The sequence below is a fragment of the Caulobacter sp. ALps2 genome (assembly GCF_058681635.1).
In genome coordinates this window covers 3,131,793-3,185,979 of the sequence record NZ_CM178743.1, presented here as the reverse complement: position 1 = coordinate 3,185,979, position 54,187 = coordinate 3,131,793, and the positions used below count along the sequence as shown (strand labels likewise).

Below are 54,187 nucleotides of genomic sequence, written 5' to 3'. Positions count from 1 at the left end.
CGCAGGCCATGCCGACCGTGATCAGCATGAAGAGCTCGGAGCGCGACAGCTTGTCGAGATAGGCGCGGATGAAGATCGGGCCTTCGATCTGGCCCATGAAGATGGTGGCGGCGGTCGCGAGGGCCGGCGGGCCACGCAGGCCCAGCGTCTTCTGGAAGATGAAGCCGAAGCCCTGGGCCAGCCACTTGAGGATCTTCCAGTGCCACAGCAGCGCCGACAGAGCGCAGACCACCAGGATCACCGGCATGACCCGGAAGGCGAAGATGAAGCCCGCGCCCGGATTGCTGACCGGATACGGCTGGTCGCCGCCGGCCAGGAAGCCGAACACGAAGGCGGTGCCGGCCTGAGTCGAGCTGCCCAGCCCCTCGACCGCGCCATTGACGCCCCGCATCAGTTGCTGGGCCTGCGGCAGGCCGAACAGCACCAGCACCAACAGCACTTGGACGACGAGGGCGGCGATCGCCAGAACCCACGGGAATCGCTTGCGATTCTCGGAAACGAGCCAACAGAGGCCCAAGGTGAGCGCCAGACCCGCCAGGGCCTGAACGTTCTCAGGACGGAACATCAAGACGAAGACCTTACTAAAGTGGCGCGCGCCCCCGCGACGCCGGCCAAGGGCGAAGAATGACACCAAGTCAGCCGTCGCACGCAAGCGCCTTGAGTAAGGAATGGTTAAGGACGTGACCAGATGCCTAAGTCAGAGCCTGCTTACCAACGCAACCGCCCCCTATAACCGTCATCCCGCGCTTCATGCGCGGGACCCATCCGTCCGCCGCAGGTGCGGAGCCGGATCGCGCTCTCACGTGCAAGCTGAACCATGGGTCCCGCGAACAAGTCGCGGGATGACGATGTAGGTTTATGCCGTGACACTCGTCCCACTGCTGGCCTTGCTGTCCGACGACGTCAGCGCCGTGTCCAGCTGCGCGAGCAGCTTCTGCATCAGATCCGCCGCGGCCGTGGAACCCGAGAGCAGACTGGTCAGCGACGTCTCCGTTTCCGTCTCCTTCCCCTGGTCGAGCAGGGCCTGGAACTCCTCGCCGCTCAGCGAACCGTCACCGTCCTGATCGGCGGTCTTGATCAGGTCCGAGGCGGCGCTGGTCGCGTCCGTGCCGTCGCCGCTGTCCGCGGCCGCCAGTTCGTCGGCCGAGACGATGCCGTCCTCGTTGGTGTCCAGGCTGTCGAACACGCCGCTGGCGCTGGAGGAACCACTGGCGCTCTCCGTCCCACCGCTGGGCGGCGGCCCCGGCGGCGGACCGCGCATGGCGCGGGTCGACTGATTGGACGAAGCGGTGGAGATCGCGCTGGAGATCTCCGCGCTCGACAGGCTGCCGTCGCCGTCGCTGTCGAGGGCCGCGACGATGTCGGAGGCCATCTTGTCCTCCAGCCCCTGGCCCTTGACCTCGTCGGGCGCATTGGCGGCCAGGGCGGTCGAGATCTCGCCGCTGGTCAGCAGGCCGTCGCCGTCGGTGTCGCCCGCCGACATCACCGAGCCGGCGACGTCGTCGACCGACTGGGTCGACAGCAGGGCCGACAGGGTATCGCCGCCGAAATGTTGGCCAGGTCCGCCCCCGCCGCGCATGGGCGGTGGGCCGCGATCCTGGCCCGAGCCCTGCACATTTTGCCCGATCGACTGGAACTCGGCCTGCGACAGCTGCCCATCGCCGTCGGCGTCGGCGGTCTTGAAGGTCGCCGCCTGCTGCAGCTGGCGTAGCTGCGCCAGGCTTGTAGAGCTTGTCGCGCTGGTGACGCTCATATCGCTCTCCCTTGGTTGAAGCGTCGAAAGGCCGACGCCCCCGAAGAGGAGCTAGAAGTGTTCCAGCTTGCCACGTGTTGCGGGCGTGAAACGAAGCGCCTCGGCGCGCCCCGTCAGCGCCCCGCCAGCTCTTTCACCAGATCGGCGCGCTCATAGACCTTGTCCAGCGCCTGGGTGATCGCGACGGCCGACAGCGAGACGGTCCGGTTGCGGGTCCCGTCATAGCCGTAGGCCCCGCCCAGCGACGGCAGGTTGCCGTCGAAGGCCACCCCGATCAGCCTTCCCGCCGCGTCCAGCACCGGCGAGCCGGAATTGCCGCCGACGATGTCGTTGGTGCTGACGAAGTCGAAGACGGTGTCGGGCTTCAGCGCGTCCTGGGCCTCCAGCCAGCGCGGCGCGGCGGCGAAGGGATCGACGCCGGTCACCCGATCGTAGAAGCCAGCGAAGGCGGTCGTGGCCGGGATCGCCCTGCCCCGCTCCTCCCAGCCGGCGACCTTGCCGTAGGACAGGCGCAGCGAGAACGTCGCGTCCGGATAGGCGCTGTCGCCCAGCACGGCGAAACGAGCCCTGGCGAGCTTCTCGGCGGCGATGTCGACCGGTCCCGAGACCTGGGCCTCGTAGGCCGCCCGGGCCTCGCGGGCGACGGGATCGACGCTCAGGACGAAACGGATCAACGGATCGTCCGAGGCCTGGATCGCCGCGAGGCCGCCCTTCCAGAGCGCCATCCGTATCTCGGGATCGGAGAGCGCGGTCTCCGACAACGCCCTGGCGACCCGTTCGGGGCTCTCGCGGCCCAGCAGCGCCCGGACCCGCGGGTCGTCGACGGTCAGGGCCTCGCGCGTCTTGAGCAGCCAGTGCTCCAGATAGATCCGCTCCAGTTGAGGATCGGCCGGCGGCGCGTCGGCCAGCTTGCGCTCGATCAACGGCAGGCGGGCGTCGACATATTCGGGCAGGCGCTCGGCGTCGGGCTTCTCGCGCTCCTGGGCCGCGCGCACCAGCAGGCGGGCGTAGTAGTAGAGCTCGGAATTGCCGCCGTATTCCAGCATGCGCCAGGGCAGGAACAGTTCGGCGGCCGCGTTTTGGGCCCTCGCGATGTCGTCCCAGGCCGCGCTGGTCCGCGCCGCCAGCGCCGGATCGGCGGCGACCTTGGCGCGCAGGGCGATCTCGTCGGCGCGCTTGGCGTCCAGGAAGGCCTTGTCGTTCAAGGTGAACTGCTTGCCCAGGCCCAGCTTGTAGCTGTTCTGCACCCAGGCCAGGGCCGGGCTGGCGACACGGGCGCGCTCGGCGCCTTCCTGGCCGAACTGGATGAGGCGGCCGCGCAGCTCGGCCCTCTGCAGCTGCAGCACCGGCAGGACGAGGTCACGCTGGGTTTCCAGCTGGGCCACGGTCAGCTGGCGCTCGGTCGAGCCCGGATTGCCGACGACGAAGGTCGGCTCGCCCGGGACCGGCGGCGTCTCGCGCCAGGTCAGATGCTCCGGAGTCGTGGCCGGCTTGCCGTCGACGTACAGCCGCACGAAAGCGACGTCGAACGCATAGCGCGGGAAGTTGAAGTTGTCGGGATCCCCGCCGAACGCGGCCGAGGCCGTCTCGGGCGTGAAGACCAGCCGCACGTCGTTGTAGCGGCGGTACTTGTAGACCTTGTACTGGCCGCCCCGGAAAAAGCCGATCGCCTGGCAGCGCAGGGTCTGGTCCATGCCGCAGACCGCCAGCTCGGCCACCGCCATGGCCCCGTCGCGAGCCCGCGTGAAGTCGCGCCCGGTCTTGCCGACGCCGGCGCCGCGCACCTGCTCGGTGACGTCGATGATGGTCAGCAGCACCTCGGCCTGGACGCCTGCGCACTTGCGCTCCTCGTCGCGGCCGTCGGTCAGAAAGCCGTCCTGGACGTAGTCCTGGCCGTCACCCGTGGATAGCGCCTGGGCGCAGTCGGCGACACAGTGGCTGTTGGTCACCGCCAGGCCCTGGCCGCTGACCAGCCCTGCCGAGCAGCCCGTGGTCAGTCGCACGGCCGAGGCCTGAGCCGCGTCCAGCCAGGCCTGGTCCAGGGTCACGCCGGTCGCCGCCGCTATGCGCTCGACGGGGATGTTGTCGAAGGTCCACATGCCTTCGTCCGCCCGAGCGGCCATGGGCGCGGAGGCGGCCAGCGCCAGCACCAGGCCGGAAGCCGCGCGAAGGATCGTGGTGGGCGGATCGGATTTCAGCACTGGAGATGTCGTTAGCCTCGCCGAGGGCGCCCAGCCAGCCCGTTCCGCGCGTCACGCGAATATTTCACGCGAGAAATGCGCCTTACCCCGATTTAACTTGGCCACTCCACGATCGCCCGTCATTGCTGCAACCAACGGTTTGGGGGAGCAAGAGTCGTAATGTCGTTGGCCTTGGCCACTCTTCTCTACGAGTGGCGACGTTACATGGCGGCGGTGGTCGCCCTGGCCTTTTCGGGCCTGCTGGTCCTGGCCTTCCTGGGCATGTTCATGGGCATCGGGAAAGCCTTCACCGCCCAGATCGACCGCGCTCGCGCGGACATCATGGTGCTGGGCCCCGGGGCCACGGCGCTGTTCAATGGCGGCCCCTCGGGCCTGCCGCGCCGCATGATCCCGCTGGTCTACAGCCATCCCGAGGTCCTGCAGGTGGCGCCGCTGGACGGCTCCGGCGGTCGTTTCCAGAACATCCTGTCGCCGGAGCAGATCGCCAAGGCCGAGGCTCGCGCCAAAGCCGCGGGCAAGGGCAAGGGCGGCGGGGGCGGCGGCCGCAAGACCGAGTTCGTGAACGTCACGGTCATCGACGCCATTCCTGGCTACGTGACGGTGCCCACCGATTATACCCAGTCGATGATCGAGGCCTTGCGCCAGCCCTATACCGTCGCCGTCGACCAGACGGCGCTGGGACGCCTGGGCGTCAAGAAGGGCGACAAGGCTCTCTACAACGGCAAGACCGTCACCGTGGCCGTCGTCACCACCGGCTACCCGAACATGATGCAGGCCTCGCTGGTCATGTCGCGCGACACCCTGCGGATGCTGGGCGAGGCCGACACCGGCCAGCGGGTGGGCCCGCTGATGGTCAAGATCGCCGATCCCTCCCGCGCCGAACTCGTCGCCGCCCAGCTGAACGCCAAGGCCGACGGCAAATTCCGCGCCTGGACCCGCCAGGAACTGGCCGACGCCAACTCCAACTCGATGCTGAAGGAGAGCTTCATCAGCATCATCCTGGTCTTCGCCCTGATCATGGGCGCGGTGATCGGCATGGCCATCACCTGGCAGACCCTGCGCGGCGCGATCATGGCCAACATCAAGGAGTTCGCCTCCTTGCGCGCCCTGGGCGTGTCGATGGGATCCCTGCGGACCATCGTGATGGAGCTCAGCTTCTGGGTCGGCGTCGCCGGCATCCTGATGGCGGGCGTCTTCACCTGGATCGTGTCGAGCCTGGCGGCGATGGGCGGCCTGCCGATGTCCTTCCCGCCCACCATGGTCATCGCCATCGCCTTCTTCCTGCTGGTGATCGCCATCCTCTCGGGCCTGCTGTCGCTCGGCATCCTCAAGAAGAGCCAACCCGCGGATCTCCTGCGATGAGCGTCAACAACAGCCACAAGCGCGGCGAAAGCGCTCTCACCGCCAAGGGCATCGTCAAGCGGTTCAAGACCGGCCGCACCTTCATCGAGGTGCTCAAGGGCGTGGACTTCGACGCCAAGCATGGCGACGTGACCATGGTCATGGGTCCCTCGGGCTCGGGCAAGTCGACCCTGGTGGCGGCCCTTTCGGGCCTGCTCAAGCCCGACGAGGGCAAGGTCAGCGCGCTGGAGGCCAGCGACCTCTGGGCGCTGTCCAGCGGCAGGATCGACAAGTTCCGCCTCGACCACTGCGGCTTCATCTTCCAGGGCTTCAACCTGTTCCCGGCCCTCACGGCCAAGCAACAGGTGATGACCGCGCTGAAGTACCAGGGCGTAAGCCCGGGCGAGTCCGCTCGCCGCGCCCAGGCCGCGCTGGAGTCGGTGGGCCTGGGCCCGCGCGTCAACCAGCGGCCGGCCGAACTGTCGGGCGGCGAGAAGCAGCGCGTCGCCATCGCCCGCGCCCTGGCCAAGAACCCGAACCTGATCTTCGCCGACGAACCGACCTCGGCCCTCGACGGCAAGAGCGGCGAAACGGTGATCAAGCTGCTGCGCGCCGCCGCCACCGAGCGGGGCGCGGCGGTGATCTGCGTGACCCACGACCCGCGGCTCGAGGCCTATGCCGACCGCGTCATCCACATCGAAGACGGCCGGATCCTGGACGACGTGCGCAGAACGCCCGACGCCAATCCCGCGCCGCTCAGCCACTGATTTCCTGGGGGAATTTAGAAAATGCCCGCGTTCCTGCGCCGCCCCGCCTTCTACGTCATCCTGGTCGTCGCGCTCGTGCTGGGCGGCGGCTTCTTCTACATGAAGGGCCAGGCGGCCGAGAAAAAGAAGAAGCTCGAGATCGCCGCCGCCCAGGAGGAGCCCTCCCCCTACGCCGCCATCGCCCAGGGCAAGGCCGACGTCGAGGGCGGCGTGATCCAGGTGGCCGCGCGCCGCCAGGGCATCGTCCGCGAGGTCTATGTCCAGGAAGGCGATATCGTGAAGATGGGCCAGCCGCTGGCCAAGCAGGAGGACGACGACGTCCGCCTGGCCTCGCGGACCGCCGCCGCCGCGTTGTCTTCGGCCCGCGCCCAGCTCCAGCTGTTCCAGGTGCAGCTGCGCACCGCCCAGCGCGAATATAACCGCCTGCAGAACCTGGCCGCCTCGAACTTCGTGGCCGTCCAGCGCCTGGACGCGGCCAAGGACCAGATCGCCTCGGCCCAGGCCAATATCGGCGCCCAGCAGGCCGCGATCGGCGTGGCCTCGGCCCAGGTCGCCCAGGCCCAGTACAACCAGGAATTGACGATCATCCGCGCTCCGGCCGACGGCCGCATCGCCCGCCGCCAGGCCAATCCGGGCGCCGGCGCCTCGACCCTCAACGTCACCGCGATGTTCGACCTCGAGCCCAACACCCAGCGCATCGCCCGCGCCGAGATCGTCGAGGCCGACATCCCGAACGTGACCATCGGCCAGGAGGTCGAGATCCAGCCGGAAGGCAATCCCGACAAGACCTATACCGGCCACGTCCTGCGCCGCGCCGCCGTCTTCGGCGCCCGCAAGCTGGCCTCCGACGACCCCAGCCAGCGCAGCGACGAACGCGTCGTCGAAGTCGTGGTCAGCGCCGACGGGGCGCCGCTGCTGGTGGGCCAGCGCGTGCTGGTCAAGTTCATGAAGCCCGGCCAGAAGGCTGGAGTGAAGCGGGACAAGCCGGCCGCGCCGGTGGCCGGCGGGATGACGAAGAAGAAGGCGTAGGACTTACCAATAGCCGGGGTCGGGCGGCCCTGGCATCGGATTGTTACAGTACGGCGGTAGCGCTGGTCATCCGCGCCGGAGGCCGCCATGCGTCACGTCTATCTCTACGTCCACGACCTGCGGTCCAGCGGTGTGGTGCGCAACGCCATCGACTTCGCCAAGCGGCTCGCCCAAGACCATCCGACCACCCTGGTGGTGGGCTACGGCGAGGGATTTTTCGCCGAGGAAGCGGCGCGCGGGCCGTTCGCGCTGAAGGTGCTAGCGCCCCGGGAAGGCGTGCTGGGACGCGGTGTCGCGGCCTTGCGGCTTCGGGTCTGGCTTTCCCGCCAGCCCGCGGGCGCGTTGATGTCGGTGGGCAACATGGGCCATTGGACTCCCTTCCTGGCCTGCCAGGGCTTCAGCCACATCGCCCGCATCTATTGCATCAGCAATGAGGTGGCCCGCGACGACGGCTTCAAGAGCCGCGCGCGCCTGGCCTGGATGAAGCTGCTGATCCTGGACGCCGCCCGGATCGTCGTGGTTGGCCGCGCGCTGCGCCGCTTGCCGCTGTTCGCCAAGGCCATCGCGTCGGGCCGCGCGGTCGAGCTGCCAAACGGCGTCGACAACGCCCTGGCCGCCCGGCTTGCCCAAGCGCCAGCGCCGCATCCCTGGCTCGTGGAACAGGTCCCCGTCGTGGTCGGCATCGGCCGGCTGCGGCCGCAGAAGAACTTCGACCTGTTGATCGAGGCCATGGGCCGCGCGCGTCAGACGCGACGCCTGCGGCTGGCGATCATCGGCGGCGGCGCCCCGGCCGAGCAGGCCCGGCTGACCAGCTTGGCCGAGGCCGCCGGGCTGGGGGAGGATTTCCTCCTCGCGGGCGAGACCGACAATGTCTTCGCCTGGCTCCGCCGCGCGGCGGTGTTCGCCCTGCCGTCGCGCTGGGAGACGTCGTCGCTGGCGTTGCTCGAGGCCCTCGCGGCAGGCGCGCCGGTGGTGGCGTCCAGGCTCGCCGGCGACGCGGCCCTGGTGCTGGAAGAGGGCCGCTATGGCCTGCTGTTCGATGGCCAGAATCCCGACGCGCTCGCGGCGGCGCTGCTGGCCCAGGTTGAGACGCCGGTCCGGCCGGGCGATCGCGCCCTGGCCTACGACCTAAGCCTCACCAACGACGCCTATGCCGCGCTCATCGTGGAGGTCCTGGCGTCCGGCTCGGCCCGCTGGACGCCATCCACGGGCCCCGCTTTCGCCGGAGCATAACTAAGGCCCGGCGCTCGGCCCACGCCTGACCTTGTGACGTAACCGCGGAAAACACCCCCGCAGCCGCGCTGTCCCTCTTAGCGGACATTCCAACCTTCCGTCATTCCGTCACGAGGGGGAATGATGCGTGGTTATGGGGATTGGCGGGCGTCCATGCTCGGCGTTCGCGACATCGAAGGTAGCGAAATCAATCGCTTGTCGATTTTACGCACACCTGAATGATCCGCGCTCGAAACCCCCGCGATACTAACCGCACCTGACGGCTTGGAAGGGACGTCCGGCCGGCGATCGTGACGGCTGTCAGGGGTGGTCGAGCGGGAAGCGCTCGCCGGGTCTCTTTCGGGAGGCTCGCCTTCGCGGCGGATCCAGGCGCAGGTTCCCTGAAACATCGGAACGAAGCCCTGGCGGCGAAGGCTTGGCGAACGCGGCAGGCGTGGGCTGAAATCGCCCGCGTATTCCGGGACCGGGGTCGTCGCCCCGGCCCGCCCGTCGGGGGCCTCTTTCGGAAGCGGGTTAAGACCCCGCGCGTCGAGGGCTCACCGGATAACGGCTGCGCGGAGCGCTCGGCTTCGTCGAAACGGTAACACTCATACCTAAATCCGGGCGGCGCCCGGGCGCTCTGCTTCCCTTCCATGCCTTCAGCGGTCGAGCCGCGTGAAGTCGAGGGCCTGCGCCCTTGACCTCCCCTCTCCCGCGCCGCACAACACGGCCAAACCAAACACGCGTTTGAGGGAGACTTGGGCATGACGGACATCCGCTTCGACGGCAAGGTGGCGATCGTGACGGGGGCCGGTGGCGGCCTTGGCCGTCAGCATGCCCTGGAGCTGGCCCGACGCGGCGCCAAGGTGCTGGTCAACGATCTGGGCGGCAGCGTCGACGGCTCGGGCGGCTCGTCCGAAGCGGCCCAGAAGGTGGTCGAGGAGATCAAGGCGTTCGGCGGCGAAGCCATCGCCCACGGCGCCTCGGTGACCGACGACGCCGGCGTCGCCAACATGGTCCAGACGGCCATGGACGCCTGGGGCCGCATCGACATCCTGATCGCCAACGCCGGCATCCTGCGCGACAAGACCCTGACCAAGATGGAGCTGGCCGACTTCGAGCTGGTCATGCAGGTGCACGTGTTCGGCACCTTCAAGCCGATCAAGGCGGTCTGGGACATCATGAAGGCCCAGAACTACGGCCGCATCGTCGTCACCACCTCGTCGTCGGGCATGTACGGCAACTTTGGCCAGAGCAACTACGGCGCGGCCAAGATGGCGGTGCTGGGCCTGATGAACACCCTCAAGCTCGAGGGCGCCAAGAACGACATCAAGATCAACGCCATCAGCCCGGTCGCGGCCACCCGCATGACCGAGGGCCTGATGCCGCCGGAAGTGCTGGCCAAGCTGGCCCCGGAATATGTCACGCCGGGTGTCGTCTACCTGGCCTCGGACGAAGCGCCGACCGGCGCGATCCTGACCGCCGGGGCCGGCGCCTTCGCCCTGTCGCGCATCTACGAGACCGAAGGCGTCTATCTGGGCGAAGGCGGCCTGTCGGCCGAGGAGGTCCGCGACAGCTGGGACAAGATCACCGCCGAGGATGGCCAGAAGGCCTACTTCAACGGCGGCGAGCAGGGCCAGAAGTTCTTCCGGAAGATGGCGGGCGGCTAAGCTGGCACAAGCATTGCCACATTCTCGCCAAGTTGCGGTTGAGTTTTGACATAACAGCGATTGATGCGGGGCCTTCATGGTCCCGCTTCTTTAACAAAACTGACAAAATTGCTGCTCAGGACAATTTATAGCAACGCTATTTGAGCAGATACGTTAAAGGCGGCGCTCCTCGAGCGTCCAACGGATGTTCGGCGGGCCTCTTCCTCCCCAAGAAGGTCGCTAGTCAAATGTCTCTCTCGCGTACCAGCCTCGCCGCCGGCGTCGCTCTCCTGGCGCTCGCCGCCGCTTCCCAGGCCTCCGCTTCGGCCTTCTACCTCCAGGAACAGTCGGTGCGCGGCACCGGTCGCGCCTATTCGGGCGAAGTCGCCGACAAGGGCGTCGGCAGCCTGTGGTGGAACCCCGCCGCGATCGCCGGCATCGAAAAGAGCGAAGGCTATTTCGGCCTGAACCTGATCCAGGTGAACTCCAAGGTCACCAACACCGGTTCGTCGATCACCCGCCCGGTGCCGCCGGCCGGCGTGACCACCCCGATCGGCGGTTCCGACATCGCCTATGACCCGATCAATGACGGCGTCGTGCCCAACGGCGGCGTCGCCTTCCGGATCAACGACAAGCTGGCCCTGGGCGTCTCGATCGCCGCGCCGTACAACTTCACCACCGAGTACAACGCCGACAGCTGGACGCGTTACGACGCCCTGAAGTCGCAGCTGCGCACGGTCAATGTCGACGGCGTCATCGCCTATCGCGTCAACGACATGATCGACCTGGGCGTGGGCGTCACCGCCCTCTACGCCGACGCCGAGCTGACCAACGCCCTGCCCAACATCTCGCCGCTGCAGCCCGACGGTTCGCAGTCGCTGAAGGGCGACGGCTGGGCCTATGGCTACACGGTCGGCGCGCAGATCCACCCGTCCAAGAGCCTGACGATCGGCGCCAGCTATCGCAGCAAGATCGACCAGAAGCTGGACGGCACGGTCAAGGTCGCCGGCCTGCTGGCCCCGATCCCGGCCGCCAACAACTTCACCACCGACGGCCAGGCCAAGATCACCCTGCCCTGGATCGCCAATGTCGGCGCCCGCTGGGCGGTGAACGATGCGTGGACCCTGAACGCGTCGGTCAGCCGCGTGGGCTGGGGCGAGTTCGACGCCATCCGCGTCACCTTCCCGGGCTCGGCGACGAGCAACGTCCAGAACTACAAGGACGTGACCACCTACGCCGTCGGCGTCGACTGGCAGGCCTCGCCGCGCCTGACCCTGCGCACCGGTGTCCAGTACGACCCGACCCCGACGCCGGACGTCGGCCGCACCGCCCGCGTGCCGGACGGCGACCGCATGATGTACGCCGCCGGCGCCACCTGGGCCGCGACCGACAACATCAAGCTGGACGCCGCGATCAGCTACATCAGCTTCGACGACAGCAAGATCAACCGCACCGACCTGACCGCGACCAGCTCGACCGTCCGCCTGAACGGCGACGTGACGGGTTCGGCCGTCGTCCTGTCGACGGGCGCTCGCTTCAGCTTCTAAGGCTGGCGCATCGCTGAAACGAGAAGCCCGCCCGGAGCGATCCGGGCGGGCTTTTTCGTCAGTGGCTGACCGATTTCCAGAGCGTCTTGGCCGCCTCGACGAAGACCTGGGCCGCCTGGCCCTTGGGCTCGGAGATCACGGCCGGCACGCCCTGGTCGCCGCCGACGCGGACGGCGATCTCGATGGGCACGCGGCCCAGCAGCGGGGTCTTCAGGCGCTCGGCCTCGGCCACGCCGCCACCCTCGCCGAAGATCGGGATCGGCGCGCCGGTCGAGGGATCGGCGAAAAAGGCCATGTTCTCGACCAGACCCAGGATCGGGGTGGCGGTCTTCTCGAACATCGCCGCGGCGCGGCGGGCGTCGATCAGGGCGATCTCCTGAGGCGTGGTGACCAAGACGACGCCATCGATGCGCAGCTTCTGGACCAGGGTCAGCTGGACGTCGCCGGTGCCCGGCGGCAGGTCCACGACCAGCACGTCCAGCGGCTGGCTTTCCGAGCCCCAGGCCACGTCGTGGATCATCTGGCGGACGGCCGACGAGGCCATCGGCCCGCGCCAGATCATCGCCTTGCCCTCGTCGACGATGAAGCCGATCGACATAAGCCGGACGCCATGGGCCTCCAGCGGCTGCAGCTTATTATCCTCGAACAGCGGATCGCCATCGACGCCCATCATCTTGGGGGCCGAGGGGCCGTAGATATCGGCGTCCAACAGGCCGACGCGCAGGCCCATCTTGGCGAAGGCGACGGCGAGATTGGTCGAGACGGTGGACTTGCCCACCCCGCCCTTGCCCGAGGCCACGGCGATCACATGGTGGACGTGGGCGGGCTTTTCCGCTTCCGGCGGCGGGACCACGCGGGCCTGCGGATCCTCGGTGACCTTGGCGCCCTTGCGCACCCGGGTCGCGCCCTCGGCGGCCTGGGCGGTCAGCACGACCTGGGCCTGCTCGACGCCGGGCAGAGCGGCCAAGGCCTTTTCGGCGGCGTCGCGGATCGGGGCGTAGGACGCGGCCTGGCTGGCCGGGACTTCCAGCATGAAGCCGGCGCGGCCGTCGCGGACGACGAGGCCCTGCACCAGGCCAGCGGCGACCAGCCCCTGCCCGCTCGCCGGATCGGCGATACGGTCCAGCGCCGCGCGGGCGTCGTCGAGGGTTGCGGTCACGGGAAGGCCTCCTGTTCGGAGGGCCTCATATCCGCGTGACCGGCGGCTTTTACAAGTCCGGGAGGTCCCTACCGCTCGACGATGTCCTTCTGCTGCGGGGCCAGCTTGGCCAGTAGCTTGTTCTGGGCGGCGAACGGCACCTTCTCCTGGTCCATGGCGAACTGCAGGTTCTCGATCAGGGCGTTCATGTCCCGGTTGGTCGTGCCCTGGTCCTTGTGGGAGTCCTTCATGTCGCGGCCGGTATAGTCGCAGCCGCCGCCCAGGATGTAGCAGAACTGCTCCTTCAGGGTCCGCTTGACCCGGACCTTGTCCGAGGCGGCGAAGAAATCCTTGATCCGGGGATCGGCGAAATTGCGCTCGACGAAGGTCTCGACGATGCGGTCGATGCCGTCCTTGCCGTGGAAAGCCTCGAACACCTTGGTGTCGGTCATCGGCGTCGCGCCGGCGTTGGCGTTGGACTGCTTGTAGGCGTCGACCGGCTTCTCGCCGGGCGGCGTGGCGTCCTGAGCGAAGGCCGAACCGGTGATGGTCAGGGCCGCGAAGGCGGCGAGCAGATACATCTTTTTCATCGGCGCGGTCCCCTTAGAAGCCGGCTTGCAGCGACAGGTAGAAACCGCGCTGGTTCTTGAAGGTGGCGATGTCGCCGAGGTCGACATAGGCGGCGGTGACCGACAGGTGCTTGTTGACGGCGTAGGCGGCGAACAGGTCCATCCAGTCGTCTTCCTTGGCGAAGCTCAGGTTGCTGGGCTTGGTGCGGTACTCGGCCCCGACCACCAGGCGCTTGCTCAGCAGATAACCGGCCGAGCCTTCGAACTGCGGCCTGTAGCTGTCGTTCTGGTCGCCGCCGAAGCCTAGCAAGCCCGTCTGGTTGGCCTTGGTCAGGCGCACCGTGCCGTTCAGCACCAGCGACTTGTCCAGCAGCAGCTTGGTGGCCGCCACGTAGAAATCGACGCCGCTGTCCTTCTTGGCGCCGACGGCGCGAACGATGGCGTCCTGATTATTATCCTTGTACTGCGCCCCGACGCTGACCTGCGGGATCCAGCTGTCCTGGGTGTAGACGGCGTCACCCAGCACCCGGACCTTGGCGCCCAGCACGGTTTGCTTGAAGGTGAAGCCCTTGCCCAGCCCCAGCTTCGCGCCGGTCGCGCCGGTGTCGAACTCCTGGCGCGTAGCCGACAGCTCGACGCGGTCATGCCAGCCGATCGCGCCGCCGACGGCGCGCAGGCTATAGTCCTTGACGTCGACATAGGTCGCGTGGATCTCGCCGCCGACGCCGTGATTGGTCTCGTCGCCGGCGATCACGGCCCAGGTCGACAGACCCCCGCCCGCGCCGCCCTCGACGGTGCTGACGCCATGGGTCAGCAGCAGTTTGCCGCCGGTCTCGATTTCGCCGGCGTGCGCGCCGGGCGCGCAAACACCCAACAGGCTCGCGGCGAACGCCGCTGTCGAAAGTCGCTTCATAACCCTCTCCAAGAGAGCCGGCGACAAGCCCCACTCGAGCGCCGACGAGCGGGACCGTGACCGCGAAGCTTTTACAGAGAGTTTCCAAGTAAAAGTCGGAAACCCGGAACAGTGTCGCATTCCATGCCACACTCAAATGGACGCAAGCTACACGTTAACGTGCATTTCATCCCGCCAGCGCTAGAAACGGCCTGATGAAACGGCTAGCTCTACTTCTGATCGCCATGCTTTGGGCTGGCCCAGCCCTGGCGGGTGATTTCACCGTCACGGTGCGCGGCGCCGACGGCAAGCCCGTGCCCGACGCCGTGGTCATGGTCTATCCGAACGGCCAGCCGACCAAGGGACCGATCAAGTTCCCCTGGCCCTACCGCGTGGCGCAGCAGAACATCCAATTCACGCCCTTCATGCTGGTGGTCCCGGTCGGCGCGGACGTTTCGTTCCCGAACCTCGATAAGGTCCGCCACCACGTCTATTCGTTCTCGGCGGGCAACAAGTTCGAGATCAAGCTGTACGGCCACGAAGAGAACCGCACCGCCAAGATGAACTCGGCGGGCGTCGCCGCGATCGGCTGCAACATCCACGACCAGATGGTCGGCTTCATCCGCGTGGTCGACACCCAATACGCCGGCAAGACCGACGCCAACGGCGTGGTCACGATCCAGGACGTCCCGGCCGGCGCGGTCAAGGCCAGCGTCTGGCACCCGTACATGCGGGCCATGAAGAACGAAAAGACCCTGTCGACCACCAGCCTGGGCGCCGGCGCGGCCCGCGAACAGGTCGCGGTCGAACTGCGCGCCCCGGCGGGGCGCTGACGCGCCGATGTTCCAGCGCCTCCAGACCAAGCTCACCGTCCTCTACGCCGGGCTTTTCGCCCTGGTGCTGAGCCTCGTGGCGGTGACGGTCTATGTGGCGATCGCCAGCAACGCCCAACGGGCGGTGCGCGAGGAGATGGCCGCGTCGGGCACGGTGTTCGACCGTATCTGGGCCCTGCGCACCCAACGCCTGCACGACGGCGCCGAGCTGCTGTCGCGCGACTTCGGCTTCCGCGCCGCCGTCGCCACCCATGACCGCCCGACCGTGGAGTCGGCCGTCGCCAACCTGCGCCAGCGCCTGGGCCTGGATCTGGCCTTCACCATCGGCGTCGACGGCGAGGTGGTCGGCATGGACCCGGCCCGCCTGGACCTCGAAAAGCTGTGGGGCGCCCTGGACGCCGAAGACGGCGCGCAAGGCGTCTTCGCCATCGATGGCAAGCCGTATCAGCTGATCTCCGCCCCCATTCTTTCGCCCACCCTGACCGGCTGGATCGTTTTCGCCGCCAAGCTGGACGAGCCTGAGATGCAGGCCCTGGAAACGCTGTCGGCTATCGGTCTGGACGCCCAGGTCTTCGACCAGCGCGGCGGTCAGTGGGTCTCCGCCGACAAGGGTCCGGTCAATAAGGTCCTCGCCGACTTCGTGGCCAAGGCCATGCACGACAAGCTGCGCGCGCCCGCCCTGCTGCGCGACGGCGCCGACAGCCTGGTCCTGGTCAAGCCGATCCGCGCCCTGGACAGGACCTCCGGCGCGGCCCTGGTGCTGCGTTATCCAGTGGCCAAGGCCATGGCGCCCTATCGCCCCCTGATGGCGGCCGTGATCGTGGCCGGCCTGATCGGCGCGGCCTTGGTGGCCGCCGCCAGCTGGGCCCTGTCGCGCGGTCTCTCCAAGCCCATCACCGCCCTGGATGTCGCCGCCCGACGCCTGCAGCGCGGCGAGGACGTCTCGGTCGAGGTCACGACCCGCGACGAGATCGGCCGCCTGGCGCAAAGCTTCAACCTGATGGCCGGCGAGATCCGCGAGCGCGAGGCGGAGATGATCCGCCAGGCCCTGCACGACGGTGAGACCGGTTTGCCCAATCGCCGCGCCCTGGAGCGCGCGATCCAGATGCGCCTGGCCGAACTGCAGCCTGGCGACGAGGTGGTGATCAGCGCCATCGGCTTTGACCGCTTCCCCCAGGTGCGCGCCGCCATCGGCTATGAACTGGCCACCGAACTGGTCGCCAAGCTAGGCCAGCGCATCACGGCGTTCGCGCCGAACGTCCTGGTCGGCCGCCTGACGACGTCGATCCTCTGCGTGGTCACCGCGTCGAACAATCTGGACGAAATCCTCGCCCGAGCCGACGAAACCGTGCCCTTGCTCGAAGCGCCGATCCTGGTCGGTGGTGAACCGGTGGACGTGCATATCAGCCACGGCTTGGCGGCGACCGCCATCGACGGACTGGACGCCGGTCGCTTGATCGAGCGCGCCCTGATCGCCCTGGACCAGGCCCGCGCCGCCCACAAGAAGCTGATGGCCTTCGACCCCGTCGCCTATGGCGATCCGGCCGCGAACCTGTCCCTGATGAGCGAGATGCTGGAGGCCGTCCGCAAGGGCGAGCTCTATCTGAACCATCAACCCAAGCTCGACCTGCGCACCGGCGAGATCACCGGCGTCGAGGCCCTGGCGCGCTGGAACCACCCGACGCGCGGCTTCATCCGCCCCGATCTTTTCGTCGGCATGGCCGAGGAAACCGGCCATATCCGCGCCCTGACCGACTACGTCCTGACCCAGGCGATCGAGGACCAGGCCCGACTGCGCGCGGCCGGCCACGACGTGCTGATGTCGGTCAACATCTCGGGCCGCCTGATCGACGACGCGGATTTCGCCGAGCACGCCATCGCCCAGGTCACCGCCTCGGGTGCGCGACTGTGCTTCGAGATCACCGAGACCGCCGTGATCGGCAACCCTGACGTCGCCCTCGGCGTCCTGGATCGCCTGGCCGGGGCCGGGATCCCGGTATCGATCGACGACTACGGGTCTGGCCTGTCGTCCCTGGCCTATCTGAAGCAGATCCGCGCCGACGAGCTGAAGATCGACAAGGCTTTCGTCATGACCCTGGAGGCTGGCGGCAAGGACGCCCTGCTGGTCAAGTCGACGGTCGACCTGGCCCACAGCCTGGGCATGAAGGTCACCGCCGAGGGCGTCGAGACCCGCGAAGGCCTGGCCGCCCTGCAACTGATGGGCTGCGACTTGGCCCAGGGCTATCACATCGCCAAGCCCATGGGCCTGGACAAGCTGGTCGACTTCCTGGGCGAATGGTCGATCGACCTGCCGGCGCGGGACGATACGCGCAAGAGCGCTTAAGCCGCCTGTTCCACCGACGCCCTCAACAGGTCCAGCACGTGGTGCAGGCTGTCGGCGATGTGGACGCACTTGTCGTGCATCTCCTCGTTGGGATCGAGGATGTCGGGCACCATCACCGTCATCATGCCGGCCGCGTGGGCGGCGCGGACGCCAGGGTGGCTGTCTTCCAAGGCCAGGCAGTGGACCGGATCGACGCCGATGCGTTCAGCGGCCAGCAGGTAGGGATCCGGGTTGGGCTTGTGCCTGGTCACGTCATGATGGGCGACCACCGCGTTGAAACGGTGCAGCAGGTCGAAGCGGCCCAGATATTTCTCGACCGCGACCATGCCGTTCGAGGTGGCGATACCGCGCGGCAGGCCCAGGTCGTCCAGGTAGTCGAGAATCTCGACAACCCCGGCCTTCAGCTTGGTCTCGCCGGCCAGCAGGTCCTCGACGTCGGCCCAGACGCGCTCGAAATAGGCCTGGACCGGGAATTGGTCGCCATAAAGGTCGCACAGCATGACCCCGCACTCCGGCGTCGTCTTGCCGACCATCGAGGCGTAGGTCTCGCCGGTGAACTGGATCCCGAAGAGGTCACCGGCCTCGATCATGGCGGCGCGGTAGACGATCTCGGTGTCCAGCAGCAGGCCGTCCATGTCGAAGACGACGGCGTCCACCCGGCGGGGAAAGCTCACTTATAAAACTCCTCGGTCGTGTAGCCCTGGAAGTAGAGCAAGGACGTCAGGTCGGTGTGGTCGACCTTGGCGTGGGCCTGAGCGGCCACGATCGGCTTGGCGCGGTAGGCGACGCCCAGGCCCGCGGCCTCGATCATCGCCAGGTCATTGGCCCCGTCGCCCACGGCCAGGGCGTCGGCCGGCGTCAGGCCCAGGTCCGCCGTCTCTTCGTTGAGGGCGGCCAGCTTGGCTTCCTTGCCCAGGATCGGGTCGCCGACATGCCCCGTGAGCGCGCCGTCCAGCTCGATCAGGGTGTTGGCGCGGTTCAGGTGGAAGCCCGCCGCCTGCGCGACCCGGCTGGTGAAGAAGGTGAAGCCGCCCGAGACCAGGGCGCAGCGCGCGCCATGGTGGGCCATGGTGCGGACCAGGATCTCGGCGCCGGGGTTCAGTCGAACCCGCTGGTCGTAGCAGCTCTGCAGCGCCTCGACGCCCAGCCCCTTCAGCATGCCGACCCGCTCGCGTAGAGCCCCCTCGAAGGCCAGCTCTCCGCGCATGGCGCGCTCGGTGATCTCGGAGACCTGTTCCTTCACGCCGGCGAAGTCGGCCAGTTCGTCCAGGCATTCGACATTGATGATCGTCGAGTCCATGTCGGCGATCAGCAGGCGCTTCTTGCGGTTCGCGTTAGGCTGGACCGCGAAGTCGACCGCCAGCTCCGCGACGGCGCCGACGACCATCGCCTTGGTCGCCGCGACCTGGCCCTCGACCAGCAGGTCGATCGCGCCCTCGCCCAGCGCCACCTCAGCGGCTTGCGGGAAGGCGTGCACGACGGCGGCGCGCGCCGTCTTCAGAGCGGAAGGATCGGACGAGACGAGCGTGATGGCCAGCATGGCGTGGCGGCTATTGGACCCCGGCCGCCACGTCAACCCCGAGAGGCGCGGAACGCTAACAAGCGAGCGCGGCGACCGTCATCAGGATGGCGCCAAGGCCGCGTTTCATGGAATGTCCGTGCATTCGTATCTCCCACCGCGAGCTCGACCAGAGATTGTCCACGCAGATCACACTGATCGCCGGCCCCACGGCAAGCGGTAAATCCGCCTACGCCCTGCGTCTGGCCGAAGAGACGGGCGGCGAGATCGTCAATGCCGACTCCATGCAGATCTATGCCGGCCTGCGTGTCCTGACCGCCGCCCCCCCGCCCGATGAGACCGCCCGCGCGCCGCACCACCTGTTCGAGGTGGTCGACGCCGCGGTCGGCTGGTCGGTCGGCCGCTGGCAGGAAGCCGCCATCAAGGTGCTGGCCGAGATCGAGGCGCGCGGCCGTCCGGCCATCATTGTCGGCGGCACCGGCCTCTATTTCCGCGCCCTGACCCACGGCCTGGCCGACGTGCCGCCGGTATCCGAGACCCAGCGCGAGATCTCCGGCCTGCTCTACGCGGCTCGTGGCGAGGCGGAGTTCCGCGAAATCCTGAAACCGCTCGATCCCGAGGCCGAGGCCCGCATCGAGACCGGCGATCGCCAGCGGCTGGTCCGCGCCCACGCCGTGGCCATCGCCACAGGCAAGTCGCTGACGTCCTGGCAGACCGACACCAAGCCGGCCATCGCGCCGGGCGGCTGGACGGGCGTGGTGCTGGATCCGCCGCGCGCGGACCTCTACGCCCGCTGCGACGCACGCCTGTCGGTCATGGTCGAGCAAGGCGCTTTGGACGAGGTGCGGGCCATGGAGGCGCGGGGCCTGGATCCGTCCCTCCCCGCCCTCAAGGCCGTCGGCTATCGCGAGTTCGCCGCCCATCTGCGCGGCGAAACCACGCTGGACCAGGCCCTGGACGCCGCCCGGCAGGAGACCCGCCGCTACGCCAAGCGCCAGCTGACCTGGTTCAGGAACCAGACGCCGGACTGGGAGCGGATCAGCGTTCCGTGACGGTCGCGCCGCCGCGGATCAGCCGCGGCTTGACGGCGAGTTGGTAATCCTCGTCGAACATCTGATCCTTGATGCGGTCGAGAGCCGCGATCACGCGGTCCTCGGCGGCCGTCACCGGCTTGGCGTAGACTTCGCAGGCCGTGTCGGCGGGCAGGTCGGCCTGACCGTTCTCCACGGCCATCAGCGGCTTGGTGGCGCCCTCCTCGCATCCGAGCAGACCGGTGATCGAATAGAAGCAGAGCTCGCGCTGGAGATAGGACTCCACCGTCCAGACGCAGGGGATCGCCGACACCGTGACGCCCTCCGGCGCAACCGGCGCCGCGCCAGGCTTGGCGATGGTGCGCAGGAAGATCTGGTAGCGCACGACCACGTTCTCGGTCCGACCGCCCTTGGCCAGGGTGAGCGGCCTGGCCTTCTGGGAGACCGGCGCCAGCTTCTGGAGTTGAGGCGGCGGAGGCGCGGCGGGCGCGGTCGCGGCGGGCGGTGGGGCGTCCTGTAGCAGCACGGAGATCTCCGGGGGTTGAGCTTGGCCATGATGAGCACGTCCGCTCAATCTTGGCGATAGCCGTTGATCACGCGGGTTTGCAGGCCCGCGCCTTGGCCCTATGGGAGGTCGCGTCATTGCAGTCCGAGAGAAGCCCGATGTCCGACCTCAACGCCCTCGCCGAACGCGTCGCCCAGCGCCTGATCGCCCGGGGCGAGACCGTCGCCATCGCCGAATCCTCGGCCGGCGGCCTGATCTCGGCGGCGCTGCTGGCCGTGCCGGGGGCGTCGAAGTTCTATGTCGGCGGAGCGGTCGTCTATACGGCCCGGGCGCGCCTGACTCTGATGGACATCCCGCAGAAGGCCATGGACGGGTTGCGTTCGGCCAGCGAGCCCTATGCCGTGATGCTGGCCCGCGTGGCCCGCAAGAACCTGAAGGCGACGTGGGGTCTGTCGGAAACCGGCGCGGCCGGGCCGGACGGCAACCGCTATGGCGACGCGCCCGGCCACTGCTGCTCGGCCGTGGTCGGCGAAGAGGCCTCGGTCAGCGCCACGCTCGAGACCGGCAGCGACCACCGCCCCGCCAACATGCGGGCTTTCGCCGCCTTCGCGCTGGAGCAATTGGCCCAGACCTTGGAATCCCAGCCCAACGCCTAGACCGTCGCGAACAGGTTGTAGGCGAACTCGTCCATCGCCCTCTGGGTGATGCTGGTATTGTTCAGCAGCACGACGGTGGTCTGGTCGTCGAAGCGGTGACCCAGAACCGACCGATAGCCCGCCGCCCTGCCGGTCTCCCAGGCGAAGACGCGCGGCATGCCGTCGGCGAATAGGGTCTTCACCCGGCCGCCCAGGGAATAGTCCTGGTCGGGCCAGCCGACGGTCAGCAGCTGCTTCTTGCGGTCCGGCGGCAGGAAGTTTCCATCGAAGATCGCGTGCGCGGCCTTCAGCAGGTCCCCCGCCGTGCTGACATAACCACCGCTGGCCGCGAAGAACGGGAAGCGGTCGTTCGACTGGCGGACCAAGGGCTCCAACGTCCGATACGAAGCGGCGATGTTGGGCGGATCGACCGGCGTGGTGCGGGTCAGGCCCAGCGGCCCGATGAGCAACTCCATCATCGCGTCCGCATAGGTCTTGCCGGTCACCGCCTCGATGATCGCGGTGATGATCACCCAGTTGGTCAGGGCGTAGTCGAACTTGGTCCCTGGCTCGAAGGCAAGGTCGCCCGAGCACCACAGCTTCACCGCTTGCGCGGTGGTGAAGCTCTTCTTGAAGAGATCGGGATCCGGATTGGCCTTGGTCCACGTCGAAAAGCCGTTCGGCACGCCGCTGGTGTTGGTCATCAGCCGGCGCAGCGTGACCTTGCCGCCCGTATCGGCGCGATAGTCGGGCAGATAGGTCGTGATCGGCGCGTCCAGATCGAGCTTCCCGGCCTGGGCCAACTTCAGCAGCGCCGTCGAAGTCAGCCATTTGGAGATCGAGGCGATCACATAGGGCGCGTCCAGCGTGGCGGGCTTCCTCGCCTCGATATCGGCGAACCCGACGGTCCGAGAGTAGATCGGCTTGCCGGCCTTGCCGATCAGCGCCACGCCCTGGAACGGCTGGGTCTTGAGGAAAGCGTCGACCGCCTTGTCCGCCGCGCCTCCCGACAGCACCGCCGCCGATGCGTTTTCAACAAGACCCATTTCAACAAGACTCAGGGCGGCCGCTCCGGCCAAGAATTCGCGCCGTCCGAACACTCACACGCTCCTTGATTTCAGGAGCGCGACCGTGACGGGGAAAACCTGCCCCTGTCACGTGAAACTCCGGTAAGGTCACACCGCTCGGGAAAGGCACATCCTTGCGGCAAAGCGCGCCTTGACGGTCCGACTGGCGCATGTCATGACCCATTCCGTAGCTTTGGAGCAAGACTCGTGCGCAAAACCATGATCGTACTTATGGAGCGGCCGTTCGCGGGGTGACCTAGAAGTCACGTCGTAGCTCGGTCGCGCGCGCAAAGGTCCTTCGGGACCTTTTTTCTTTTCCGCCTACCTCCACTCCAGCTTCCCACTCGGATCCGCCCCATGACCGCCCATCAGACCATCGAGAGCCAGGCTCCCGCCGCCGATACCTCCCGCGCCATGACCGGCGCCGAGATCGTGGTTCGCGGCCTCGTGGACCAAGGCGTGGAAGTCCTGTTCGGCTATCCGGGCGGCGCGGTCCTGCCGATCTACGACGCGCTGTTCCACGAGCCGCGCCTGCAGCACATTCTCGTTCGCCACGAGCAGGGCGCGACCCATGCCGCCGAAGGCTACGCCCGCAGCTCGGGCAAGCCGGGCGTCGTCCTGGTCACCTCGGGCCCGGGCGCCACCAACGCCATCACGGGCATCATGGACGCCTTGATGGACTCGATCCCGATGGTCGTCATCACCGGCCAGGTCCCCACCCACCTGATCGGCACCGACGCCTTCCAGGAAGCCGACACCGTCGGCATGACCCGCTCGTGCACCAAGCACAATTACCTGGTCAAAGACGTCCGCGACTTGCCGCAGATCATCCACGAGGCCTTCAAGATCGCCACCACCGGCCGTCCGGGTCCGGTGCTGATCGACATCCCCAAGGACGTCCAGTTCGCCAAGGGCGAATATTACGGCCCGGCGGAAGTCGCCTCGACCCACGCCTATGCGCCGAAGACCAAGGGCGACGCCAACCGCATCGCCGACGCGGCCAAGTTGATCGCGGGCGCGCGCCGGCCGATCTTCTACACCGGCGGCGGCGTCATCAACGCCGGCCCCAAGGCCAGCGAGGCGCTGCGTCAGTTCCAGGCGCTGACCGGCGCGCCGGTCACCTCGACGTTGATGGGCCTGGGCGCGTTCCCGGCGGCCGATCCGGCGTGGCTGGGCATGCTTGGCATGCACGGCACGTTCGAGGCCAACAACGCCATGCACGATTGCGACGTGATGATCTGCGTCGGCGCCCGCTTCGACGACCGCGTCACCGGACGCCTGGACGCCTTCTCGCCGGGCAGCAAGAAGATCCACATCGATATCGACGCCTCGTCGATCAACAAGAACGTCCGCGTCGACCTGCCCATCGTCGGCGACGCCGGCTCGGTGCTGGAAGACCTGATCGCCGCCTGGAAGGCCGGCGGCCATCAGCCTAACAAGGCCGCCCTGAGCGACTGGTGGGCCCAGATCGACCAGTGGCGCGCCCGCCAGTGCCTGAACTACCGGCGCTCCGAGACGGTCATCAAGCCGCAGTACGCCATCGAGCGCCTGTACGAGCTGACCAAGGACAAGGACGTCTACATCACGACGGAAGTCGGCCAGCACCAGATGTGGGCCGCGCAGTTCTTCCGCTTCGAGGAGCCAAACCGCTGGATGACCTCTGGCGGCCTGGGCACCATGGGCTACGGCCTGCCCGCCGCCCTCGGTGTGCAGCTGGCCCACCCCAAGAGCCTGGTCGTCGACATCGCCGGCGAAGCCTCGATCCAGATGTGCATCCAGGAGCTGTCGACGGCGATCCAGTTCGACCTGCCAGTCAAGATCTTCATCCTGAACAACGAGTGGATGGGCATGGTCCGCCAGTGGCAGCAGTTGCTGCACGGCGAGCGCTACAGCCACTCCTATTCCGACAGCCTGCCTGACTTCGTGAAGCTGGCCGAGGCCTATGGCGCCCACGGCATCCGCTGCTCGGACCCGGCCGAACTGGACGGCAAGATCCTTGAGATGATCAACAGCGACAAGCCGGTGATCTTCGACTGCCGCGTCGAGAAGCACGAGAACTGCCTGCCGATGATCCCCTCGGGCAAGGCCCACAACGAGATGATCATGGGCGAGGTCGAGGACATCGGAAACGTGATCGGGGCCGAGGGCGCGGGGTTGGTGTGAGGCGCGCCTCGCCCTCGCCCTTCCCTATCCTTTGGCATAGAAGCGATCCATGACCGCCAACGTCCAACCCGCTCCCGCCTCGGCCTACGACCTTAGCCCCACGGGCCAGGTCGAGCAGACCGCCACCTTCGCCCTGCTGGTCGACAACGAGCCCGGCGTGCTGCACCGCGTGGTCGGCCTGTTCGCCGCGCGGGGCTACAACATCGAGAGCCTCACGGTCGCCGAGACCGATCGCAAGGCCCACACCAGCCGCATCACCGTGGTGACCCGCGGCACCCGCCACGTGCTGGACCAGATCGAGGCCCAGCTGAACAAGGTGGTCAACGTCCGCCGCGTGCACGACGTGACCCGCGACCCCAACGGCGTCGAGCGCGAACTGGCCCTGGTCAAGGTGCGTGGCTCGGGTCCCGACCGCGTCGAAGCCCTGCGTATCGCCGAGATCTTCCGCGCCAAGCCGGTCGACACCACGCTGGAAAGCTTCGTGTTCGAAATCTCGGGCGCGCCGTCCAAGATCGACAAGTTCCTGGACCTGATGCGCCCCCTCGGCCTGGTGGAACTTTCCCGCACGGGCGTTCTTTCCATCGAGCGGGGCGTCGAAGGGATGTAGCGGATGAGCGGCTGGGCAGGACTGATCGCGGGACTGACCCTCGTCGTCGCCCAACAGGCCCCGCCGCCCGCGCCCTTCCCTGACGCGGCGACCTGGTGGTCGCCGGAAGTTCCCCGTCCGCCGTCCGAGCTGGAGCCGCTGTACAACCGCCGTCTGGACCACGACGAGCGCCCCATTCCCATCGACAACGGCGTCGCCCCCCTCCTCTACCGCCTATGGGGCCTGCCGCCGCTGCAGAGCCAGGTGCTCAAGCGCGGCGAGCTGATCCTGGAGGTCTGGGCCCGGCCCGCGCGCGGCGTGCGTCAGGCCGTGGTCCGCGTCACCCTGCGCCGCGACGGCCGCGCCTTCGTTCAGGCCCGCGCGGGCCTGGGCTGCTGCACACCGGAGATCGGCCGCCGGGTCGACATCAACGCCGAACTCGCCGACGTCCAGATCGCGCCCCTGAAGCTCGTCCCCGGTGACCCGGCCTGGGGCCAGCCACGCTCGGTGATCGTCGACTATGGCGGCGGGGCGGTGTCGGCGCTGTGCGTCGACGGCGTCTCCTGGGATGTGACGCTGCTGGTTCCCGGCCAGGCCAGACACTTGCGCCGCGCCTGCGATGACGCGGAGGTTGGCTCGATCGCGCGGATCCTGGCCGCGACCATCGGCGCGGCGGCTGGCCGCGACCCGCGCTTCGACGCCGTGCTGCCCCGGGGCGCGGACTTCTCGCGGCAAGCGGCCGCTTATGAAGCGCTGATCCGGTCGGGCGGCCGATTGATCCCGGGCGAGAGCAATCGACCGCAGCCGTCGGCGGTTCCGATACCGCCGGACGATCCTCCAGAAGGGCCGTCCGAGAACCTTAGCCCACCTTCAGAATCTTGAAGCGGTAGAGCAGCGCGCCAAGGATCGCGCCGATCGCCGGGGCTACGAAGAACAGCCACAGCTGCGCCAGGGCCTGGCCGCCGACCAAGACCGCCGGGCCGAAGCTGCGGGCCGGGTTGACCGAGACGCCGGTCACCTGGATGCCGACGATGTGGATCACCGCCAGGGCGATGCCGATGCCCAGGCCGGCAAAGCCCGGCGCGGCGTCAGCGCCAGTCGCGCCCAGGATGACGATGACGAACAGCGCCGTCATCACGACCTCGAAGACGAACGCCGCCTGCAGCGGATAGGCGCCCAGATAGCCGGGCCCCCAACCGTTCTGGCCCAGGCCATGGGCGGTCCCGCCGGCGATGCAGGCCAGTACGGCCGCGCCGGCCAGGGCGCCGGCGAACTGGGCGATCCAGTACAACCCCATCTCCTTGACGCTCATCCGCCCGGCCACGAAGGCGGCCAGGCTGACGGCCGGATTAACGTGGCAGCCCGAGACCGGACCGATCCCATAGGCCAGGGCGATGATCGCAAAGCCAAAGGCCAGGGCCGTTCCCAGCTGGCCGACATGATCTCCGCCGAGAACCGCGGCGCCACATCCAAACAGAACCAGAGCAAATGTCCCGATAAATTCAGCAACAATCTTTGACATTTTGAATCCTCCCCGACTGAACTTGAGCAAGTTCACCCTATGTCGTGGAGTCGACTATGCATCTTATCAGTGAGTCTTCAAATGGCTCCACCCAGGTCTAGGCGCCCGCCATCTGCTCCGGTTGCTCCCGCAGGCGCGCCACGTCCCTGAGCGGCGGCGCGCCGAACAGTCGGGCATATTCGCGACTGAACTGCGAGGGGCTGTCGTAACCGACCGTGTGGCCGGCCGTGGCCGCGTCCAGGCGTTGGACCAGGATCAGCCGGCGGGCCTCCTGCAAGCGGATCTGCTTCTGGTACTGCAGCGGCGACAGGGAGGTCACCGCCTTGAAGTGCTGGTGCAGGGCCGAGGCGCTCATCCGCGCCTCCTCGGCCACCGCGTCGATGCTGAACGGCTGGTCGAAGTGGCGCCTGATCCAGCCGATGGCGCGATTGACCTGACGCAGGCGACCGTCGCGGCGGGCGATCTGGGCAAGGCGCGGGCCCTGCGGTCCCGTCAGCAGGCGATAGAGGATCTCGCGCTCGATCAGCGGGGCCATCACCGGTGCGTCCTCGGGCGTGTCCATCAGGCTGACCATCCGGCAGGTCGCGTCGAACAGCTGCGGCGTCATCGCTCCAGCCGACATGCCGCCGACCAGCGGCGCGGCGGCGTCGAGGCGAGCGGCCAGGCCGCACTCCATGATCATCTCGCTGATCAGGTTGGCGTCCAGCACGATCCGGAAGCTGAGATACGGCTGCTCTGGCGAGGCCTCGACGACCTGGCCGGTCACCGGCACGTCGATCGACGACAGGAAGAAGTTGCGCTCATCGTATTCGTGCGCCGTCTCGCCGACCAGCACACGCTTGCGGCCTTGGGCCAGCACGCAGAAGGACGGGTCATGCAGCGCGTGCGACGGCTCGCTGGGCGCATGCAGCCGGTAAAGGTTGACCCTAGGGCAGCAGGTGTCGAGCGGCCCCTCGTTCGGCGTGAATCGTTCAATCAGGGCGGCCAGCGCCTCGCGCGTGCTCATGCAATTTCCCTTTTCGCAGCGAGGCTATTTATAGGCCTTGCACGATCCTCCGTCATGCGACGCCGTTCGGTTCTGGATTTTCGTGCAAGCATGCCGGAGCATCGGTCTACCGACTGGACCGACCCGTGCCGCATATTGGCCTCGTTCCGCTCCCAACGCGGCCAACCCCAAAATCAGAGCTCCGCGATGAGACGCTACACGCCCCGACGCGGCGTGACGGCTCCGCGCTGGTTCGTCGCCGCCCTGCTGGGCGGGACGGCCGCGCTGACGGCCGCCACCGCCGCGCTCCCGACCGCCACGTCCGCGCCCGCCGCCTGGAGGATCGCCCCATGATGATGTCCGCCATCGTTCCCCACATCCCGGTCGCCGGCGTCTGGACCTCTCCCGACGGCCACATATCGCTGGAACTGCGCGCCGACGGTCGCTTCATCGAGACCCGCGACGACTTCGCCGACGTGTTCACCGGCGTCTATGTGCTGGTCGGCGAGAGGCTGAAACTGTTCGAGGATCGCGGCGCGGTCATCAGCGGCACGCTGGTGGATGGCCGCTTAAGCCTCGGAGCCTAGGTGGGGGCCTAAGGTGGGAGGCCTAAGGTTGGGGACAGCTTGACGCACTGCCCTTCCATCCGCGAGACGAACCCCCTATATTGGAAATGTCCGGCTTCGGCCGAACTATGGGGATAAACGCGCACGTAATAAGCGGACTGGACCCGGGTGCGATTCCCGGCGGCTCCACCAATCTCTCCCAAGTTATCATGGGACTGCATGGGGCCGATCAGCATCGACAGACGTGTAAAGGTGTATGCTTTCTCTCGGCTTGATCCACCGTTTCGGGTCATTTTTCTAAATGCGAACGATAACTTCGCTGAAGAGTTCGCCGTCGCCGCGTAATGCGGTGCAGGTGAATTCGCCTCTTAAGTCCTAGGGGTTCAGATCCCTAGGCGGGGCCCGGAGGGAGCCTGCCAACAGAATCCCTCCACTTTCCACGACACCGCCGAGGCTCCCTCCTTCTTTTGCTTGGAGGGATGCGGGAGCCCGCCAACAGAATCCCTCCACTTTCCTCAGCTCAATGTGAACGACATCGATTGCGGACCTTCGGATTCCGCAGCCACCCGCTTTGCGCGAGGCTTCCGACGCGCTACGTTCCGGGCTTCGTTTTCAGTTCGAAGTATCGACTCCGCGCATGTCCCAGACCCAACCGCCCGAAGACCTCATGCAGTACGAGGCCATGGCCCAGGACGCCCTGCGCGGCGTGGTCAAGGCGGCGCTGAAAAAGGCGGCCGCCCCCGGTGGCCTGCCCGAGCCGCACCATCTGTACATCACGTTCAAGACCAAGGCGGCCGGCGTTTCGGGCCCGCAGGACCTGCTGGGCAAGTACCCGGACGAGATGACCATCGTCCTGCAACATCAGTACTGGGACCTGGCGCCCGGCGAGACCTTCTTCTCGGTCACCTTGAAGTTCGGCGGCCAGCCCAAGCGCCTGTCGGTGCCCTATGCGGCCCTGACGCGTTTCTATGACCCGTCGGTGCAGTTCGCCCTGCAGTTCACCGCCCCCGAGGTCATCGAGGACGAGCCCGAGCCGGAACCCGAGGCCGAAGCCCCCGTCCCTACCGGCGAAGAAGGCCCCAAGATCGTCTCCCTGGACCAGTTCCGAAAAAAATGAGCGCCCGTAAGAAATGAGCGATGTGGCCTCGGATGCTCCCCAGGCTCTGAGCGACGAGGCGATCCTCGCGCGCTTCCGCGCATCCAAGAGCCAACCGACCGGATCCCAGACCCTGGGCTTCGAGCTGCTGGCCGTGCGCCAGGCCGACCGTGAGGTCGAGGTCGGTTTCACGGCGCGCGCCGAGCTGCTGTGCAACCCGATGGGGCAGATTCAGGGCGGTTTCGTCTGCGCCATGCTGGACGAGTGCATGTCGGTGGCCGGCATGATCACCTCGGGCATGACCCATGTCGTGCCGACCCTGGAGATGAAGACCAGCTTCCTGCGCCCGGCCATGCCCGGATCCTTGCGCGGTGTCGGCCGCGTGGTGAAGTGGGGCCGCAGGGTCTGCTTCATGGAGGGCGAGCTTTACGACGCCGAGGGCCGCCTCCTGGCCAAGTCGACGGGCACGGCGATCCCGACACCCTTCGCCAACTTCAAGAAGAAGTAGGATTGGGGCCATGCGGGGAGCGGCGGCGGTCATCGGACTTCTGGCTCTGCTCTTCGCCCCGATGGCCCCTGCGCGCGCCGCGGGCCCGTTCTCGAACTGGGTCGCCGTGGTGGTGGCCGGCGACTTCCACGCCCATTCCGGCGGGCCGACCGAGGCCTTCGACAATGCGCGTCGCGACGTCTCCAGGGCCCTGATCGAGCTGGGCTTCGACAAGGACGCCGTCCAGCAGTTCTCGGTGCGCCCCAAGCGTTACCCCGCCGAGTCGCCGGGCCAGTCGGACGCGCGGACCATCCACGACGCGCTGCGCCTCAAGGCCCAGACGGCCAAGGCCGGGTGCCTGTTCTACATCAGCTCGCACGGCAGTCCTGACGGAGCGATTCTCGGCGAGGCGATGCTGCGCCCGCATATGCTGGCCGCCATGCTGGACGACGCCTGCCCCGGACGCCCCAGCGTGGTTGTGATCTCCGCCTGTTTTTCGGGCGTCTTCATCCCGCCGCTGCAAAAGAGCGACCGCCTGATCCTGACCGCCGCCCGCCCCGACCGCGCCTCCTTCGGCTGTGGCGAGGACGACAAATATCCCTATTTCGACGACTGCTTCCTGTCCTCGGCCCCGCAGGCCAAGAACTTCGCGGCCCTGGGCGCGGGCGTTCAGGCCTGCGTGGCCCGGCGCGAAAAGGAGACGGGCGCCGAGCCCGCCTCCGAGCCGCAGGTCTGGATCGGTCCCGCCCTGCGCCCGATGCTGCCGCTCTACGCGTTCAACCGGAGCCAAACGAAGACACCGTGACCAGTGATCGGGTTTGACCCTGGCGGCCAGCACGCTACACAAAACCCTGGAAGTTTTCCGCTTCACGGACTTCCGCTCTACTAGGGGACATCGTTGACGTCGCGCGTTTCGCCCGCGGCCGCCTTCCTGGCGGCCTTTATCGCACTTTGCTCCTTGGTCGGATCGGAGGCGCTCGCGCAGGACGCTTCGCCGCCGCCCGTCGCGCCGTCCGAACCCGTCCTGAATGCCGCGCCGCGTCCGTACAACACGCTGCGGCCGCGCCGCGTGCGCCCGCGTCCCCGTCCGGCCGTCGTCGCGCCCGTTTCGCCCGCCCTGAACGCCCAGCCCGCGGCCACGCCGGCAACGCCCGCCGTCGCCGCCGCGCCGTCGCTTACCCCGTCGGCCGCCATCCCGCTGCCCGGTCCGCAGCTGGAAGCCTTCGTCGACGGCGTCGTCCGCCGCTCGATGAGCCGCGACCACATCGCCGGCGCGACCATCTCGGTGGTCCAGAACGGCCAGGTGGTGCTGAAGAAGGGCTACGGCTTCGCCAATCTGGGCCAGCGCCGCCCGGTCGATCCGGACAAGACCCTGTTCCGCGTCGCCTCGATCTCGAAGACGTTCACCTGGATCGCCCTGATGAACGAGATCGAGGCCGGCCGCATGCGCCTGGACGGTCCGGTCAATGTCTACCTGCCCCAGCCGTTGCAGGTGAAGGACCAGGGCAAGAAGACGCCCGTGCGCCTGAAGGACCTGATGACCCACACGGCGGGCTTCGAGGATCGTTCGCTGGGCCAGTTGTTCGAGCGTGACCCCAACCGCGTGCGGCCGCTGAACGACTATCTGCGCCAGGAGCGTCCGCGCCGGGTGCGCGAGCCTGGCCTGCTGCCCAGCTATTCCAACTACGGCGCGGCGCTGGCTGGCGCGGCTCTGGCCAACGTCACGGGCAAGCCCTTCGAACAGTTGGTCAGCGAAGAGATCATCCTGCCGGCCGGCATGGACCACACGACCTTCCGCGAGGCCCGCCCGTGGAACGATCGCCTGCCCGCGCCGATGAACGAGGCCCTGGCCGCCGAGTTGTCGGACGGCTTCTCGTGGACGTCGATGGGCTGGAAGACCCAGCCACGTGAGTTCATGGGCCAGGTCGCCCCCGCCGCCTCGGCCTCCAGCACGGCCGGCGACATGGCGCGCTACATGACCCTGCTGCTGAACGGCGGCACGATCGACGGCAAGACCGTGTTCTCACCGAGGACGGCCCTGGCCTTCCGCACGCCGATGTACCGTCCCGCCCCGGAAGCGGCCGGCTGGAACGCCGGCTTTCAGGACATCCCGCTTCCGGGCAATCGCCGCGGCTTCGGCCACGGCGGCGCGACGCTGTATTTCCACTCCAACCTGGTGATCGTGCCCGAGCTGGGCCTGGGGATCTTCGTCTCGGTCAACACCGACAGCGGCGCGAACCTGCCCGCCAGTCTGCCTTCGACCATCATCGAGCACTTCTACGCCCCCGCCCCGGCCGTGCCGCCGGTCAGCGCCCTGAGCTACGATCAGGCCCGCGCCTATGAGGGCGACTATCTGACCACCCGCCGCGCCTATGGCGGGCTGGAGGGCTTCACCAACCGTATCATCGGCCGCGCCAGCGTGCGCGCCACGGCCGACGGCCGCCTGGCCATCACCGACGGCGGCGTCAGCACCCTGTTCAACGGCGCCGACCGCCCCGGCGTGTTCAAGGCCGTCGACAGCGCCCTGACCCTGGTGTTCGACGCCAATGGCGACAAACCCTCGCGCTTCTACGCCGCGCGCGGCTGGTCGACCTATGAGCGGGTCGGCTTCTTCCGCTCGGCCGGCCTGCTGGGCTGGACGGCGGTGATCGCCGGCCTGGCCAGCGCCGCCACCATCCTGGGCGTGATGTTCCGCAACCGCCGCGAGGCGCGCCAGACCCCGGTCCAGGCCCGCGCCAGCCAGATGCAGACCATGCAGGCGGTGCTGTGGTTGATCTCGGCCGGCTGCATGGGCGTGTTTTCGGCCAAGGCGGCCGACCAGACCAATGTCTTTTTCGGCTGGCCCTCGGGCTGGCTGATGAGCGGTTCGGCCTGCGCCCTGGTCGCCGCGGTGCTCAGCATTCTCACCCTGGGCGTCCTGCCGATGGTCTGGCGCGGCGGTCGTCGCGTCGACAGTTGGAGCGGCGGCCGCAAGGTGGCCTTCACCTTCACCGCCCTGCTCTTCGTGTTCCTGGGCGTCCTGCTGGGCATGTGGGGCTATCTGGTGCCCTGGGGCCGCTGAGTCCCGTCACGATCCAACCCTAAACTCCGCTTCCGGCGCCCGCCTTGCAGAACTTCGTTCTGGGAGACGAGCGAGGGAGACGCGACGTGTCAAAACTGGACGGTTTGGTGTTTGGGGGAACGGGATTGGCGGCTTGGTCGGCGGCCACCCTGTTTTACGCCGCTTTCGGAGGGGGGCTCCTGGAGAGCGCCTTCTGGTTTTACGCGATCAACGCGTTCGCGGCCGCCGCGACGGTGACGTTCGCCTTCCAGGCGGTGGCGCGGCTGACGCACACGCCGCGCCGCCGCCGGCTGTTCCCGATGCTGCTGTTTTCGACACCCGGCCTGGTCGCCGGCTCATTGCTCATCGCGCGTTATGCCGAGGTGATGCCGACCAGCGACCCGGCCAGCATCGGCCGCTACGGCGCCTTCCTGGCGGTGGCCTACGTAGCCGTGGCCGCCTCACTCTTCGAGCGTGCGCCGCATAAGGTTTGAGTTCAGCTTGCGCACCTGGATGACGATCCGCTCGCGCTCGCCCGGCCGTCGCTCGACCAGCAGCCGGGCGACCTGGGCGTCGTCGTGGAAGGCATAGCCCTTGATGGCGTCCAGCAGGGCCTTGGCCAGATTGTCCAGGTCCATCCACGGCGGCTCGCCGACATACTCCATGCCGATCTCGACGTTGAACTCGCCCCAGGCCGGACGCGAACCGCGCCACGACTTGCGGAAGAACTCGTAGATCAGCGGCTTGTAGTACTTGCCCTGGGTGGTCAGGCCGTCGACCACGATGGTCAGCTCGCCCCCGACTTCGCGGGCGCGGACCTTGCCGTGGTGGGTCCAGTCGTCTTCGAGCAAAGCGTACCTAAAGCCTCAGATGGATCCCACGCTTGTGCAGAGGGATCAGGATCGCGGTGATCAGGCCAAGAACCAGAACCGCGCAGGCAAGGGAAGCCAGATAAGGATCGGCGATGACCTTCATCACCAGGGCATAGACATAGCCCTGGGGCGACGGGTTGGGACCGGGCATCACGTCCATGCCGCCGAACACGCCCAAGAGCTGCGACAGGATGAAGGCCAGGATGGCGTTGCCGCCCAGCACGATCAGCGGATAGCCCAGGCCCGGTCCGCGCTTCGAACGCGACAGCATGTCCAGGCCAACAAAGGCGACTGTCGGGATGCCGCTGCTCAGCAGGGCGAAGCTGGGTGTCCAGATGCGCTTGTTGATCGGGATCAGGTGACCCAGGAACAGCCCGCCCGCGATCAGGAAAAAACCCAGGGCCAGGACCCACATGAGCTTGCGCTCACCCCGCGCCGCCAGAGACGCCACGATCGCGCCGATCAGCACATTGACCGTGGCCGGCAGGGTCGAGAGCAGGCCTTCGGGGTCGTAGGTGACGCCAACGCCCTCGGTCACGCCCCAGCGCCACAGGTGCGGGATGGTGAACACCACGCGGTCGATATAGGCCGGCAGCGAGCCATTGGAATCCAGGTGTCCGACGCCGAAGCCCGGGACCGGCACGAAGGCGATCAGCGCCCAGTACAGCGCCATCAGCCCCACGGCCGCGACCGCCGCGGCGGCCAGGTTGAACCTCAGCCGCCCATCTTCACCCCGCCCCGCGGCGAATACGCAGATCGCCGTCGCCAGGGCGTAGCACAGCGCGATCCGCTGCAGGATGCCGGGGATGCGCAGGTTGGCCAGGTCGAAGTTCGGCAAGGCGTTCAGCACCAGGCCCAGCAGGATCAGCAGCCCCGTTCGGCGCGCGATCTTCAGCCAAAGCGCCCCGCTGGTCCGATCCGCCCGCGTCAGGCGCGGGACCATCAGGCCGATGGCCATGCCCACGCAGTAGAGGAAGGTCGGGAACACCAGGTCTCCTGGCGTCCAGCCGTGCCAGTCGGCATGCTTCAACGGGGCGTAGGTCATCTCCCAAGAGCCGGGGCTGACCACCAGGATCATGCCGGCGACCGCGAGGCCGCGCAGCAGGTCCAGCGCGACCATGCGCTGGCTCGATGAATTCGACATCCTTCCCCCCGACTAAGCTCTCAGGCTTCCAGCATCTCGGTCAGCTTCAGCACCGTGTTCCAGTTGCGCGTGGTGCCGACCGGATTGCGCTTGGTCTTCTTCCAGTCGCGATCCAACAGCGAGTCGGCCATGCTGATCGGAAAATCGAGATAGAGCTCGCGCGCCGCGACCACGAAGCGCTCGGGCCCGGTGTTCGCCGCCCGCAGGATCTCTTCGTCGCCGTCCGGTAGTGGCGCCTTCAGAAAATTGACGATCACGTGGCTGGGATGGTCCTGCGCCTCGGCTTTGAACGGATTGCCGTCGACGATCCGCCGCAGGTCCCCCGGCGAGCGGACCATGAAGTCGGTGCGAAGGCCCATGCGGGCCTCCAGGGCGTCCTCCAGCGCGCGTTCCAAGGCCTCGCCGCCCTCGTGCTCGCCCCAGAGCAAAAGGTTGCCGCTGGCCAGATAGGTCTTGGCCGTCGCGAAACCGGTATCCTGGGCAATGCCTAGCAGGTCCTCCTTCAGCACCTTGCGCTTGCCGGTGTTGATCGAGCGCGGCAGCGCGACGTACGCATCCATCCAGGGCCTCCTTCGCGCTTGCGAACATTGCCCTTCGCGCCCCCAAGGTCTAGACCGCGCTCGACCGTTTTTCCGGAGATCGCCGCATGACCGCCACGCGCATCGAGACCGACACCTTTGGCCCGATCGAAGTCGCCGCCGACCGCTACTGGGGCGCGCAAGCCCAGCGCAGCCTGGGCAACTTCAAGATCGGCTGGGAGAAGCAGCCCCTGCCGGTCGTCCGCGCCCTGGGCATCGTCAAGCGCGCCGCCGCCGAGACCAACTTCAAGCTGGGCAAGCTGGACGCCGGCCTGAAGGACGCCATCGTCCAGGCCGCTAATGAAGTGATCGACGGCAAGCTGAACGACCACTTCCCGCTGGTCGTCTGGCAGACGGGTTCGGGCACCCAGTCGAACATGAACGCCAACGAGGTGATCTCGAACCGCGCGATCCAGATCCTGGGCGGCGAGATGGGAACGAAGAAGCCCGTCCACCCGAACGACCACGTCAATATGAGCCAGTCGTCGAACGACACCTATCCGACGGCCATGCACGTGGCCTGCGCGGAACAGATCGTCCATGACCTGCTGCCGGCCCTCAAGCATCTGCACGCCGCCCTGGAAGCCAAGACCAAGGCCTGGGCCGACATCATCAAGATCGGCCGCACCCACACCCAGGACGCCACGCCCCTGACCTTGGGCCAGGAGTTTGGGGGCTACACCCAGCAGGTGGCCAACGGCATCGAGCGTATCGAAAGCACCCTGCCCAAGCTGATGCAGCTGGCCCAGGGCGGCACCGCCGTCGGCACCGGCCTGAACGCCCCGATCGGCTTCGCCGAGGGCGTGGCCGAAGCCATCGCCGCGATCACCGGCCTGGAGTTCACCACCGCCCCGAACAAGTTCGAGGCCCTGGCCGCCCACGACGCCATGGTCTTCAGCCACGGCGCGATCAACACGGTCGCCGCCAGCCTGTTCAAGATCGCCAACGACATCCGCTTCCTGGGCTCGGGCCCGCGCGCGGGTCTCGGTGAACTGTCGCTGCCGGAAAACGAGCCGGGCTCGTCGATCATGCCGGGCAAGGTCAACCCGACCCAGTGCGAGGCCCTCACCCAGGTCTGCGTGCAGGTGTTCGGCAACCACGCCGCCCTGACCTTCGCCGGCTCGCAAGGTCACTTCGAGCTGAACGTCTTCAACCCGGTGATGGCCTACAACTTCCTGCAGTCGGTTCGCCTGCTGGCCGATGCGGCGATCAGCTTCACCGACAACTGCGTGGTCGGCATCGAGCCGCGCATCGACAACATCAAGAAGGGCGTCGAGAACAGCCTGATGCTGGTCACGGCCCTGAACGGCCGCCTCGGCTACGACATCTGCGCCAAGATCGCCAAGACGGCCCACAAGAACGGCACCACCCTGCGCGAGGAAGCCGTCGGCGGCGGCTACCTGTCGAACGAAGAGTTCGACCAGTACGTCCGTCCGGAAAAGATGGTCTCGCCGGGCTGATGAGCGCCTTCCGCCGAAGTGGACGCCGGTTCGGCGATAAGAAGGCGCTCCACTAGAATGCTCCAACTGGTTCGTCTGTTCGACGAACTGCCGGACGGCTTCGACGACCTGGTCGCCGAGGCCTCCGGCGAAGGCGTGCGCAACATGGCTCTGCTGGCAGACGGCTGGGCCGCTGGCGCACGCTTCCGGGACGACGGCGAGGCGATCCTCGCCGCGTTCCTGGTCGGAGAGCTGGCGGGGGTCGGCGCGCTCAGCGTCGAACCCGCCGCTTTCGAACCCGCGCGCCGCCTGCGTCGCTTCTACGTCCGCCCCGCGATGCGCCGCCGCGGCGTGGCCACCGCATTGGCCTCGGCCCTGATCCACGAGGGCTTCGACAGCGTGGCGCTGCTGACGGTCAATGCGAGGGCTTCGGAGGCTGCCGCGCCGTTCTGGGAAGCTCAAGGGTTCGTGGCGGATACGAGCGGCCCGTGGACCCATGTGCTGCGGCGGAGCGTTGGCTCCGACGATGCTCAGCCCTCGTAGTCTCGTCCGCCTGCTGCTCGCCGTGATCTACGCGCCGTTCGGCGGCGCGCACGTGGTCGCTCCCCATGGCTTCCTGGCGATCATGCCGCCGATCATTCCATTCCCCCGCGAGATCGTGATCTTCACGGGCCTATGCGAGATCGCCGGAGCGGTCGGGCTGCTGATCCCGCGAACACGCCGACTGGCTGGGATCATGCTGGCGCTCTACGCCGTCTGCGTCTGGCCGGCGAACATCTACCATGCCCTGAGCGGCGTTGCGGTCCCGCCGCTGCCGAGTTCGTGGTGGTACCACGCGCCCCGACTGCTGCTCCTGCAGCCCTTCTTCATCTGGGCCCCGCTATGGGCGGCGAGGGTGATCGACTGGCCGTTCCGCCGGCGCGCGGCCGTCTGATCTGGATCGGCTCGACGGTCGAGCACGAAGACGCCATCCGTCGCGCGCTCGACCGGCTGTTCAACCGGTTCTAGTCGACCCGCCGCACGTCGCGGGCGATCGGGGCCAGGGCGATGTAGGCCAGTTGCAGGTCCTTGATGGCGAACGGGATGCCGATGATGGTCACGGCCTCGGCGACCGCGACCACGACGTGACCCAGGGCCAGCCACCAGCCGGCCAGGACGAACCAGATCACGTTCAGGACCAGGCCCAGCGGACCGCTGGCCAAGCCCTCCTCGCGGTGGACGATCTCCTTGCCGAACGGCCAGAAGGCGAAGCCGGCGATACGGAACGCCGCGCCCGCGTAGGGCAGACCCACGATGGTGATGGCCAGGATCACGCCAGCCAGCAGCCAGCCGAGACCTGTGAGCAGGCCGCCGAAAAGGAACCACAGAACGTTCAGAACAAAACGGATCATGTTTTCACCCCAAGCCAGGACCTAAACGTGGGCCCGCCCTACCCCGCTGTGAAGGACGTTACACCGAATTCACGGCCACCCTCTTGGTCAGCCTTCTTGTCCGATCCAATGCTCGGATCGGGAAGGCTTCACTTGATCAGCTGCCAACGCTTGGCCCAGCGGCTCTTGCTGATTGGGGCCAGGGCCAGGAGGTAGATCCCGGCATAGATCACCGTGCCCACGCCGATCAGCGCCCAGGACCACGGGCCGGGCATGTGCAGCGCCGGAGCCGTGGTGATCCAGTCGTGGCGCGGCGAAGTGAACTCCAGCCACAGGCCGCCGACCCAGATCAGCGCGAACAGCGCCACCACCGGATACCGCAGGATCGGGCTGCGCTGGACTAGCAGGACGGTCTGGACGAGGGCCGCGCCGCCGCCGGCGACCAGGCCGGCCAGCCACGTCCACCAGGGGCCCGGAAACGAGCGCGCGGCCCGGAGGCCCGCCCACAACGGCGCCCACAGGATCGGGCCCAGCATCAGGATCACCAGCAGCCCGCCGACCAGAACGCTGAGACCGCCGCCGATCACCTTGCCGGCGGCCTCTCCGGCCTCGTGCGGCCGAATGTTCGGATCGCCGCTAGGGTTTTCCGGCGAAGTGGCGATGATGGTTTGCAACCGCGGCAGGGTCTCGCCCGGCTTGGCGGCAGGAAGCCCACCCAGGGAAGACTTCCGCCTGGACATCCTAGGCCCTGCGGCTCACGGCGAAGTCGGCCAGGTCTTCCAGCGCCTCGCGCCAGTCGCCCACCGGGAAGATCGCCAGCGCCGACTTGGCCCTATCGGCATAATCGGCGGCTAGGTCCAAGGTGGCGTCCAGGGCGCCGGAGCCGACGATCAGCTCGCGGGCGCGACGGAAATCAGCTTCGGTCTGTTCGCGGCGGCCGATGGCGCGCTCCCAGAACTCGGCCTCGCGCGGACCCGAGCGGGCGATGGCCAGCAGCAACGGCAGGGTCGCCTTGCCTTCACGGAAGTCGTCGCCGGCGTTCTTGCCCAAAGCCTCGGTCGTACCGCCGTAGTCGAGGGCGTCGTCGACCAGCTGGAAAGCCAGGCCCAGGTTCAGGCCATAGGCCTTCAAGGCGTCGGTCTTGTCGGCCTCGACGCCGGCCGAGACCGCGCCGGCCTCCGAGGCGGCGGCGAACAGCTCGGCGGTCTTGGCCTGGATGATCTCCAGATAGACCGCCTGCGACAGGTTCAGGTCGTGGCTGCGCATCAGCTGCAGCACCTCGCCCTCGGCGATGACGCGGCTGGCGCGGGCCAGGATCTCCAGCGCCTTCATCGAGTTGGTCTCGACCATCAGCTCGAAGGCGCGGGCGAACAGGAAATCGCCGACCAGCACGCTCTGCGCGGCGCCCCAGATCAAGTGCGCGGCGACTTTGCCGCGACGCAGCTGGCTGCCGTCGACGACGTCGTCATGCAGCAGGGTGGCGGTGTGGATGAACTCGACCGCCGAGGCCAGCTTCAGGCAGTGATCGTTATCCGAACCGGCCAGGCGGGCGGCGGCCACGGTCAGCAGCGGACGCAGGCGCTTGCCACCGGCGGCGATCAGGTGCTCGGCCAGGGCCGGGATGATCGGCACGTCGCTCTGCATGCGATCGGTGATCAGGGCGTTGACGCCCTTCATGTCGGCCTCGGCGAGGCGCACGAGACGATCCACCGAGCCCGACTTCCGGGGGAGGGTCGCTGTCGCTGCGTCCAAAACCTTCGTCTCCTTGCGGCGTCTCCCGCACGAACCGTTGCGAGGGACAATGGTGGCGGGATAGGTCACGGTCAAGGCGAGCACAAGGCCTAGAAGCATTGGACGATCAACGGGTGACGGAGGATCGGGTTCTGGGGGGGCGCGTAAGGCTGCGCCAGAAGCCCGATGGATACAGGGCCGGCATGGACGCGGCGCTGCTGGCGGCCGCTTGCGACGCCCTGCCCGGCCAGCGGGTGATCGAACCCGGATGTGGGGTCGGCGGGGCGCTGCTGGCCGCCGCGACTCGCCGTCCCGAAGCGATCTTCCAAGGCGTGGAGCGTGATTCCGTCGCCGCGGCCCTCGCCGCCGAGAACGCCGCGATGAACGACCTGTCCGATCGGGTCGCCGTCACCGAAGGCGATGTCGAGGCCGGTTTTCGCGCCTTGGCCCTGCCGGTCTTCGACGCGGTGATGACCAATCCGCCGTTCTTCGACGATCCCGGCAGCCTGCGCGCGCCCGCCCCGGCCAAGAGCGGCGCCTGGATCGCCGACGGCGGCCTGGCCGCCTGGACCGGCTTCTGCCTGAAGGCGGTGCGCGAGGGCGGGACGATCACCATGATCCACCGCGCCGACCGCCTGGCCGACATCCTGGCGAAGCTGGCGCCCAAGGCCGGCTCGTTTCGAATCCGGCCGATCGCGCCCTTCGCCGACGCCCCGGCCAAGCGGGTGATCGTGCGGGCGATCAAGACGGGCAAGGCGCCGCTGGTCCTGCTGCCCCCTCTCGTCCTGCACGACCGCGAGGGCGGCAAGCACTCGGCGGAGGCCGAGGCGATTCTGCGGGGCGAGGCCGCCCTGCCCTGGTGACGCCTACTCGGCGTAGAGCGCCAGGGCCTGCAGGCACAGCTCCAGGCCGGTCAGGTCGCGCAGCGGGTTCTGGGTGACGATCACGAATAGTCGCCGGGCCTCACCCCACAGCATGACCGTCTCGGGCAGGCCGTGATCCTCGATCACGCAGCCGTCGCCGTCGCGCCAGACGCCGGTCTCGTCCAGGGTCGCCCCCAGCACCGAGTCGACGCGCGCCACGTACTCGGCGTGGATCTCGCTGGTGACGTTCAGATAGGCGAAGGTCGGCCGGCCCAGCCCCGCCAGCACGCCGGCCTCGAATACCGTGGCGGTGTCGGCCGTCGGACCGCGGAACGGCGTCAGATTGATCACCGCCGCGTCGGCCTGGCGCAATTGCGCCATGCGGCCGGCGTAGAACTGTCGCGCTTCCAGCTCGTCGCCGCCCTCGCCCGGCGGCATGCGGGCCGGGGTCAAGGGTTCGAGGCCGGCGTCCAGGCACAAGGCCCTCTGACGCGCCGCCTGGGCTTCGGAATCGGGGAGCCAGGCCTCGGGGCCGGCCAGCCATAGGGAACGGACAGGGCGCATGCGTCTTAGGTCTGGTTCCTGACGGCGCCTGTCAATGACTTGTCGGAGACCGAATGACGGCTATCGCGCGAAGAACTCTATTGGCCACGCCCCTCGCCTTCGCCGCGACGGCGGCGTGGTCCGCGCCGCCCCAGCCCTGGATCGCCTATGAACGCCGCCTGCGCGGCCTGCTGGACGATCCGCCCGGCGGGGACTTCGATCCGGATTTCGAACAGACCCTACTGGACCTCAACAACATTATCCGGCGTCGCGAAGGTCCCGCGCCCTTGGTCTGGGACGCCGGCCTGTCGCGCGCGGCTCGCGCCCATGCCGCCGACATGGCGCGCACCGAGGTGTTCGATCACGTGACCCGCGAAGGCTATTCCCCCGCCGGTCGCGTCGGGCTTTTGGCGCGCGATCTGGTCGGCGCGCCGGGCGAAAACATCGCCATGCGCCGCAACGCCGCCGGCGCGGTGAAGCCCGACCAGATCATGAACCAGTGGCGCACCAGCCCCGGCCACCGCGCCAACCTGCTCGCGCCAGGCTTCACCCATGTCGGCTATGGCGTCCTGCGCCAGGGTCCGCGCGTCGTCGCCGTCGGGGCCTATGCCGAGGTCGCCGCGCGCCTGTCCGGCCCCGCGCCTCTGCGCGTGAGCTCGGCCGACGAGATCGCCCGCGCCCTCACGAACGCCACTCCGACCATCCGCCAGTTCTCGGTCTCCGAACCCGGCGGCGAGGTGCTGACCACCACATACGTCGAAGGCCGCCCGCCCAGCGTCCTCCAGCCCGGCGCCTGGCAGCTGCGCCCGCACCTATCCTCGGGCGAGCATCGCTACCAGGTGGCCTGGGGGCCGGTTTTCGTGCTGGGTTAGGCCCTACTGAGCCACCGCCAGGGTCTCGATGCGGATGTTGACCGCGTCGCCGATCACGCCGGCCGCGCCGGCGCTGCCGAAGGCCTTGCGGCTGATCTGGCCGGTGATGGTGAAGCCGGCCTGTTTCTTCTGGTTGTTGGGCGCCGTGCCGATCTTGTTCAGCTTGACGTCCAGGACGGCCGGCTGAGTCACGCCCATGATCGTCAGGTCGCCGGTGACCTTGGCGGTCGTGTCGCCGGTCTTTTCGACCTTGGTCGACTTGAAGGTCATGGTCGGGCTCTTGGCGGCGTTCAGCCAGCGCTCGCCCTTGATGTGCTCGTCGCGGGTCGGGTTGGCGGTCAGCAGGCTGTCGACGGTCACCGTGGCCTCGACGCGCGACTTCTCGGGCGCGGCCTCGTCCAGCCAGATCGTGCCTTCCGACGCGGCGAAGATGCCGATGATCGAGGTGAAGCCGAAACGATCGATCGTGAAGGTGGTTTCCGTGTGGGCCGCGTCCAGCTTGTAGGCGACCTCGGCGGCGAAGGCGGGCGCGGCGGCGGCGCTGAGGGCGGCCCCGGCGATCATGGCGGCGAGCAGGCGTTTCATGGAGGCGTCTCCCAACGTCCCCAAACGGGACCGGGCGAACTCTTCCGCGAGGCGCGCGGCCGCGCAAGCCACAAACGAAAAGCCCCCGGCCTGGGAGGGCCGAGGGCTTCGCGGGATTTTACGGGGTACTGAAGCTTAGTTCTTGGCCTGGTCGACCAGCTTGTTCTTGGCGATCCAGGGCATCATGTCGCGCAGGCGGCCACCGACTTCCTCGATCTGGTGCTCGGCCGCGCGGCGACGCGTTGCCTTGAACGAGGGTTGGCCCACGGCGTTTTCCAGCATGAAGTCACGGACGAACTTGCCCGACTGGATGTCTTCCAGCACGCGCTTCATCTCGGCCTTGGTTTCCGGCGTGATGATGCGCGGACCGGTGACGTACTCGCCGTACTCGGCCGTGTTGCTGATCGAGTAGTTCATGTTGGCGATGCCGCCTTCGTACATGAGGTCGACGATCAGCTTCAGCTCGTGCAGGCACTCGAAATAGGCCATTTCCGGCGCGTAGCCGGCTTCCACCAGCACTTCGAAGCCGGCGCGGACCAGCTCGACCGTGCCGCCGCACAGGACGGCCTGTTCGCCGAACAGGTCGGTCTCGCATTCTTCGCGGAAGTTGGTCTCGATGATGCCCGAGCGGCCGCCGCCGATGGCCGAGGCGTAGGCCAGGCCGAGGTCGAGAGCGTTGCCCGTGGCGTTGTGGTGCACCGCGATGAGGCAGGGCACGCCGCCGCCCTTCTGGTACTCGCCGCGCACGGTGTGACCCGGGCCCTTCGGCGCGACCATCAGGACGTCGATGGTGTCCTTCGGCTCGATCAGGCCGAAGTGGACGTTCAGGCCGTGAGCGAACAGCAAGGCCGCGCCGTCACGGATGTTGGGGGCGATGTCGTTCTTGTAGATCGCGGCCTGGTGCTCGTCCGGCGCCAGGATCATGATCAGGTCGGCCCAGGCGGCGGCTTCGGCCACCGTCATGACCTTCAGGCCCTCGCCTTCGGCCTTCTTGGCGGTCGGCGAACCGGCGCGCAGCGCGACGGCGACGTTCTTGGCGCCCGAGTCACGAAGGTTGAGGGCGTGGGCGTGGCCTTGCGAGCCGTAGCCTACAATAGCGATCTTCCGGTCCAGGATGCGGGCGATGTCGGCGTCGCGGTCGTAGTAGACGCGCATGTTTTTTCTCCAGGACTGGTCAATCAGGGCCGCCCGGCGCAACGGCAGAGCGACAAAGGCCGGGCGTTTGAGCGTTTTTTTGCCGTTTCGTCAAGGCGAAGCCGACAGAACGCCGAAATGCCAAAGCCATCGCGGCCACGTTTTAGGCGCTCGTGCGTTCGTACGCCATGCCGACACCCGAAAAGGACGGCCACGAACGCGCTCAAGCCTTGCGCCAGGGGAACATGGCGCGCAGGGCCGGGTCGCGCAGCCACAGGCCGCCCCACATGAACAAGCCCAGATACAGCGAGAACAGTTCGTGGCTGAACAGCGGGTTTTCGATCCGCACCTGGGTGGCCATGGCCCCGCCCAGCAGACCCGTCATCAGCACCGCGCCCAGGAAGGTCGTGCGCGGGAAAAGATAGAGCGCCAGGAAGGCCAGCTCCATCAGGCCGATCATCAGGACGTAGTCAGCCTTCCAGCCCAGCGAGACCAGGGTCTCGGCGGCCACGGGCATGCCCAGGAGTTTCGGCGCGATCGACGCGCCCAGCATGAAGAGGGCGAAAAGGCCGGTCAGGACACGACCGGTCCACACCATGGGGGAAGCTTTCATCGGATCTCTCTCCACGCGACGGTCTGTCCGCCTTTGGACCGAGGACGGCCGAGCTTCGCCCAGTCCGACATCGTGAGGAAAGAAATTCTAAGAACGCTAGGGGAGGACGCCACGAGAGGATCCCTCCGAAGTGAACGGGCGGGCCCATAAGGCGCCCGCCCGTCGGCGTCACCAGAAGAGGTCGTAATAGACGCTCAGGACCTGGCCGCTCCAGACGTCGACCAAGATGGCGTTGTCGCCGACCCGGACCCACTCGCAGCCGATCGGCGGCTGCGGCAGGCCGTACTGCCAGGCGTCCAGATAGTACGAGCTGCCGTACCAGCCGCCCGGCAGGTAGTCGCCGAACGACCAGGCGCGGACGTACCAGCCGCGCGGATAACGATAGGCCGGGGCGCGATAGCGCTGAACGGACCGGAAGCTCGGGCGATAGTGGTTGCGGTCGTACCGAGGGCGGCCACGGTCGCGATCTCGGTACTGGCCCTGGCCCGGACGACGGTCGTTCCGGTCCCAGCCGCCGCGATTGTCGTTGCGGTCGTTGCGATCCCAGCCGCCACCACGGTTGTCATTGCCGCGATCGGGGCCCCGATTGTCGTTGCCTCGGTTGTCGTTTCCACGGTCCGGGCCACGATTGTCGTCGCGGTTCCAGCCGCCCGGGCGGCTATCGTTCCGGTTCCAGCCGCTGCCGCCGTTGTTCCGCGGCTGCTGCTGGGGTTGAGGCTGGGCCTGAGGCTGCTGCTGTCGCGGGCGGTCGCCGCCACGGTTCCAGTCCGGCCGGCCGCCGCGATCGCCACGGTCGCCGCCGCGATCGCCTCGGTTCCAGCCGCCGCCGTTGTTCTGTTGCTGCTGCGGCTGGGCCTGGGGCTGAGCCTGGACCTGCGGACGTTCGCCGCCGCCACGGTTCCGGCCGCCACCGCCGCGATCACCGCCGCGATCACCGCGCTCGACACCACCGCCACGGTCGCCACCGCGATCGCCGCGCGGGCCGCCGTCGCGTTGTTCGCGCTGCGCCTGCTGCTGTGCGACCACCGCCCCGGCGGCGCCGGCCTCGGCAGCCGCACCGCCCAGCAACGAAAGCAGCATGGCGGTCGTGATCAGACGTTTCATTTCTTGCTCCGAAGGGCCTTGAAGCAAGGCCCGGGCTTGTCCCTTGATAGCACTCTCGGACTCACCGGATGAACCGGGCTTGAACGGACCTCACGAGGGCTTTCGATGAGCGCGCACCCCAACGACGTCGTCGGCTTCTGGCTGAAGGCCGGCCCGAAGAAATGGTTCGCCAAGGACCACGCCTTCGACGCCGCCATCGCCTTGAAGTTCGAGCAGACCCACTACCGCGCCTCGATGCGCCGCTACGACGACTGGGCCCAGACGCCGCTGGGCGCCATGGCCCTGATGATCCTGCTGGATCAGTTCCCGCGCAACATGTACCGCAACACCCCGCACGCCTTCGCCACCGACCCGCTGGCCCGGATGTTCGCCCGCCAGGCCATCGCCGCCGGCCACGACACCGACGCCTCGATCACCGCCGACCTGCGGCCCTTCTTCTACCTCCCGTTCGAGCATTCGGAGTCGCTGGTCGACCAGGAGTTCAGCGTCGAGTTGTTCGCCGCGCTGCAGGCCGACACCGGCGACGAGGAGTCGATGAAGTACGCCATCATCCACCGCGACATCATCGCCCGGTTTGGTCGCTTCCCCCATCGAAACGAGGGGCTTGGTCGTATAACCACCGACGCCGAGCGCGAATTCCTCGACGAAGGCGGCTTTGCTGGATAGCCGCCGCCCCTACTGAATTCGCGGGACCCGGCGAAATAAGGATAACTGACCGCGCCCTGTGGATGGCTCGCACCGCCGCGGTGTTCAACGCCGTGATTCGCGCCCAAACTGCCGGCCCATGAACACCGCCGTCCTCGACGCCCCGAAAGCCGCCGCCGATCATCCCGAGCGGCAATACCTGGCCCTTCTCGCCGACATCCTGGCGAACGGCGCGCGGCGCGGCGACCGCACGGGCACTGGCACGCTGGGCGTCTTTGGCCGCCAGATCCGCTTCGACCTCTCCAAGGGCTTCCCGGTCCTGACGACCAAGAAGCTGCACCTGCGCTCGATCATCATCGAGCTGCTGTGGTTCCTGAAGGGCGACACCAACATCGCCTATCTCAAGGACAACGGCGTGCGCATCTGGGACGAGTGGGCCGACGAGAACGGCGAGCTCGGCCCAGTCTATGGCAAGCAATGGCGCTCGTGGGCCACGCCGGACGGCCGGTCGATCGACCAGATCGTCAACCTGGTCGAGAACCTGAAGACCAATCCCAACAGCCGCCGCCACATCGTCTCGGCCTGGAACCCGGCCGACGTCGACGACATGGCCCTGCCGCCCTGCCACTGCCTGTTCCAGTTCTTCGTCGCTGACGGAAAGCTTTCCTGCCAGCTCTACCAGCGCAGCGCGGACGTGTTCCTGGGCGTGCCGTTCAACATCGCGTCCTACGCCCTGCTGACCCTGATGGTCGCCAAGGTCGTCGGCCTGGAGCCGGGCGAGTTCGTCCACACCTTCGGCGACGCCCACCTGTACCTGAACCACCTGGACCAGGCCAAAGAGCAGCTGACCCGCGAGCCTTATCCCTTCCCGACCATGAAGATCGCCGACAAGCGCGACCTGTTCGGGTTCGAATACGAGGACTTCACACTGGAAGGCTACCAGGCCCATCCGCATATCAAGGCCGAGGTCTCGGTTTGATCCGCCCCCAATGTCTGTGAATTTGGCCATCGTCGTCGCCCGCGCCGCCAACGGCGTGATCGGTCGTGACGGCGACCTGCCCTGGCGGCTGAAGTCGGACCTGGCTCTGTTCAAGGCCAACACCCTGGGCAAGCCCATCATCATGGGCCGCAAGACCTGGGACAGCCTGCCTCGCAAGCCCCTGCCCGGCCGCACCAATATCGTGCTGTCCCGCGACCAGAGCTTCGAGCCCGGCGGCGCGGTGGCCTGTGAGACCTGGATGGAAGCGGTCGAGATCGCCAAGGAGCAGGCCGCCGACGACGGCGCCGAGGAGGTCTGCGTGATCGGCGGCCGGGCGCTATTCGAGCTGGCCCTGCCCAAGGCCAAGCGTCTGTACCTGACCGACGTCGCCGCGCGGGTCGAGGGTGACGTCCATTTCCCCGAGTTCGACGAGAGCGCCTGGACGCAGGTCCGTCGCGAGGAACACCCGGCCGGCGAAGGCGATGATCACGCCTTCGTCTTCCGAGTGCTGGAACGGCGCTAGTTCGCCCCTAAGGCTACATGGCGAGCGGCCGGGGCTTCTTCTCCAGATTGGCCAGCTTGCGCGTCTTCAGGGGCTTGCCCGTGCAGGCCTTGAAGACGACCTCGACCTCGCCCCCCTTGCCGACCTCGGGCATGGCGTATTTGGCCGGGCCGACCCGGAGGGCGGTGACCACCGTGTCGCCCTTGTCGGTCTTGCTCCAGCCGAGCCGCGCATGGGTCGCGGTGTCACCGAAGCGCTTCTGAAGGTCGCGGTCGAAGGTCTTGTGGATCGCCGCGTCGACGACCGGCTTCCACTGGTCGTTGGTCATCGCCGGGCAGCTGGCCCGCGTCGGCATCGCCCCGGACTTGGACGGCGGAGACTTCGACCACGGCATGGAGGGCAGAGAGGGCTTGGTGCCGCAGCCCGCCAGCATCAACCCCGCCGCCGCGACCGCCATTACAGATACCCGCATACCCAGAATCCCTTGTCCGTATTTCGCTCCACGCTCACCGCGAAATCGTGGCGGGCGCAAGGCCTCGTCATCAGCGAAGTCGTCGGCGGTTGTCGCGTCCGCCGGAACGGCGTCAAGCCGCGCCAATTTGACGCTGTCGCGGTTAACCGACGGCAGGCGCCCGCCGCGCATTCTGCGCATCCCTATGGGTGGCCAGTACGAGCGGACGAACGTTGAAGCGTAGCACCGAGCCTCATTTTCAGGACGGTCAGAACCTCAGGATCGCGGGCCTGCTCACGGCCTTCGTGGGGTCGATGGCCTACAGCCTGTTCCTGGCGGGCGCGACGCAGAACCTGCCGTCGATCTGGACCGCCAACGCGGTGATCATCGCCGGCCTGCTGACCCTGACGGGGCGGGCGCGCTGGATCCTGCTGGTCCTGGCCGGCCTGGCCGATGTCGCCGTCGAGCTGGTCGCGGGCGTCGACCTGTCGTTCATCCTCGTGGTCGCGCCACAGGACATGCTGCAGGTGGCCATCACCGCCTGGGGCCTGCATCGCCTGCGCCTGACCAGCCACATGCGCAGTCCATGGGGTCTGGCCCGCATCACCGGCGTCGCCGCGATCATGATCGTCGCCCTGTCGATGGTGACGACCACCACCCTGGCCATCTCGCAGGGACGGCCGCTGCTTGACGGTTGGGCCGACTGGATCATGCCCAACGTGCTGGGCCTGATCCTGGCCATGCCGACCACGATCATCCTGATGGACCGCCGCCACAAGCCGCTGTTCGCGGCCTCGGCCTGGCAACTGACCGTGCTGACCCTGCTAGTGGCGCTGACGGCGGTGGCGATCTTCACCTGGGAGCCGGCGCTGCAAGCCCTCCTCTTCGCCCCCGCCATGCTGGCCGTGTTCCGGGGCGGACCGCGCGCGGCGGCCATCGTCGTCATCGCGTCGCTGGCCGCCTCTATCCCGGCGGTGCTGCACCGGACGGGCGTAGATCCCACCGTGGCCCTTTCGCCCCTGCGCCACGCCCTGATCTTCCACGCCGTGCTGTTCGCCGTCTGCCTGATGGCGGCGATGATCCTGGAACGGCAGAAGCGCCTGCAGGCTCTGATGGCGCGCGGCCGCGATGTCGCACGCGCCGCCCAGGCCAACGCGCAGGCCGCCAACAAGGCCAAGTCCGACTTCCTGGCGACGATCAGCCACGAAATCCGCACCCCGCTGAACAGTATCCTGGGTTTCGCCGACCTGGTGGCCGACGATCCGGGCCTGTCGCTCGAGAGCCGCCGCCGCGTCGACCTGATCGGCCGCTCGGGCCGCTCCCTGGTCGAGATCATCAACGACCTGCTGGACTTCTCGAAGCTGGAAGCCGGCCGCATGGAGCTGGATCCCGAGCCGCTGTCGCCGGCCCTGGTGCTGCGCGACGCCGTGGCCATCGCCGCCCCAGCCGCCGAGGCCAAGGGGCTGGACCTGCGGGTCGTCGTGACCGGCGGCGAGGAGGACACCCTGTTCGCCCTCGACGACACCCGCCTGCGTCAAGTGCTGCTGAACCTCGTTTCCAACGCCATCAAGTTCACTCGCGACGGCGCGGTCACCGCCCGGCTGGACCTGTCGGTCGCGCCCGGCCGCCTGCGCTTCGAGGTGACCGACACTGGCATTGGCATCGCGCCCGAGGTGCAGGCGCGCCTGTTCCAGCGCTTCACCCAGGCCGACAGCTCGATCAGCCGGGGCTTTGGCGGCACCGGCCTGGGGCTGGCCATCAGCAAGGCCCTGGTCACCTGCATGGGCGGCGAGATCGGCGTCGACAGCGCGCCAGGTCGGGGCTCGTGCTTCTGGGTCGAGCTGCCCGTCGAGGCGGCCGAGCCGGCGCCAGTCACGGACATCGCCCCGCACGAGGCCAGCAATGCGCGCGGCGCCCGGGTCCTGCTGGTCGATGACCATCCGGTCAATCGCGAACTGGGTCACGCCCTGCTGGTCCTGGGCGGCCATGAGGTGGTCACCGCGGAGGGCGGAGCCGAGGCCATCGCCCTGGCGCGCGATGAGGTCTTCGACGTGATCCTGATGGACGTCCACATGCCCCAGATGGATGGCCTGGCCGCCACCCGCGCCATCCGCGCCATGCCGCCGCCCGCCGGCGCGACGCCGATCCTGGCGCTCACCGCCGACGCCATGCCCGAACAGATCGCCCGCTGCCTGGCCGCGGGCATGGACGGCCACGTGGCCAAGCCGATCGTCCGCGACACCCTGCTGGCGGCGGTGACCCGCTTCACCGCCCGGCCTGTCGGGATCGTCCAGGCTCAGTCGTCGGTGAAGTAGTCGGCGATCGCCGCGTCGACGGTCTCCAGCTCGAACTTCGGGGAGGCGGCGCGCTCCAGGGCCCGGCGGATCTGCCAGGCGCTGCGACCGACGTGGACGCCCATGCCGCGCAGCTCGGCGACGATGGCCTCGCGGGTGGCGTCGTCGACCGACTTGTTGTTCTCCAGCCGCGCCTGGTCCAGCCGCCAGCCGAAGAACGCGTCGGGCGTCAGCTCGACCACCGCGCCCGGCGACGGTAGCCACTCATAGATCGCGCTCTGCTGGTCGATGGCGTGGTCGACATAGTGGGCCAGGCAGTTGCGGTAGCGCCGGGCGGCGTCACGGATGGCGGCGACGGTCTCCAGCGGCCGCAGGCGTTCGGTGCCCGGATGAGGCGGCGGCGGCAGCTCCCGGCGGAAGTCCTCGGCCACCAGGGCGAACAGCGCCTTGGGCGTCGGGACGTGGCCCCAGGCCGCGATCCGCTGAGCCAGCAACTCCGACGTCAGGCGCTTGGCCAACACCGCGTGGGCCTCCGCCAGCAGCGCGGCCTGGGCGGGCGTGACGCGCAGGGCCACGCCGCCGATCTCGCGCAGGTCGGCGGGCAGCGCCGCCAGGGCGCGGACCAGGTCCGGCGTGATGACCTCTGCGTGACGCAGGGTCTTGGCCGGCGCGGGATCGACCAGCATATGCACCAGGGCGCGATAATCCTCGGGCGCCCAGGCGATCTCGCCCAGATGCTCCAGCGCCCGGCGCAGCCCCTCGGGCGCGACGTCTTCCAGAGCCAGGCGGATGGCCTTGCGCATCGGCAGGTCCATCAGACGTGTGACATCAATGGGAGGACCACCGAGCGGCTCGGCGGCCAGCATCAGGCAGATCAGGTGGCGTCGCGCGGCCGTGGCGGTGACGAACGGCGCGTGCGGCGCGGGCCACAGAGCGGCCAGCACGTCGGCATAGGGCGGCGCGATCAGGCGTAGCAGGGGCGAGGCGACCAGGGTCGAACTCGCGAGAGACTGGACGGTCATCGAAGAGCTCCGGCGGCGGCCGGAGCGGCCGCGGCTAGCGGGAAGTGCGCAGGGGACGGGGGGCGGATCGGCGGCAGCGCGAATTCGACGGCGCGCGCCAACCCGCCGTCGGCGGTGCGTTGGTCTGTGCGGCGGCGAGTGTCATGCGGCGGATCTGCTCCTGGAGCGGCGATGAGGGCGTGCTGATCCCACGACTCTCAGGCCGAGAGCAAGTCCCCAGAACAGCGTTCTCGCACAGGCGCCCGTTCTGTTGCCCGCGCGACACGGTTGGCCGAACGGAACCCTCGCCAGGTTCAAACAGGCGTTTATAGTCACCGCTAACGCCCAACAGAGGCGCTCAGGGAGAGACGCGATGGACATCCAGCTGGTGGCCGACGGCCTGCAATTCCCCGAAGGTCCCGTGGCCATGGCCGATGGCTCGGTGATCCTCACCGAGATCCAGGGCCAACGCTTGACGCGGGTCTGGCCCGACGGCCGCAAGGAGACGGTGGTGGAGACCGGCGGCGGCCCCAATGGCGCGGCGATCGGCCCGGACGGGGCGATGTACGTCACCAATAATGGCGGTAGTTTCGCCTTCTTCGAGGCCAATGGCCTGAACATCCCCGGCCCAACCCCGCCCCGCCACCAGGGCGGCTATATCCAGCGGGTCGATCTGAAGTCTGGCGCGATCAGGACCCTCTATACCGAGTGCGACGGCAAGACGCTGGTTGGCCCCAACGATCTGGTCTTCGACAGACAGGGCGGTTTCTGGTTCACCGACCACGGCTGCTCGACGCCGGACGGCAAGAAGTACGGCGCGCTGTACTACGCCCTGCCCGACGGCTCGAAGATCACCCGCTGGCGCGACCACTTCGTCTCGCCCAATGGCGTGGGCCTCTCGCCCGACGAGAAGACCGTCTACATGGCCGACACCATGCTGGGGCGGCTGTGGTCGTTCGAGGTCACGGCGCCGGGCGTGCTGGCCGATCCCTTGCCGCTGATGCCGGGTAACGTCGTGTGCAACCTGCCGGGCTACCAGCTGCTGGACAGCCTGGCCGTCGAGGCCGGCGGCAAGGTCTGCGTGGCCACCATCATCAACGGCGGGATCACCGCCTTCGACCCGGACGGCTCGACCGAGCACTACGCCTTCCCGGACGTGATCGTGACCAACATCTGCTTTGGCGGCGACGACATGCGCGACGCCTGGATCACCGCCTCGGGCACCGGCAAGCTCTACAAGGCGCGCTGGCCGCGTCCGGGGCTGAAACTGAACTTCAACGCGTAAGAACGTGACTTGAATTCACAAGTCCTGGTCCAGGCCACGGCATAGTCTGGCGTCGTGGCGGGCCCATCTGTGGCTTCGTCAACAATGGAGCCCAGCGATGGACCTGAAACTGAACGACAAGACCGCGCTGGTGACCGGCTCGACCGCCGGCATTGGCCTCGAAATCGCCCGCACCCTGGCCGTCGAAGGCGCGAAGGTGTTCGTCACCGGCCGCACCCAGGACAAGCTGGACGAGGCGCTCGCCAGCATCCGCGCCTCGGGCGGCAAGAATGTCGCCAATATAGAGGTTAGGGGCGTGCTGGCCGACGCCGCCACGGCGGACGGCGCCGCCGCCATCCTCAAGGCCGTCCCCTCGGTCGACATCCTGGTCAACAACCTCGGCATCTACGAGATGAAGGCCTTCGCCGACATCCCGGACGAGGACTGGCTGAAGCTGTTCGAGGTCAACGTCATGAGCGGCGTGCGCCTGTCGCGCGGCTACTTCCCCGGCATGCTGGAACGCGACTGGGGCCGGGTGATCTTCATCTCGTCGGAGTCGGGTCTCGCGATCCCCGGCGAGATGGTTCACTACGGCATGACCAAGAGCGCCCAGCTGGCGGTCGCGCGGGGCATGGCCCAGCAGACCAAGGGCACCGGCGTCACCGTCAATTCGGTCCTGCCGGGTCCGACCCGCGCCGCGGGCATCTTCGAATTCCTGAAGAGCGTCTCGGCCAATCCGGACGGCACGGCCGCCGAGCACGAGGCCGAGTTCTTCGAGAAGCACCGCACGTCGTCGCTGCTGCAACGGATGATCGAACCGCAGGAGATCGCCAGCCTGGTGGCCTATGTCGCCAGCCCGCTGTCGGCGGCGACCAACGGCGCGTCGCTGAAGGCCGAAGGCGGCCTGGTGACCACGATCGCCTAGCCGTCTTCCCGCAGGAACGTCCCCGCGATCAGCAGCGCCATCGCCAGAAGCGCGAGCAGGCCGGCGGTGTAGGGCATCCAGGTCATCGTCGCCTCCCTCTAGATTGGAGGCGACGATGGTCCGGAGCCGTCTTTTCCGACAGCCCCGGAACAGGGGGGTTATGGCTAGTACAGCGTACCCAGAGCAGCGCGTTCGAAGTTCTGCAGTTCGTCCTCGCGGCCGTCGCGGATCTTCACGACCCATTCCGGATCCTGCAGCAGGGCGCGGCCGACGCCGACCAGGTCGAACTCGCCGCGCTCCAGGCGTTCCAGCAGGCCGTCGATCGAGGCGGGCTGGCTGCCCTCCCCGCCGAACGCGGCGATGAACTCGCCCGACAGGCCCACCGAACCGACGGTGATGGTCGGCGCGCCGGTCAGCTTCTTGGCCCAGCCGGCGAAGTTCAGGTCGCTGCCCTCGAACTCCGGCTCCCAGAACCGGCGCTGCGAGCAGTGGAAGATGTCAGCCCCGGCGTCGGCCAGAGGCTGCAGCCAGGCTTCCAGCAGCTGCGGGGTCTCGGCGTTCTTGACGGCGTAGTCCTGCTGCTTCCACTGCGACAGGCGGATGATCACCGGATAGTCCGGGCCCACGGCCGCGCGCACGGCTTTCAGGATCTCGGCGGCGAACCTGCTGCGGTCAGCGATCGTCGCGCCGCCGAACAGGTCGTCGCGGACGTTGGTGCCTTCCCAGAAGAACTGGTCGATCAGATAGCCGTGGGCGCCATGCAGTTCGATGGCGTCGAAGCCGAGGCGCTTGGCGTCGGCG

At 67.9% G+C, this 54,187-nt stretch carries 58 protein-coding genes, 1 other RNA gene and 1 pseudogene (2 of these 60 only partly in view); 33 read left to right on the top strand and 27 right to left on the bottom strand.

Going from position 1 to position 54,187, the window contains the following annotated elements; translation table 11 throughout:
* The 4 genes and pseudogenes from ACW173_RS15130 to ACW173_RS15115 all read right to left on the bottom strand — a co-directional run.
* Window positions 1-565 carry the start of a NupC/NupG family nucleoside CNT transporter gene (locus ACW173_RS15130; protein WP_492080819.1) on the bottom strand. The gene continues 716 nt to the left of window position 1, outside the view, so 565 of the gene's 1,281 nt are visible here — the first part of the coding sequence; the start codon lies at window positions 563-565; its stop codon lies beyond the left edge, outside the window.
* A 167-nt stretch (window positions 566-732) separates the two neighbouring features.
* A pseudogene (locus ACW173_RS15125) lies at window positions 733-819 on the bottom strand (hypothetical protein); the annotation flags it as partial.
* A gap of 37 nt (window positions 820-856) precedes the next feature.
* Window positions 857-1,753 (bottom strand): EF-hand domain-containing protein, encoded by an 897-nt coding sequence (locus tag ACW173_RS15120; RefSeq protein WP_492080818.1) that lies wholly within the window; start codon window positions 1,751-1,753, stop codon window positions 857-859.
* Window positions 1,754-1,866: 113 nt separating this feature from the next.
* On the bottom strand, window positions 1,867-3,954 hold the full coding sequence (locus tag ACW173_RS15115) for a S46 family peptidase (protein ID WP_492080817.1): 2,088 nt from the start codon (window positions 3,952-3,954) through the stop codon (window positions 1,867-1,869).
* Window positions 3,955-4,113: 159 nt separating this feature from the next.
* Here ACW173_RS15115 and ACW173_RS15110 point away from each other — a divergent pair, with 159 nt between their 5' ends.
* The 6 genes from ACW173_RS15110 to ACW173_RS15085 all read left to right on the top strand — a co-directional run bounded on the left by ACW173_RS15110 (window position 4,114) and on the right by ACW173_RS15085 (window position 11,499).
* On the top strand, window positions 4,114-5,316 hold the full coding sequence (locus tag ACW173_RS15110; RefSeq protein ID WP_492080816.1) for an ABC transporter permease: 1,203 nt from the start codon (window positions 4,114-4,116) through the stop codon (window positions 5,314-5,316).
* A complete protein-coding gene (locus ACW173_RS15105; protein ID WP_492080815.1) occupies window positions 5,313-6,062 on the top strand; it encodes an ABC transporter ATP-binding protein in 750 nt (249 codons plus the stop codon). Before ACW173_RS15110 ends, ACW173_RS15105 begins: the two co-directional genes overlap by 4 nt.
* Before the next feature lie 21 nt (window positions 6,063-6,083).
* Complete coding sequence (locus tag ACW173_RS15100; protein ID WP_492080814.1) at window positions 6,084-7,091, top strand: HlyD family secretion protein; 1,008 nt, start codon at window positions 6,084-6,086, stop codon at window positions 7,089-7,091.
* Between the two features lie 87 nt (window positions 7,092-7,178).
* Window positions 7,179-8,324, top strand: coding sequence for a glycosyltransferase (locus tag ACW173_RS15095; protein WP_492080813.1), 1,146 nt, complete (start codon window positions 7,179-7,181; stop codon window positions 8,322-8,324).
* A 743-nt stretch (window positions 8,325-9,067) separates the two neighbouring features.
* On the top strand, window positions 9,068-9,973 hold the full coding sequence (locus ACW173_RS15090) for an SDR family NAD(P)-dependent oxidoreductase (protein ID WP_492080812.1): 906 nt from the start codon (window positions 9,068-9,070) through the stop codon (window positions 9,971-9,973).
* A gap of 227 nt (window positions 9,974-10,200) precedes the next feature.
* A complete protein-coding gene (locus tag ACW173_RS15085; RefSeq protein WP_492080811.1) occupies window positions 10,201-11,499 on the top strand; it encodes an outer membrane protein transport protein in 1,299 nt (432 codons plus the stop codon).
* 58 nt (window positions 11,500-11,557) lie between these two features.
* Here the strand turns inward: ACW173_RS15085 and ACW173_RS15080 are convergent, their stop codons facing one another.
* From ACW173_RS15080 to ACW173_RS15070, 3 genes are all read right to left on the bottom strand, one after another.
* Window positions 11,558-12,658, bottom strand: a complete 1,101-nt coding sequence (locus ACW173_RS15080; RefSeq protein ID WP_492080810.1) for an Mrp/NBP35 family ATP-binding protein — start codon at window positions 12,656-12,658, stop codon at window positions 11,558-11,560.
* A gap of 68 nt (window positions 12,659-12,726) precedes the next feature.
* A complete protein-coding gene (locus ACW173_RS15075; RefSeq protein ID WP_492080809.1) occupies window positions 12,727-13,227 on the bottom strand; it encodes a group I truncated hemoglobin in 501 nt (166 codons plus the stop codon).
* A 13-nt stretch (window positions 13,228-13,240) separates the two neighbouring features.
* The gene (locus tag ACW173_RS15070) at window positions 13,241-14,119 is read right to left on the bottom strand and encodes a DUF3034 family protein (RefSeq protein ID WP_492080808.1); all 879 of its coding nucleotides are present in this window, start codon (window positions 14,117-14,119) and stop codon (window positions 13,241-13,243) included.
* Between the two features lie 194 nt (window positions 14,120-14,313).
* Here ACW173_RS15070 and ACW173_RS15065 point away from each other — a divergent pair, with 194 nt between their 5' ends.
* Both ACW173_RS15065 and ACW173_RS15060 read left to right on the top strand, forming a co-directional pair.
* Window positions 14,314-14,931, top strand: coding sequence for a cupredoxin domain-containing protein (locus ACW173_RS15065; protein ID WP_492080807.1), 618 nt, complete (start codon window positions 14,314-14,316; stop codon window positions 14,929-14,931).
* A gap of 7 nt (window positions 14,932-14,938) precedes the next feature.
* Window positions 14,939-17,275, top strand: a complete 2,337-nt coding sequence (locus ACW173_RS15060) for a putative bifunctional diguanylate cyclase/phosphodiesterase (RefSeq protein WP_492080806.1) — start codon at window positions 14,939-14,941, stop codon at window positions 17,273-17,275.
* Here ACW173_RS15060 and ACW173_RS15055 read toward each other — a convergent pair.
* Entirely contained in the window at window positions 17,272-17,949 is a 678-nt protein-coding gene (locus ACW173_RS15055; protein ID WP_492080805.1) for an HAD family hydrolase, read from the bottom strand. The two genes, ACW173_RS15060 and ACW173_RS15055, sit on opposite strands and share 4 nt — an antisense overlap.
* Window positions 17,946-18,815 carry a phosphoserine phosphatase SerB gene (serB, locus tag ACW173_RS15050; RefSeq protein WP_492080804.1) on the bottom strand — a complete coding sequence of 290 codons (870 nt, stop codon included), beginning with the start codon at window positions 18,813-18,815 and terminating at the stop codon, window positions 17,946-17,948. The genes ACW173_RS15055 and serB overlap by 4 nt, the downstream gene beginning before the upstream one ends.
* A gap of 155 nt (window positions 18,816-18,970) precedes the next feature.
* On the opposite strand from serB, the gene miaA reads away from it, so the two are divergent.
* A complete protein-coding gene (gene miaA, locus ACW173_RS15045) occupies window positions 18,971-19,846 on the top strand; it encodes a tRNA (adenosine(37)-N6)-dimethylallyltransferase MiaA (RefSeq protein ID WP_492080803.1) in 876 nt (291 codons plus the stop codon).
* On the opposite strand, the gene ACW173_RS15040 is transcribed toward miaA, so the two are convergent.
* Entirely contained in the window at window positions 19,833-20,351 is a 519-nt protein-coding gene (locus ACW173_RS15040; RefSeq protein WP_492080802.1) for a hypothetical protein, read from the bottom strand. The genes miaA and ACW173_RS15040 overlap by 14 nt on opposite strands.
* A gap of 137 nt (window positions 20,352-20,488) precedes the next feature.
* Between ACW173_RS15040 and ACW173_RS15035 the strand changes: the two genes are divergently transcribed.
* Window positions 20,489-20,986: a CinA family protein gene (locus ACW173_RS15035; RefSeq protein WP_492080801.1), complete on the top strand. Its 498-nt coding sequence runs from the start codon at window positions 20,489-20,491 to the stop codon at window positions 20,984-20,986.
* Here ACW173_RS15035 and ACW173_RS15030 read toward each other — a convergent pair.
* Window positions 20,983-22,011, bottom strand: coding sequence for a serine hydrolase domain-containing protein (locus ACW173_RS15030; RefSeq protein ID WP_492080800.1), 1,029 nt, complete (start codon window positions 22,009-22,011; stop codon window positions 20,983-20,985). The genes ACW173_RS15035 and ACW173_RS15030 overlap by 4 nt on opposite strands.
* Before the next feature lie 228 nt (window positions 22,012-22,239).
* Between ACW173_RS15030 and ACW173_RS15025 the strand changes: the two genes are divergently transcribed.
* The 4 genes from ACW173_RS15025 to ACW173_RS15010 all read left to right on the top strand — a co-directional run bounded on the left by ACW173_RS15025 (window position 22,240) and on the right by ACW173_RS15010 (window position 25,663).
* The gene (locus ACW173_RS15025; RefSeq protein WP_024265762.1) at window positions 22,240-22,287 is read left to right on the top strand and encodes a hypothetical protein; all 48 of its coding nucleotides are present in this window, start codon (window positions 22,240-22,242) and stop codon (window positions 22,285-22,287) included.
* A 102-nt stretch (window positions 22,288-22,389) separates the two neighbouring features.
* The gene (locus ACW173_RS15020) at window positions 22,390-24,195 is read left to right on the top strand and encodes an acetolactate synthase 3 large subunit (RefSeq protein WP_492080799.1); all 1,806 of its coding nucleotides are present in this window, start codon (window positions 22,390-22,392) and stop codon (window positions 24,193-24,195) included.
* Between the two features lie 49 nt (window positions 24,196-24,244).
* Window positions 24,245-24,802 carry an acetolactate synthase small subunit gene (gene ilvN / locus ACW173_RS15015; protein ID WP_492080798.1) on the top strand — a complete coding sequence of 186 codons (558 nt, stop codon included), beginning with the start codon at window positions 24,245-24,247 and terminating at the stop codon, window positions 24,800-24,802.
* Between the two features lie 3 nt (window positions 24,803-24,805).
* The gene (locus ACW173_RS15010) at window positions 24,806-25,663 is read left to right on the top strand and encodes a hypothetical protein (protein WP_492080797.1); all 858 of its coding nucleotides are present in this window, start codon (window positions 24,806-24,808) and stop codon (window positions 25,661-25,663) included.
* Here ACW173_RS15010 and ACW173_RS15005 read toward each other — a convergent pair.
* Window positions 25,641-26,303 carry an aquaporin gene (locus ACW173_RS15005; RefSeq protein ID WP_492080796.1) on the bottom strand — a complete coding sequence of 221 codons (663 nt, stop codon included), beginning with the start codon at window positions 26,301-26,303 and terminating at the stop codon, window positions 25,641-25,643. The genes ACW173_RS15010 and ACW173_RS15005 overlap by 23 nt on opposite strands.
* A gap of 97 nt (window positions 26,304-26,400) precedes the next feature.
* Window positions 26,401-27,309 carry an AraC family transcriptional regulator gene (locus ACW173_RS15000; protein ID WP_492080795.1) on the bottom strand — a complete coding sequence of 303 codons (909 nt, stop codon included), beginning with the start codon at window positions 27,307-27,309 and terminating at the stop codon, window positions 26,401-26,403.
* A gap of 186 nt (window positions 27,310-27,495) precedes the next feature.
* Between ACW173_RS15000 and ACW173_RS14995 the strand changes: the two genes are divergently transcribed.
* The 8 genes from ACW173_RS14995 to ACW173_RS14960 all read left to right on the top strand — a co-directional run bounded on the left by ACW173_RS14995 (window position 27,496) and on the right by ACW173_RS14960 (window position 32,971).
* Window positions 27,496-27,642, top strand: a complete 147-nt coding sequence (locus ACW173_RS14995; protein ID WP_492080794.1) for a hypothetical protein — start codon at window positions 27,496-27,498, stop codon at window positions 27,640-27,642.
* Window positions 27,639-27,875 (top strand): Atu4866 domain-containing protein, encoded by a 237-nt coding sequence (locus ACW173_RS14990; protein WP_492080793.1) that lies wholly within the window; start codon window positions 27,639-27,641, stop codon window positions 27,873-27,875. Before ACW173_RS14995 ends, ACW173_RS14990 begins: the two co-directional genes overlap by 4 nt.
* A 49-nt stretch (window positions 27,876-27,924) precedes the next feature.
* Window positions 27,925-28,289: a transfer-messenger RNA gene (ssrA, locus tag ACW173_RS14985) on the top strand.
* A gap of 202 nt (window positions 28,290-28,491) precedes the next feature.
* Complete coding sequence (locus tag ACW173_RS14980) at window positions 28,492-28,971, top strand: SspB family protein (RefSeq protein WP_492080792.1); 480 nt, start codon at window positions 28,492-28,494, stop codon at window positions 28,969-28,971.
* 13 nt (window positions 28,972-28,984) lie between these two features.
* On the top strand, window positions 28,985-29,458 hold the full coding sequence (locus ACW173_RS14975) for a PaaI family thioesterase (RefSeq protein WP_492080791.1): 474 nt from the start codon (window positions 28,985-28,987) through the stop codon (window positions 29,456-29,458).
* Window positions 29,459-29,468: 10 nt separating this feature from the next.
* Window positions 29,469-30,242 carry a C13 family peptidase gene (locus ACW173_RS14970; protein WP_492080790.1) on the top strand — a complete coding sequence of 258 codons (774 nt, stop codon included), beginning with the start codon at window positions 29,469-29,471 and terminating at the stop codon, window positions 30,240-30,242.
* A gap of 93 nt (window positions 30,243-30,335) precedes the next feature.
* Window positions 30,336-32,498, top strand: a complete 2,163-nt coding sequence (locus ACW173_RS14965; RefSeq protein WP_492080789.1) for a serine hydrolase domain-containing protein — start codon at window positions 30,336-30,338, stop codon at window positions 32,496-32,498.
* 86 nt (window positions 32,499-32,584) lie between these two features.
* Window positions 32,585-32,971 carry a hypothetical protein gene (locus ACW173_RS14960; RefSeq protein ID WP_492086000.1) on the top strand — a complete coding sequence of 129 codons (387 nt, stop codon included), beginning with the start codon at window positions 32,585-32,587 and terminating at the stop codon, window positions 32,969-32,971.
* Here the strand turns inward: ACW173_RS14960 and ACW173_RS14955 are convergent.
* The 3 genes from ACW173_RS14955 to ACW173_RS14945 are packed head-to-tail and all read right to left on the bottom strand — an operon-like array spanning window position 32,939 to window position 35,053.
* Entirely contained in the window at window positions 32,939-33,328 is a 390-nt protein-coding gene (locus ACW173_RS14955) for a RusA family crossover junction endodeoxyribonuclease (RefSeq protein WP_492080788.1), read from the bottom strand. The two genes, ACW173_RS14960 and ACW173_RS14955, sit on opposite strands and share 33 nt — an antisense overlap.
* 7 nt (window positions 33,329-33,335) lie before the next feature.
* Entirely contained in the window at window positions 33,336-34,493 is a 1,158-nt protein-coding gene (locus tag ACW173_RS14950; RefSeq protein ID WP_492080787.1) for an acyltransferase family protein, read from the bottom strand.
* A gap of 20 nt (window positions 34,494-34,513) precedes the next feature.
* Window positions 34,514-35,053: a DUF1697 domain-containing protein gene (locus ACW173_RS14945; protein ID WP_492080786.1), complete on the bottom strand. Its 540-nt coding sequence runs from the start codon at window positions 35,051-35,053 to the stop codon at window positions 34,514-34,516.
* Window positions 35,054-35,139: 86 nt separating this feature from the next.
* Between ACW173_RS14945 and fumC the strand changes: the two genes are divergently transcribed.
* The 3 genes from fumC to ACW173_RS14930 are packed head-to-tail and all read left to right on the top strand — an operon-like array spanning window position 35,140 to window position 37,444.
* On the top strand, window positions 35,140-36,531 hold the full coding sequence (fumC, locus tag ACW173_RS14940) for a class II fumarate hydratase (protein WP_492080785.1): 1,392 nt from the start codon (window positions 35,140-35,142) through the stop codon (window positions 36,529-36,531).
* Window positions 36,532-36,588: 57 nt separating this feature from the next.
* Window positions 36,589-37,053, top strand: coding sequence for a GNAT family N-acetyltransferase (locus ACW173_RS14935; protein ID WP_492080784.1), 465 nt, complete (start codon window positions 36,589-36,591; stop codon window positions 37,051-37,053).
* A complete protein-coding gene (locus ACW173_RS14930; protein ID WP_492080783.1) occupies window positions 37,037-37,444 on the top strand; it encodes a DoxX family protein in 408 nt (135 codons plus the stop codon). Before ACW173_RS14935 ends, ACW173_RS14930 begins: the two co-directional genes overlap by 17 nt.
* A 70-nt stretch (window positions 37,445-37,514) precedes the next feature.
* Here ACW173_RS14930 and ACW173_RS14925 read toward each other — a convergent pair whose 3' ends face one another.
* From ACW173_RS14925 to ACW173_RS14915, 3 genes are all read right to left on the bottom strand, one after another.
* Entirely contained in the window at window positions 37,515-37,901 is a 387-nt protein-coding gene (locus ACW173_RS14925) for a YccF domain-containing protein (protein WP_492080782.1), read from the bottom strand.
* Between the two features lie 128 nt (window positions 37,902-38,029).
* The gene (locus ACW173_RS14920) at window positions 38,030-38,620 is read right to left on the bottom strand and encodes a hypothetical protein (RefSeq protein WP_492080781.1); all 591 of its coding nucleotides are present in this window, start codon (window positions 38,618-38,620) and stop codon (window positions 38,030-38,032) included.
* A 1-nt stretch (window position 38,621) separates the two neighbouring features.
* The gene (locus tag ACW173_RS14915) at window positions 38,622-39,632 is read right to left on the bottom strand and encodes a polyprenyl synthetase family protein (RefSeq protein ID WP_492080780.1); all 1,011 of its coding nucleotides are present in this window, start codon (window positions 39,630-39,632) and stop codon (window positions 38,622-38,624) included.
* Window positions 39,633-39,730: 98 nt separating this feature from the next.
* On the opposite strand from ACW173_RS14915, the gene ACW173_RS14910 reads away from it, so the two are divergent.
* On the top strand, window positions 39,731-40,474 hold the full coding sequence (locus ACW173_RS14910; RefSeq protein WP_492080779.1) for a tRNA1(Val) (adenine(37)-N6)-methyltransferase: 744 nt from the start codon (window positions 39,731-39,733) through the stop codon (window positions 40,472-40,474).
* Window positions 40,475-40,477: 3 nt separating this feature from the next.
* Here the strand turns inward: ACW173_RS14910 and ACW173_RS14905 are convergent, their stop codons facing one another.
* Entirely contained in the window at window positions 40,478-41,038 is a 561-nt protein-coding gene (locus ACW173_RS14905) for a nucleoside 2-deoxyribosyltransferase (protein WP_492080778.1), read from the bottom strand.
* Window positions 41,039-41,091: 53 nt separating this feature from the next.
* Here ACW173_RS14905 and ACW173_RS14900 point away from each other — a divergent pair, with 53 nt between their 5' ends.
* On the top strand, window positions 41,092-41,889 hold the full coding sequence (locus ACW173_RS14900; RefSeq protein WP_492080777.1) for a CAP domain-containing protein: 798 nt from the start codon (window positions 41,092-41,094) through the stop codon (window positions 41,887-41,889).
* Window positions 41,890-41,892: 3 nt separating this feature from the next.
* On the opposite strand, the gene ACW173_RS14895 is transcribed toward ACW173_RS14900, so the two are convergent.
* The 4 genes from ACW173_RS14895 to ACW173_RS14880 form a co-directional block, all read right to left on the bottom strand.
* The gene (locus ACW173_RS14895) at window positions 41,893-42,474 is read right to left on the bottom strand and encodes a YceI family protein (protein ID WP_492080776.1); all 582 of its coding nucleotides are present in this window, start codon (window positions 42,472-42,474) and stop codon (window positions 41,893-41,895) included.
* A 135-nt stretch (window positions 42,475-42,609) separates the two neighbouring features.
* Complete coding sequence (gene ilvC, locus ACW173_RS14890; RefSeq protein ID WP_492080775.1) at window positions 42,610-43,671, bottom strand: ketol-acid reductoisomerase; 1,062 nt, start codon at window positions 43,669-43,671, stop codon at window positions 42,610-42,612.
* Window positions 43,672-43,831: 160 nt separating this feature from the next.
* Entirely contained in the window at window positions 43,832-44,221 is a 390-nt protein-coding gene (locus ACW173_RS14885; protein WP_492080774.1) for a DoxX family protein, read from the bottom strand.
* 168 nt (window positions 44,222-44,389) lie between these two features.
* Window positions 44,390-45,325, bottom strand: a complete 936-nt coding sequence (locus ACW173_RS14880) for an RcnB family protein (RefSeq protein ID WP_492080773.1) — start codon at window positions 45,323-45,325, stop codon at window positions 44,390-44,392.
* 105 nt (window positions 45,326-45,430) lie between these two features.
* On the opposite strand from ACW173_RS14880, the gene ACW173_RS14875 reads away from it, so the two are divergent.
* From ACW173_RS14875 to ACW173_RS14865, 3 genes are all read left to right on the top strand, one after another.
* Window positions 45,431-45,991, top strand: a complete 561-nt coding sequence (locus tag ACW173_RS14875) for a DUF924 family protein (protein ID WP_492080772.1) — start codon at window positions 45,431-45,433, stop codon at window positions 45,989-45,991.
* A gap of 118 nt (window positions 45,992-46,109) precedes the next feature.
* Window positions 46,110-46,949 (top strand): thymidylate synthase, encoded by an 840-nt coding sequence (locus ACW173_RS14870; RefSeq protein ID WP_492080771.1) that lies wholly within the window; start codon window positions 46,110-46,112, stop codon window positions 46,947-46,949.
* Window positions 46,950-46,959: 10 nt separating this feature from the next.
* The gene (locus ACW173_RS14865) at window positions 46,960-47,472 is read left to right on the top strand and encodes a dihydrofolate reductase (protein WP_492080770.1); all 513 of its coding nucleotides are present in this window, start codon (window positions 46,960-46,962) and stop codon (window positions 47,470-47,472) included.
* A 13-nt stretch (window positions 47,473-47,485) separates the two neighbouring features.
* Here the strand turns inward: ACW173_RS14865 and ACW173_RS14860 are convergent, their stop codons facing one another.
* Window positions 47,486-47,923 (bottom strand): hypothetical protein, encoded by a 438-nt coding sequence (locus ACW173_RS14860; RefSeq protein ID WP_492080769.1) that lies wholly within the window; start codon window positions 47,921-47,923, stop codon window positions 47,486-47,488.
* 212 nt (window positions 47,924-48,135) lie between these two features.
* Between ACW173_RS14860 and ACW173_RS14855 the strand changes: the two genes are divergently transcribed.
* Window positions 48,136-50,217: a hybrid sensor histidine kinase/response regulator gene (locus ACW173_RS14855; protein ID WP_492080768.1), complete on the top strand. Its 2,082-nt coding sequence runs from the start codon at window positions 48,136-48,138 to the stop codon at window positions 50,215-50,217.
* On the opposite strand, the gene ACW173_RS14850 is transcribed toward ACW173_RS14855, so the two are convergent.
* Window positions 50,199-51,218, bottom strand: coding sequence for a hypothetical protein (locus ACW173_RS14850; protein WP_492080767.1), 1,020 nt, complete (start codon window positions 51,216-51,218; stop codon window positions 50,199-50,201). The two genes, ACW173_RS14855 and ACW173_RS14850, sit on opposite strands and share 19 nt — an antisense overlap.
* Before the next feature lie 352 nt (window positions 51,219-51,570).
* Here ACW173_RS14850 and ACW173_RS14845 point away from each other — a divergent pair, with 352 nt between their 5' ends.
* Window positions 51,571-52,482, top strand: coding sequence for an SMP-30/gluconolactonase/LRE family protein (locus ACW173_RS14845; RefSeq protein ID WP_492080766.1), 912 nt, complete (start codon window positions 51,571-51,573; stop codon window positions 52,480-52,482).
* 97 nt (window positions 52,483-52,579) lie between these two features.
* Window positions 52,580-53,386, top strand: coding sequence for an SDR family NAD(P)-dependent oxidoreductase (locus tag ACW173_RS14840; RefSeq protein ID WP_492080765.1), 807 nt, complete (start codon window positions 52,580-52,582; stop codon window positions 53,384-53,386).
* A 164-nt stretch (window positions 53,387-53,550) separates the two neighbouring features.
* Here ACW173_RS14840 and ACW173_RS14835 read toward each other — a convergent pair whose 3' ends face one another.
* A protein-coding gene (locus ACW173_RS14835; protein ID WP_492080764.1) for an NADH:flavin oxidoreductase crosses the window boundary here: on the bottom strand, window positions 53,551-54,187 show its 3' portion. Its footprint extends 455 nt past the window's final position; 637 of the gene's 1,092 nt are visible here — the last part of the coding sequence; its start codon lies off the right edge, out of view; the stop codon is at window positions 53,551-53,553.

Coding starts and splice junctions, on each gene's coding strand:
- ACW173_RS14880 (WP_492080773.1), bottom strand. CDS start 45,325: ATGAAACGTCTGATCACGACCGCCATGCTGCTTTCGTTGCTGGGCGGT.
- ACW173_RS14975 (WP_492080791.1), top strand. CDS start 28,985: ATGAGCGATGTGGCCTCGGATGCTCCCCAGGCTCTGAGCGACGAGGCG.
- ACW173_RS14930 (WP_492080783.1), top strand. CDS start 37,037: ATGCTCAGCCCTCGTAGTCTCGTCCGCCTGCTGCTCGCCGTGATCTAC.
- ACW173_RS15000 (WP_492080795.1), bottom strand. CDS start 27,309: ATGAGCACGCGCGAGGCGCTGGCCGCCCTGATTGAACGATTCACGCCG.
- ACW173_RS15120 (WP_492080818.1), bottom strand. CDS start 1,753: ATGAGCGTCACCAGCGCGACAAGCTCTACAAGCCTGGCGCAGCTACGC.
- serB (WP_492080804.1), bottom strand. CDS start 18,815: ATGCTGGCCATCACGCTCGTCTCGTCCGATCCTTCCGCTCTGAAGACG.
- ACW173_RS15065 (WP_492080807.1), top strand. CDS start 14,314: ATGAAACGGCTAGCTCTACTTCTGATCGCCATGCTTTGGGCTGGCCCA.
- ACW173_RS14865 (WP_492080770.1), top strand. CDS start 46,960: ATGTCTGTGAATTTGGCCATCGTCGTCGCCCGCGCCGCCAACGGCGTG.
- ACW173_RS15035 (WP_492080801.1), top strand. CDS start 20,489: ATGTCCGACCTCAACGCCCTCGCCGAACGCGTCGCCCAGCGCCTGATC.
- ACW173_RS15005 (WP_492080796.1), bottom strand. CDS start 26,303: ATGTCAAAGATTGTTGCTGAATTTATCGGGACATTTGCTCTGGTTCTG.
- ACW173_RS14990 (WP_492080793.1), top strand. CDS start 27,639: ATGATGATGTCCGCCATCGTTCCCCACATCCCGGTCGCCGGCGTCTGG.
- ACW173_RS15085 (WP_492080811.1), top strand. CDS start 10,201: ATGTCTCTCTCGCGTACCAGCCTCGCCGCCGGCGTCGCTCTCCTGGCG.
- ACW173_RS14920 (WP_492080781.1), bottom strand. CDS start 38,620: ATGTCCAGGCGGAAGTCTTCCCTGGGTGGGCTTCCTGCCGCCAAGCCG.
- ACW173_RS14950 (WP_492080787.1), bottom strand. CDS start 34,493: ATGTCGAATTCATCGAGCCAGCGCATGGTCGCGCTGGACCTGCTGCGC.
- ACW173_RS15020 (WP_492080799.1), top strand. CDS start 22,390: ATGACCGCCCATCAGACCATCGAGAGCCAGGCTCCCGCCGCCGATACC.
- ACW173_RS14995 (WP_492080794.1), top strand. CDS start 27,496: ATGAGACGCTACACGCCCCGACGCGGCGTGACGGCTCCGCGCTGGTTC.
- ACW173_RS14845 (WP_492080766.1), top strand. CDS start 51,571: ATGGACATCCAGCTGGTGGCCGACGGCCTGCAATTCCCCGAAGGTCCC.
- ilvN (WP_492080798.1), top strand. CDS start 24,245: ATGACCGCCAACGTCCAACCCGCTCCCGCCTCGGCCTACGACCTTAGC.
- ACW173_RS15030 (WP_492080800.1), bottom strand. CDS start 22,011: ATGGGTCTTGTTGAAAACGCATCGGCGGCGGTGCTGTCGGGAGGCGCG.
- ACW173_RS14925 (WP_492080782.1), bottom strand. CDS start 37,901: ATGATCCGTTTTGTTCTGAACGTTCTGTGGTTCCTTTTCGGCGGCCTG.
- ACW173_RS14980 (WP_492080792.1), top strand. CDS start 28,492: ATGTCCCAGACCCAACCGCCCGAAGACCTCATGCAGTACGAGGCCATG.
- ACW173_RS14885 (WP_492080774.1), bottom strand. CDS start 44,221: ATGAAAGCTTCCCCCATGGTGTGGACCGGTCGTGTCCTGACCGGCCTT.
- ACW173_RS15105 (WP_492080815.1), top strand. CDS start 5,313: ATGAGCGTCAACAACAGCCACAAGCGCGGCGAAAGCGCTCTCACCGCC.
- ACW173_RS14945 (WP_492080786.1), bottom strand. CDS start 35,053: ATGGATGCGTACGTCGCGCTGCCGCGCTCGATCAACACCGGCAAGCGC.
- ACW173_RS15075 (WP_492080809.1), bottom strand. CDS start 13,227: ATGAAAAAGATGTATCTGCTCGCCGCCTTCGCGGCCCTGACCATCACC.
- ACW173_RS14860 (WP_492080769.1), bottom strand. CDS start 47,923: ATGCGGGTATCTGTAATGGCGGTCGCGGCGGCGGGGTTGATGCTGGCG.
- ACW173_RS14970 (WP_492080790.1), top strand. CDS start 29,469: ATGCGGGGAGCGGCGGCGGTCATCGGACTTCTGGCTCTGCTCTTCGCC.
- ACW173_RS15110 (WP_492080816.1), top strand. CDS start 4,114: ATGTCGTTGGCCTTGGCCACTCTTCTCTACGAGTGGCGACGTTACATG.
- ACW173_RS15090 (WP_492080812.1), top strand. CDS start 9,068: ATGACGGACATCCGCTTCGACGGCAAGGTGGCGATCGTGACGGGGGCC.
- ACW173_RS14850 (WP_492080767.1), bottom strand. CDS start 51,218: ATGACCGTCCAGTCTCTCGCGAGTTCGACCCTGGTCGCCTCGCCCCTG.
- ACW173_RS14900 (WP_492080777.1), top strand. CDS start 41,092: ATGACGGCTATCGCGCGAAGAACTCTATTGGCCACGCCCCTCGCCTTC.
- ACW173_RS14875 (WP_492080772.1), top strand. CDS start 45,431: ATGAGCGCGCACCCCAACGACGTCGTCGGCTTCTGGCTGAAGGCCGGC.
- ACW173_RS15095 (WP_492080813.1), top strand. CDS start 7,179: ATGCGTCACGTCTATCTCTACGTCCACGACCTGCGGTCCAGCGGTGTG.
- ACW173_RS14895 (WP_492080776.1), bottom strand. CDS start 42,474: ATGAAACGCCTGCTCGCCGCCATGATCGCCGGGGCCGCCCTCAGCGCC.
- ACW173_RS15010 (WP_492080797.1), top strand. CDS start 24,806: ATGAGCGGCTGGGCAGGACTGATCGCGGGACTGACCCTCGTCGTCGCC.
- fumC (WP_492080785.1), top strand. CDS start 35,140: ATGACCGCCACGCGCATCGAGACCGACACCTTTGGCCCGATCGAAGTC.
- ACW173_RS14870 (WP_492080771.1), top strand. CDS start 46,110: ATGAACACCGCCGTCCTCGACGCCCCGAAAGCCGCCGCCGATCATCCC.
- ACW173_RS15070 (WP_492080808.1), bottom strand. CDS start 14,119: ATGAAGCGACTTTCGACAGCGGCGTTCGCCGCGAGCCTGTTGGGTGTT.
- ACW173_RS15100 (WP_492080814.1), top strand. CDS start 6,084: ATGCCCGCGTTCCTGCGCCGCCCCGCCTTCTACGTCATCCTGGTCGTC.
- ACW173_RS14935 (WP_492080784.1), top strand. CDS start 36,589: ATGCTCCAACTGGTTCGTCTGTTCGACGAACTGCCGGACGGCTTCGAC.
- ACW173_RS15060 (WP_492080806.1), top strand. CDS start 14,939: ATGTTCCAGCGCCTCCAGACCAAGCTCACCGTCCTCTACGCCGGGCTT.
- ACW173_RS14840 (WP_492080765.1), top strand. CDS start 52,580: ATGGACCTGAAACTGAACGACAAGACCGCGCTGGTGACCGGCTCGACC.
- ACW173_RS14905 (WP_492080778.1), bottom strand. CDS start 41,038: ATGCGCCCTGTCCGTTCCCTATGGCTGGCCGGCCCCGAGGCCTGGCTC.